The following is a 56084-nucleotide window of genomic DNA, read 5'->3' on the forward strand; positions in this document are numbered from 1 at the left end:
GACCATTCGTGGAGAAACCACCGCTATTAACGTTAACGTGACACCCGAAGCGCAGGTGCGCCCTGCGAATACGGTGCCGCGCCATTTTCGTGATCTGCTGGCGCTGGAAGATTTTGAACGCCATGCGCGTAAGCGGTTGCCGAATATGATTTATCAGTATGTGAAAGGCGGCGTGGAAACCGGCAGAGGACTTGCTGCCGCGCATGAAGCTTATCAGCAATATGTCTTTGTACCGCGTATGTTCCGCGATGTTTCGGGCCGCGATCAGCGGGTGAATTTATTGGGCCATGACTGGGCGCATCCCTTCGGTGTGGCTCCGCTTGGTGGCGCGTCGTTTGTCAGCTATCGCGCGGACTTAATGCTGGCGAAAGCCGCACGGGCCATGAATGTGCCGATGATCCTGAGCGCCTCATCACTGATTCCGCTGGAAGAGGTGATCGCCGCTAATCCGGACGCCTGGTTTCAGGCCTATCTGGCGGGCGATCAACCGCGCATCGATCGATTAGTCGATCGCGTTGAACACGCAGGCTATAAAACGCTGGTGGTGACCGGTGATACGCCGATGCTGGGTAATCGTGAACACAATACCCGCAGCGGCTTCAGCATGCCGATAAAAATCACGCCGAAAGTGATGTGGCAAAGCGCCATGAGTCCGCGCTGGCTGCTGGGCACGGTGGCGCAAACCTTCCTGCGTCATGGTGCGCCGCACTTCGAAAATACCGATGCTGAACGCGGCCCGCCGATGATGTCGAGCAAAGTGCGTAACACCAATGCACGCGACAAACTGAGCTGGAAACACGTTGAAGCGATCCGTAAAAAATGGAAAGGCAATCTGGTGATTAAAGGGCTGATGTCGCCGGATGATGCCTTCATCGCGCGTGATCTTGGTGCCGATGCGGTGATTCTCTCCAACCACGGTGGCCGTCAGCTGGATCACACGGTGCCACCGCTGCATACGCTCGCTGAAATCGCGGCGGCGAAGGGCAATATGAAGGTAATTATTGATAGCGGCATCCGTCGTGGCACCGATGTGATGAAAGCGATGGCGCTGGGCGCGGACTTCGTGTTTCTTGGTCGTCCATTCCTGTATGGCGCGGTGATTGGCGCTCAGGCGGGCGTTGAACATGCCATGCATATCCTGCGGGATGAAATCGATCGTGATTTAGCGCTGATCGGCGTTACACGGCCTGAGCAACTTAATGCTGCGCTGCTGCGTCGCGCTCCCTTTTTCGCACGCGAGGATTAATCATGGCGTTAACGATTTATAGCGCGCTCGCACTGAGCGCGCCGTTTAACACGCTGGTTGCCCAATGGCAGTCGCAACATCCCGATATACCGCTGGCGATACGCTGGCATCCCAGTACCATCATCGAAAAAGAGCTCAACGCCGGCGCCGAAGCGGATGTGGTGATCGCTACGGTTGAGACGCTGGACCGCCTGACACAATCGGGTTTGGCGAATGCGGGCACACGTATTGAACTGGTCGATTCTCCCATCGGAATTGCGGTGCGAGCGGGCGCTGCACAGCCTGATATCAGCAATCGCGAAACGTTGATTCAGACATTGTTAGCCGCGCGTTCGGTGGCCTGGTCAGAAGCCGGAGCCAGCGGTGTCTGGTTCTCGCAATTGTTGAAACAACTCAACATTGATACGGAACTGCGCGCGCGTGGCACGGTGATTCCTGCTGGTTTCACCGCCGAGCAACTGGTGCAGGGCAATGCTGACCTGGCAGTACAGCAGATCAGCGAATTGCTGATGGTGGAGGGCATTGATGTTGTTGGACCGCTGCCAGCGGGTACGCAGCAGGCGATTTCGCTCTCGGCTGCGGTGTTAAGCCGCGCCCAACAACCGGAACGGGCGCAGGCATTCCTTAGCTGGCTGAAAACGCCGTCAGTCACGGACGTGTTCAACCGTTTCGGCATGGACAGGCGCGATTAGCGTTCCTGACGGGGCACCGAGCCGCTGCTGCCGCGGACAATCAACTCGGTACTTATATGCGTCTGCATCTGTGCAGGTAAGTTATTCAGCGTATTTAATAAATAGTGCGCCGCGTGTTCACCAATCGACGCTAAATCCACGCGCATGGTGGTCAGCGGATGCTCAAGATGCTCGGCGTATTCATAGTCATTGAAGCCTACGATGGAGATATCATTCGGAATGCGCAGATAACGCTCGCTCGCCGCGCGCATAGCACCAAACGCCAACAGATCGTTACCGCAGATGATGGCGGTGGGCGGCTGCGGCGCATCGAGTAAACGAAACACCGCTCTACGCGCATCATTCATGGTGAAGGCGTTATCAATTAAATGTGTATTCGGCAGCGTCAATCCATACTGCTGCAGGGCGCGGCGCGTACCGTTCAGACGTTCTGAAATACGATCGTTCGAAGGCGGCGTGCCGACAATCACCGCAAAACGCTGATGGCCTAATCCCAGCAAATGCTGCGCCAGGGTTTCAGCCGCACCCTCGCTGTCATAACCGACACAAGGTCTTTCGCTGTCTTGCGAAAAGGTCTGCACGCAGGCGATATCCTGCTGAATGATGCGCTCCCACAGTTTTGGATGATGGGTATTGCCCACCAGCATCAAACCATCGATACCGTATTCAATCAGCTTATTGACTTCTTTCAGCTCGGTTTCCGGATCGAAATTGGAGTTGGCCAATAGCAGCGTGTAGCCGGCTTCATGAATCAGTTGCTGAAAAGCCGCCAGCGGACGCGAAAAGGTTTCTGTCGCCAGCGTGGGGACCACCGCGCCAATTGTCATGCTGCGGCGTGAGGCGAGGGTGCGCGCGGCGCGGTTAATCACATATCCCAACTCTTCGCAGGCCTTTTCCACCGCTTCACGGCGTGACGCTTTGACCGTGGTGCTGCCGTTCAATACGCGTGAAACCGTCGCCGTTGAAACGCCAGAGAGACGCGCAACATCATCCAGTGATACGCGGCCAGATCCATTTTGCTTCTCACTCATCAAGTCACTCCTGCAGAAAGAGTGAGCTTGCCCACAAAAATTGCAGACAACTCACAATCAATTTTGAAAGCGCTTACTTTTGGCTTGACTGAATTTTGTAATCGCTTACTTTTGACATCATGTTATCAGTTTGGGTGTGCCTGCTCACGTTTTTTTAACAGGTTCGCGAACTGTCACCCCCAAATTTAACCCCAACGCGGGCTGCAGCCGCCCTACGGCTGCAGAACCTCGTTAACCCTATATAAATCATAAAGGAATTCACCATGCGCAGATATCCACGAATTCGCTGGCTGATGATCGTGTTCTGCTTTTTCGCCATCGCAATCAATTACATCGATCGTATCAACCTCGCGATCGCCGCACCGCACATCAAAGCAGATTTAGGCCTCGATGACACCAGCATGGGACTGATTCTGGGCGCCTTCTTCTGGACCTATGCGCTGATGCAAATTCCGGCCGGACGTCTACTCGATCGTCTTGGTGCGCGTGCCGGACTAGCCATCGCCGTCGGCTGGTGGTCGTTGTTTACGGTGTTTACCTCGTTTGGTAAAGGATTCAGTTCTCTTTTTGCGGCGCGCTTAGCATTAGGTCTGGGCGAAGCAGGGGGAAATCCGGGCTGTGTCAAAGTGGTTTACAGCTGGTTCCCGAAAAAACAGCGTGCAACGGCGAGCGGGATCTTTGATGCCGGTCCGCGTGCTGGCAGTGCGCTGGCGCTGCCGCTGGTTGCCTGGCTGATCAGCGTGTGGGATTGGGAAACGTCCTTCATCGTGACTGGCGCGTTGGGACTGATTTGGGTGGTGATTTGGTTAGTCTTCTATCGTGAGCCTGAAGAGATGAAAGGCCTTGATGAAACTGAGCGCCAAAATCTGCTGGAAGATCGTGCTCTGCCCACCACGCAGGCCGACGCCAAAGTTGAACTGTGGTCACTGTTCCGCCATCGCAACGTTTGGGGAATGATGATTGGTTTCTTCTGCATGAACTTCGCTACCTATTTCTTTGTGACCTGGTTCCCAACTTATCTGACTGTGGCACATGGTTTCTCGCTGAAAGAGTTAGGGACGCTGGGTGCGATCCCTGCGCTGATGGGGATTCCGGGAAGTCTGCTTGGCGGGATTGTGTCGGATACCCTTTACCGCAAAGGATTTAGCCTAACGGCGGCGCGTAAAACCTGTCTTATCAGTGGCATGTTGCTCTCCAGCGTGATTGCTTTCGCCGCATTCACCGACAGCATCACCGTGATCCTGACGTTGTTCTCCATCACTTACGCCGGTTTAGCCTTTACCGCCGCCAACATCTGGACGTTGCCAGCCGACGTTGCGCCCGCCAGTAATTATGTGGCCACGCTAGGCGGCATCCAGAATTTTGCCGGTAACCTGGCCGGGATTGTTACGGCTTCCTTCACCGGCTTAATGCTGAGCCTCAGCCACGGTTCATTCGTGGTGCCATTGCTGGTCGCGGGCGGCATCTGTGTGCTGGGTGCGCTGACCTTTATGTTTGTGCTGGGCAAATTGGAGCCATTACCGATCAGTCCCAAATCTGATGCCAACGTCATTGCCACCGCCAATCAATAACAGGAGAAACCACATGCAAAACGAACAGGTCTTGCGAGAAGAGATTTGCCAGGTAGGAGCCGATCTGTTTAACCGCGGCTATACCACCGGCACCGCGGGAAACATCAGCGCTCGGCTGGAAGATGGCTGGCTGATTACGCCAACCGATGCTTGTCTGGGACATCTGGAGCCAGGCCGGATTGCCAAGGTCAATCGCGCGGGTGAATGGGTTTCAGGCGACAAGCCGTCGAAGACTTTGCTGTTACATCGCCAGATTTATGATCGCAACCCGGAGGCGCACGGCGTGGTGCACACCCATTCCACGCATCTGGTGCAACTGACGTTAGCGGGCGTGTGGCAGCGCGACAGCATTTTGCCGCCGCTGACGCCGTATCAGGTGATGAAAGTCGGGCGGATTCCGTTAATCGACTATCGCCGCCCAGGCCATGCCGATGTGGCTGCGCAGGTGGCTGAACTGGCCAATGACGTGCGAGGCGTGATGCTGGAGAGACTAGGCCCGGTGATGTGGGGCAAATCCGTTTCAGCGGTAAGCTTTGCCCTTGAAGAGCTGGAAGAAACCGCGCGCCTTTGGCTGAACTGCGTGGATAAGCCCGCCGCGCTGCCAGAACAAGCCGTATTGGAGCTGTGCGAACACTTTAATACGCGCTGGTAACACCCGCATTGTTCCCTACAAAAACGAGATCCAAGATGAAAAAGACGGTAATAGCCGCAGGCATGATGCTTTTTGCATCAACGGTATTGGCGCAGGAGAAATCCTTTGTCTACGTATCCAACGGCGACAGCGGCACGGTGACGGCCTACGAGCTGCAAAAGGCGCAGCGCCAGCTGAAACCGATTGGCGAATACCCCAGCGGCCTGAAAAGTATGCCGATGGTGGTATCGCAGGATAACAAGACACTTTATGTCTCCGTTCGCAGTAAGCCTTACCATGTTTCGGCCTGGCATATTCAACCTGACGGCTCGCTGCAGCATTTTGCGGATACACCGCTGCCAGAGGCGATGGCGTATGTCGCGCTGGATAAGAGCGGGAAATTCCTGCTTTCATCTTCTTACGGCGGCGATCTGTTTAGCATCAATCGCATTGCCGCGGATGGCAAAGTTGAGAGTGCGCCGGTGCAGGTGGTGCATACCGGAAAGCGTGCACATTCCATTCAGACCGATCCCAGCAACCAGTTTCTCTATGTACCGCTGCTGGGCGCCGATCAGCTGCTGCAGTACCGTTTCGATAGCCACAGCGGAACCGTCACGGCGAACACGCCAGCGTTTGTGAATATCCAACGCGAGTCGGCAACCGGACCGCGTCATTTCACCTTTGCACCGCAGCGGGATGAGAAGGGTGAGCTGAATCTCTATTTGCTGACCGAAATGGCCGGCAACATCTCCCGCCTGACGCTGAGTAAAGATGGCACCCTGACGGAACATGAAGCGACACCGTCACTCGATCCGGCCATTGCCGCCAACATGCAGCGTGGTGAGGCGCGACCACTGACCGGCGATGATGATTTGCCAAAATCCGCCAAACCGCGTTTATGGCAAGCCGATATTCATATCACGCCGAATGGACGTTTCCTTTATTCTACCGAACGCACCAGCAGTCATATTACTGCATTTCATGTTTCACCGAACGATGGTCGATTGACGTTGATTAATAGCACGCCCACAGAAGCTCAGCCGCGTGGATTTGCTATTGATAATTCCGGGCGCTATTTAATTGAATCGGGTCAGAAGTCGACACAAATTTCGCTCTATTCCATAGATCAAACCACTGGCAAACTGACATTAATTGAGCGCGTCCCCACCGGCAAGGGCGCTAATTGGGTCACTATCGTTGAGTAAATTTCTGCTCTACTTAATTCATTCGTAAGAAAAGGAGTGTTTATGTCGACTATTCGCAAAACATTATTCAGCACATTATTGTGCTCGACGCTGTTAAGCGCAGGATTACCGACACAAGCGGCTGAAAAAGGGGTTGCCACCGATCTGGAACCACTGCACCACGTCATTCTGGAAAATAAATACGTCACGGTGATGCGCGTATTAATTCAACCTGGACAATCGACGCTATTTCATGAGCAGCATCTGGATTATGTTAATACGCACATTGAAGGGAGTCCGGTCAAAATAGAGTATCCCGACAAGCCGGTAAACATGACCGAAATGAAAAGCGGCAATGTTAAATTCGGTGAGCATCAAGGGAAATCGGATACGGATAAGGTTACCAATACCGGAAATAACGTCAATCATCAGGTGGCGTTCGAAATTAACATTCCAGGCCCGCAACATTTCGGTAACGCTTCCCGGCCTGCCAATGCCGCATTTAGTCAGGTGCTGGATAAGAAAACCGTCAGAGGCTGGAAGGTCACGCTCAAGCCTGGCGCCAGTACAGGCGAATATACGCAACACGGGCCTGGCGTGCGCGTGTTCTTTACCGAAGGGCGGGTACTGATTGCCGATCAAACTCATACCAATCGGGTAAAAGAAGTTTGGGTACATCCCGGCGATGCCTTTTTAACCGAGCCAGGTAAAGTCGATATAACGGCCGCAAGTGGAGAAAATATCATCTTCAATGATTATGAATTGTTATAGCACTGTTTGTATTTTGTGAATTGACGTTGTCTGATAATGTGCACTTCTGTGGGTTGCCACAGAAGTGCATTATTGTTTTTACCATACTAATAATTATTTACCGGAAGCAATTACAATGAAAGCAAGAAAGGTGAGACAGTGTTGTCTGCCTTTCGCGTTGAGCATTCTGATGTCTGCCACATTTTCAGCTCACGCTGAAGATGCGGCTGAGTCTGCGGCTCTTATTGCGAAAGGCAAGTATTTGGCTATTGCTGCGGACTGTGGAGCTTGCCATACCGCACCGAATCAGGGCAGGGAAATGTCGGGTGGCTATATTATCTCCTCGCCGTTGGGGAATATTGTTGCCAGTAATATCACGCCATCAAAAACCGCCGGCATTGGCGATTATAGCGAACAAGATTTTGTTAAAGCCGTGCGAAGTGGCATTAATAAACAGGGGCAGCATCTTTATCCGGCGATGCCTTACACCTCATACGCGAAAATTTCTGATGCCGATATGCATGCTCTGTATGTTTATTTTATGCACGGTGTAAAAGCAGACGATAATGTACCGCCAGCAACGGATTTGCCTTTCCCGTTTAATATTCGTTCAAGTATGTTCTTCTGGAATATGCTGTTTGCCGATAATAAACCGTTTATTCCGGCAAACGATAAATCGGATGTGGTTAATCGCGGTGATTATCTGGTGAATGCATTGGCGCACTGCGATACCTGCCATACGCCACGTAATGCGCTGATGGGGCAAAACAATGCTCAGGCACTCAGCGGTGGCAGCCTGGGCAGTTGGTATGCGCCGAATATCACTCCCGATCAACAAGCCGGCATTGGCAACTGGAGCGATGCGCAGATCGCGCAATATCTCAAAACGGGTCATGTTGCAGGCAAAGCGCAGGCAGCAGGTCCGATGGCGGAAGCGGTCGAGCATAGCTTACAGCATCTGTCTGATGACGATATCAATGCGATAGTGGCTTATCTGCGGCAGATCCCCGCAGTGACTCAGGCCACCCATTCGCCACGCGACGCGCTTGGCAAACCCGCAACAGATGAAGCGGCGCTGCGCGCGGTTAAAAATCCTGATGCGGGCTGGCAGGTTTACGCCAGCTCTTGCGCTAACTGCCATCAGGCGGATGGTGCGGGCAATCACTTCTATCCTTCGCTGTTCCATAACACCGCCACCGGCGCACCGCAGGCCGATAACCTGATTGCCACCATTGTCTATGGCGTACATCGGCAGGTTGATGGCAAAGATGTAGTAATGCCCGCTTTCGGCCCGGATGGATTATTTACCGATCGACTGAGCGATCGGCAAATTGCCGACGTCAGCAACTACGTGCTTAAAAACTTTGGTAATGCTCAGCTGAACGTAACGCCTGAACAGGTGAAAACCGTGCGTGAAGGCGGCGAGCGTCCATTGATTGCACGCCTGGCGCAGCCTGCTGTATGGGGCGGTGGCGCGGTAGTTATCATTATTTTACTGGTGCTGCTGGTTTCAATTTCGCGCAAGGGGAAAAAACATGGCGCATAACCTTTCCCGACGTCGTTTGCTGCAAGGCATGGGCATTTTGTCACTCGGCGCGATGTGTAATTCCCTGTTCCCGGCGCGCGCGCTGGCTGCAGATCAGCTGGCTGAAAATGGTTTTCTGACCGTTTCGCAGTTCCTGGTGAGTCGCCCGGTCGGCCCGATTTTGGGGCAGCGCTATTTCGATGCCTTAAATCGCCATAATGCCGACTTCACACACCGGCTTAGCAGCCTGCAGGCATTGTTGCAGCAGCATAATTTTGCTCATGTCGACGAATTTCTTGCCGCATTTGGGGCCGATAATTCTGATTGGCAAACGGCAAAACGCATCATTTCTGCGTGGTACACCGGCGTGGTCGGTGACGGCAGCGATCTGGAGTTGATCGCGTATGCCGATGCGATGATGTACCTGCCCACCAAAGATATTCTGGTGGTCCCAACCTATGGCGGCGGGCCGTTCTACTGGGCAGTAACGCAAGATGGCAAAGTGGCAACCACAGGAGAAGGCGCATGAGTGCACAAAAAGTCGATGCCGATGTGATCATCATTGGCTCGGGCGTGATGGGCGGGTTGATCGCCTGCCAGATGGCGAAAGCGGGTAAATCGGTGATCATCCTCGAGGCGGGCCCGCGCGTTTCTCGCCAGGAAATCGTCGAACGTTTTCGAAATTCCCCATTCAAGATGTCGTTAACCAACATCAAATTACAGGGCGTGGGTTCGCCTTATCCCAATCCGCCGCATATTCCGTCCACCTACGGTGACTATTTGCAGCAGGTTGGGCCGGTTAAATATCCCACCAAATACCTGCGCGTTGTCGGTGGCACAACCTGGCATTTTGGCTCTGCGCTGTGGCGCATGATCCCCAACGATTTCAAACTTAACACCCTTTATGGTCGTGGCCGCGACTGGCCTTTTGGTTACGACGAGCTGGAGTCGTGGTATGGCAAAGCCGAGCATGAGTTGGGCGTTTCGGGTGTCGATGGACAAGATGAAAGTGGGCAGGGCGGCAAAGCTTGGCCACCGCGATCTACGCCATTCCCGATGCCGGGTTTGCCAACCAGTTATCTGTTTGATCGCCTCACCGAGATGCTGGGTAAAGGCGGTTATAACCCGGTACTGGAACCGAACGGTCGCGCGACTAAGCCGTGGGGCAAGCGCCCGATGTGTGGCGGCAATAATAACTGCAATCCGGTTTGCCCAATCGCCGCCAAATATGATGGTTCGATGCATATTGATGAAGCGGAACGTTTGGGAGCAAAGCTGCTGGATAACGCGGTGGTCTACCGTATTGAAGCGGCGGATGACGGCAAAATCACCGGCATTTGGTATAAAAAGCCGGATGGTTCCGAGCACCATTTAACCGCCGACTACTTTGTGCTGGCGGCCTACGGTATCGAATCGCCCAAGCTACTGTTGATGTCGACGTCGGAGAAATATCCCAACGGCATCGCCAACTCTTCCGATCAGGTTGGCCGCAATTTGATGGGCCACACCGGCATCAGTATGAACGTGATGATGTCGGAAGATGTGTGGCCAGGTCAGGGGCCAACCGAATTGCTGGTGTATCTGAACAACCGCGATGGCGCCTTCCGCAAGGATTTCCCCAGCTACAAGATCAAAGTGCGTAACACGGTGCCAACCGCTGATTACGCTGCATCGCTGATTGAGAAAGGCGTGCTGGGCTCCAAACTGGATGCTGAGATCCGCCGCCAGTCGGCGCGCTCGCTGAACTTTGCTATCGATTTTGAAACCTTGCCGCTGTCGGAAAACCGCGTTACGCCGAGCAAGACGAAAAAAGATGCGATTGGTATTCCTTTGCCGGAAATTTACTACAGCGTGACGGATTACTGGCATGCCGGGAAAGAAGCGGGCATCAAAGATTTTCACAAGTTTGCAGAGTTGCTGAATGCGGAAATATTGTCGATCGATACTAAGTTTCAGGATCGCCAGCACATCATGGGCACCACCATTATGGGCGATGACCCGCATAATTCGGTGGTAGATCGCGATTGCCGCACGCACGATCATCCCAATATGTGGATTGCCGGAACCAGTGTGATGCCGTCGGCGTCATGCATGAACCCCACATTAACCGGTGCGGCGTTGAGCTTGCGTTTGGCTGAGCATATGTTGCAGACCATGAAGTCGGAAGTAGCAGGTTAGGTGAGAATCGGTCGCCATAAATGGCGACCCTTCGTTGGAGCGGTGCGCATTGATGCGCACCGCTCCAAACAATCACTTTTTATTCGAAATCAACGTGCCTTTCAGGCCGTGCGGCTCGGAGCGCAGATACTGCGGTGGCGCTTTAGCCTGCGCGCCCAATTCAGCGGCGGCATGCCACGGCCAGCGCGGGTCGTAAAGTACTGCGCGCGCCAGCGCGATCAAATCTGCGTCACCTACCTGCAATGCTTGTTCTGCCTGCTTTGGTTCGGTAATCAAGCCTACGCCAATCACCGGAATCTTTACCTGTTTGCGGATGTCGCGTGCAAAAGGCAATTGATAACCGGGACCGACCGTGATTTTCTGCTGCGGTGACAAGCCACCGCTGGAGACGTGCACGTAATCGCTGCCCGCCGCTTCGAGTTGCTGGCTGAAGACAATCGACTGCTCAACATCCCAGCCACCGTCAACCCAATCCGTTGCCGAGAGGCGCACACCCACCGCCACTGAATCTGGCACGGCGCTGCGCACCGCATGGAACACTTCCAGAGGGAAGCGCAGACGATTCTCCAGCGAGCCACCGTACTCATCCTCACGCTGGTTACTCAGTGGAGACAGGAACTGATGCAGCAAATAGCCGTGCGCGGCATGCAGTTCAATCAACTGGATACCGAGTTTGGACGCACGCTGCGCGCTGTCAACGAAGGCCTGTTTCAGGCGCTCAAGATCCTGTTTAGTTAACGCCACCGGTGCGCGATCTTCAGGATTAAAGGCTTGCGCGGATGGCGCAACGGTTTGCCAGCCGCCTTGCTCCAGCGACAGCTGATTGCCGCCCAGCCACGGCGCGGCGCAGGACGCTTTGCGTCCGGCGTGACCGAGTTGAATACCAAAGGGAATGTCAGAATAGTGGCGGATATCTTGCAGAACGCTGGCTAAAGCCGCTTCTGTTGCATCGTCCCACAAGCCTAAATCGCCCGGAGAAATACGTCCGGCGGCTTCCACTGCTGTCGCCTCGATGATCAGCAAACCGGCGCCGGAAAGCGCCAGTTGCCCGAGATGAATGCGGTGCCAGGCGCTGGCTTTGCCATCCTCCGCAGAGTATTGGCACATCGGCGCGATCACGATGCGATTATCGAGCGTTAACTTACCCAGTTGCGTTGCACTAAACAGTAAACTCATTGAAACCTCATCTTCAGTGGCTGAATGGCTTTAAGCTTAGGGCTAAAAGCGCATTTTGCAGAGGCCTATGAGTTTGAATGTTGTAGCAAAAAGTAAGTTAAGCGGAATGTGCCGCTGCGACACATTACAAGGCAGGGATCCTATTGAATGTTAATAAATCATCATTTCAAGACTTAAAAAGATAAAATATTAGCACTTCAATTTAAAACGCCGCCGATCGCCAGCCGCGCGCTTTATCATTGCCGGTGCGCACCGCCAGTGAATGCGCTGCACGTTGCGAACGCGCCATTACCTCTTTTTGATTGAGCTGGGTAAACTCCCCGGCTCGCAGCAGATAAGCGCCATCAACAAACACATCGCTGACCTCGTGGCCGAGCGCCGAGTAGACCAGCGATGAAACCGGATGATGGATCGGCGTCATCGCCGGATGCGAGGTATCAACGATCACCACATCGGCGCGTTTGCCGACTTCCAGCGAACCCACCAGATGTTCAAGTCCAATTGCCCGCGCACCGTCGATGGTGGCCATCTCCAGCACTTTTTCCGCCGTCATAATGGTGGGATCGCGGTGCACGCCTTTTTGCAGCAGCGCCGCCACTTTCATCGCCTGAAAAAGATTGTGATTGTTGCTGCTGGCCGGGCCGTCTGAACCCAAACCAACGGTTAGGCCGGCAGCCAGCATCTCGGGAATAGGCGGCACGCCGGAAGCGAGGTAGAGATTGCTGCAGGGATTGTGCGACACGCGCGTGTCATGATGTTTGAGTGCGCGGATGTCGCGCGAATTGCACTGCACGCAATGCACCGCCAGCACGTCCGGGCCGAGGAAGCCGATATCGCTGAGGAATTCGGTATCGCTGGCCTGAAAACGCAGCTTCGCCTGCTCGATCTCAAAATCGGTTTCCGCCACATGCGTAGTGATCAGCACGCCGGTTTCATCCGCCAGCTGGCGCGTGCCGCGCAGTACTTTCTCATCCAGCGCCCAAATCATGCTCGGTGCCAGACCGACTTTTACCCGGCCATCGACCTGATGATAACGATCGATTACCGCGCGCGCATCGGCCAGCGCCTGTTCAGGCGTTTCGATCAGTTCGGCAGGAATGCCATGCTCAGCGCCGCTGGTGAGAAAACCGCGACACACATGACCGCGAATGCCGCTGACTTCAAAGGCCTCGATCACTTTGGCGGTTAATCCTGGACGCGGATGCGCGTACATAAAATCGACCAGCGACGTGACGCCCGAACGCAGTGATTCCATGCAGCCGTGCAGCGCGGCGGCGTAAACATCCTCTTCGGTCAACGCCACGGCGCTGGGTCCGGTCATGCAGGTGAACCACTTTTTCAGCACCATGTCATCGCCGAGACCTTTCAGCAGCGTCTGAAACAGATGCGTATGCGTGTTCACCATGCCCGGCATAATAATGCGTTCGCGGCAGTCGATAATTTCCGCTTCCGGATAGCGCTGCTGCAAAGCGTCGCGCGTGCCGATGGCGCGAATGGTCTTATCTTCAATCAGCAAACTGGCCTGTTCCAGAATCTCGCGTTGCGGATTCATGGTGATCATCCAGCCGTCAGCCAGCAGATAACTCATGAGGCGTTCTCCAGTTGCTGCTGTAATTCAGCGGCATTAACCACAAAACCAAAGCATTGCTGCACGTTATACAGCGTGGCATCGCGGCAATAAGCCGGCGAGGTGGTGGCGCTGCAATCTTCCAGCAGCAGACAGTCGTAACCGCGAAAGTTGGCATCCTGTAAGGTGCAAAGCACGCACTGATCGACGTTAACACCGGCAAACAGCAGCGTGGTGACGTTGAGATTGCGCAGAATGCTGTCGAGTTCGCTGTCCTGAAAACCGGACATGCGGTATTTGTTGACGCGAATGTCATTGGCATCCGGCGTCAGTTCGTCCACTACTTCCGCCGCCCAGCTGCCGGCCTGCAACACCGGCGCGCCGGAAACCGGCAGCGGATCGCCTAATCCCACGCCATCACCGTTCGGGTTATAGACGTGCAGCAGCGCAGGGCTGAGATTGAGTTTATCAGCGCGATTGCCCCAGTTAAGCCAAATCACCGGTACCTGAGCGGCGCGCAGCGTCGGCAGCAAGGCTTGCAGCGGTGCAATCGGCGCGCGCGCAGGCGTGACATCGACGCCGATATGCCCGAGCCAGCCTTCGGCATGACAAAAGTCGTTCTGCATATCAATTACCAGGATTGCCGTGCGCTGCAGATCAAAAATCACTGAACGTTCACGCGATGTAAGCTGCACGCTGCGCGACGCCTGCGTTGGACGCCGCGTATCAACCACTTGCGCTGAAACGCGCCATTGATTGTGTCGACTGCTGCCTAAAACGTTCTCCGGCATATCAGGCTCCCGTTAATACGCGAATATCTTCTGCATCGAGCGTGACAGGGTCACCGCTGCGAATCAGTTCGGAGAAGCCTTCATTCGGCGTCATCACCGTCAGCGTATAGAGTTTGCTGCTGCCGGTGTTACGAATGGCGTGATCGTTACCCGGATGCAGCAGTAGGGAATCGCCTTTCCTTATCTCAAGTTCATCATCGTTGCAGCGCGCCACGCCTTCGCCGTGCAGCACATAGAAGAACTCGTGCGCGGTGGCGTGTTCATTCGGTGGCGTAGCGCCGCCGACGTTGAAGATCTCCACCACGAAAATGTTCTCAATGCCGTCTAACGGCTTGTCGAACAAGATGGCGAAATAGTTGCTGCTGTCCGCACTGATACGGAACGCCTTAACATCCGCAAGATAGTTGAAACGAAACGATTTCATACGTTATTCCTTTCGATAAGGCTGCGTTAACGCGCCGGGTTGCAATGTGCGTCCCACCACGCCGGACATCGCCAGAATAGTGAGCAAGTAAGGCAGCGCCAGCAGCACCTGCGGCGGCAGCGTGTTTTCAAACAGCTGCAGTGAGAGTTGCAGGGCATCTGCAGCGCCAAAGATAAAAGCGGCGACCAGCGCTTTAAGCGGGCTCCAGCGACCAAAGATGACAATCGCCAACGCAATAAAACCTTGCCCGCTGACGATGTTGTCGCGGAACAGGCCGATCTGCGCGGTGACCAGATAACTGCCCGCCAATCCAGCGCCCACGCAGGAGAACAGCACGCCCCACGTGCGGATCTTCAACACGTTGAGCCCGGCGGCATGCGCCGCGCGCGGGTTTTCGCCCACCGCGCGCAGCGACAGGCCAAAGCGGGTATGAAACAGACCAAAGTGCGCCAGCACCGCCAGCAGCAAAGTGAGATAGAGCGGCAGCGGCTGCTGGAACAGAATCGGGCCAATAAAAGGCAGCGAAGAGAGCAGCGGCACATGCCAGGGTTCGAGCATTGGGATGGTAGGTGAGGATGCATTGCCCATCACCAGCGCGTAAATCCAGGTGGCTAATCCCGCTGCCAATATATTGAAGACGATGCCCACCACAATCTGGCTGGCATGGGCGCGCAGGTAGAGCGCCGCCAGCACGCAGCCAACCAGCAGTCCGCCGACGCCACCGGCGATAAAGCCCAGCGCGGTCGATCCGCTCTCAACCGCCGTCATGTAGCTGGAAAGCGCGCCCAGCAGAATAGTGCCTTCAATACCGATATTCAGTACGCCGGAGCGTTCGGCATAGATTTCGCCCAGCGCCGCCAGTAATACCGGACCGGCAAGGCGCACCGCGGCGGCCAGCCAGCTAACGAAAAAGGCAGTATCGAGATTCATCCACAGATTCATGATTGTTCCTCCGCCAGTTGGCTGCGCGATTTACGCCCGCCGGGCAGGTTGATGCGGTAATAGCGCAGCAGATCGCCCGCCAGAATCAATAACACCACCAGACTTTGCAGAATCAGCACCACCGAAGTGGGCAAGCCGGTTTGGCGCTGCATGGCGCTACCGCCCACTTCCAGCCCGCCGTAGAGAATGGCGGTTGGGATCACCAGCAGCGGATTGAGGCGTGCCAGCAAAGCCACCACCACGCCGATAAAGCCGACGCCGCCGGAAATGCCTTCCATCAGGCGATGTTGCACGCCTAATACCGCGCACAATCCCGCCAGCGCCGCCAATCCTCCGCCGAGCAGCACCGCGCCCATTTGGCGGCGATTGACATCCACGCCGCTGTAGCGCGCCGCGCGGGGATTCAGCCCGGCAATTTTGATTTCGAAACCGGCGGGCGTGGCACGCATCAGCCAGAAGACAAACAGCGTGGCGACTAGCGCGATGGCGATGCCCCAATGTGCGCGCATGCCGTTCATCACAAACGGCAGCCAGCTCTCCACCGGCAAACGTGGCGTCTGCGGCAGATCGCCCGGCGCGCGCATTGGGCCGGAAACCAGATACTGCACCATGAAGAGCGCCACATAGTTAGCCATCAGCGAAATCAGCACATCGTTGCCGCCAAATTTTACCCGTAACGCGCCAACCCAACCGGCCCAAATCGCACCCGCGAGGAAGGCGGCGATCAGCACCATCGGCCAGTAGAGAGGCGCGGGAATCGCCCACGGAAAGCCCTGCGGCGTACCCGACAGCGCGATCCAACTGGCCGCCGCGGCACCCAGCAGAAAACAGCCTTCAAAGCCGATATAACCGAGCCCGGCGCGCCACACCACGATGGTTGCCAGCGCGATCAGCATCAGCGGCGTGGATTGCACCAGGCTGAGACCGAAGCTGCGTAGCGAGCCAAAAGCGGCATCAAACAGGAAGCCATAAGCCGAGAGCGGATTGCCGCCAAACGGGATAAACAGCAAGCCGGCAATGATGAAAGCGGCAAGGATGCCGCAAAAACTGGTTAACATCAGTGCGCCGCTGGATTCGGCGGGCGCCAGACGTCGCTCAAGCAGCTTCTTCATGATTGCCTCCGGTTTTTTCCAGGTGCGCGCCCGCCATCAGTTCGCCGAGGCGTTCTGGCGTGGCGTCGGCGGCGTCCATTTCTCCGGCAATCTGGCCGCTGTACATCACCGCGATGCGATCGGAGAGATTGATGATCTCCTCCAGCTCGGCGGAGATCATCAGAATGGCGCAACCGCGATCGCGCGCCGCCATCACACCCTGCCACACGCTCTCAATCGCGCCGACATCCAGCCCGCGCGTGGGCTGTTCAACCACTAATAAGCACGGATTGCTGGCGACTTCGCGCCCGAGAATCAACTTTTGCAGGTTACCGCCGGAGAGTTTTCCGGCTTCGAAATCGGCATCCGGCGTGCGTACCGCAAAGCGGGCGATGATGTCGCGCGCATGCTGGCTAATGCGCTGGCGATCCAGCATCCAGCCGCCCGCGCGGGTGAAGGTGCGCTGGCGGCCAAGCATGGCGTTATCGGTAATCGATAAATCGGTCACCGAACCGACGCCACGCCGATCCGCCGGAATAAAACTGATGCCTTTATGGCGGCGCGTAGCGGGGGAATCGTCGCTGATGTCTTCGCCATTCAGCAGAATGCGGCCGGCTTCCAGTTCACGCAGGTTGAGCAGCGCTTCCGCCAGCTCCGATTGGCCGTTGCCTTCCACACCAGCAATGCCGAGGATTTCGCCAGCAGCGACGTTGAGCGAAACGCGCCAGATTTTTTGCTGGCCGCTGGCATCACGCACCGCAATGCTATCCACCTGCAACACGGTTTTGCCCGGCTGGCACGGCGTTTTCTCCACGCGCAGCACCACATCGCGCCCAACCATGCGGCGTGCCAGATCGCGCTCCGAAGTGTCTTTAATATCCACCGAATCCACCATTTTGCCGCCGCGCATCACCGAAACGTGATGGGCAATCGCCATGATTTCATACAGTTTGTGAGTGACAATCACTACCGAACGGCCTTCTGCGCACAGTGATTTCAGTGTGGCGAATAGGCCGGCTTTCTCCTGCGGCGTCAGCACCGCCGTCGGTTCGTCGAGAATCAGCACCTGCGCATCACGGTACAACAGCTTGAGGATCTCCACACGTTGCTGCACGCCAATCGGCAAATGCTGCACTTTCGCCCAGGGATCGATCGCCAGCCCGTGTTTATCCGACAGCGCCTGCAAACGCGCCGCCGCCGCGCGCAGATCAAGTACGCCGCTAGCGCCTTCTTTCAATCCCAGCACCACGTTTTCCACCACGCTCATCGGCTGCACCAGCATGAATTCCTGATGCACCATGCCAATGCCGCAGGCGATAGCATCGCTGGGATCGCGAAAACGCTGCGCCTGGCCATCCACCTCAATGCTGCCTTCATCGGCCTGATACAGGCCGTAAAGGATTTGCATCAGCGTGCTTTTTCCCGCGCCGTTTTCCCCCAGCAGCGCGTGGATTTCGCCGGCTTTAATGCTGAGCGACACGTCATCATTGGCCACCACGCGCGCAAAGCGTTTGGTGATGTTATTCAGCGCGACGCGGATATTTGCTATTGCTGTCATGATGGTTAAACCACTGGCTTCAGCGCGCCGCTATCAAGCTGCTGCCAGATCTGCTGGAAGCTCGCCCACGCGCTGGCGCTCACCAGTTTGGCGTTGTAATGTTCGCTGCCATTGACCACCGACCAGGCTTTGCCAACGGTGGGGTGCCATTCGTCGCCGCCTTTAAAGGTTTTATTCGCCACCGACTCGCCAACCTGTTCCACCATCCAGTCGAGGTTCTGGCGGAAGCTGCAGGCAACATAATCTGGCGCGACATCACGCTGATCGACATAGCAGCCGATAGCTTTGACTTTCGCCGCTGCCGCGCCTTGCATCGCGCCGAGGCCGGTGACGTCTGCGGCATGCCAAATCACATCCGCGCCGTTGCCAATCATGGTGGTGGCAGCTTCACGGCCTTTGGCGGCGTTGTCGTAATCGCCGGTCACCACGCCCATGCCTTTGATGCCCGGACGGGTTTTCTCAGCGGCCTGAATAAAGGCGCGCATCATTGCCTGCTGCGTGGGATTATCGCCGCCGCCCACAAAGCCAACCGCTTTGCCTTTTTCGGAGATGAGCGCCGCCAGCGCACCGGCGGCATAGGCGCCTTGCAGATAGGCGAGGTTAACGTATTCCACGTTGCCCGGTGATTTTTCGCCTGGCTTGAAGGTGGACGCGAAGAAGTAGGTATCAGGATATTCCGGCGCGATTTCGGCAAACGCCGAGCCGTATTCAAAGCTGTGGCCAATGATCAGCGTGTAACCCTCATCGGCGTAGCCACGAATGGTTTGATCCATCTGCGCCTGCGACACGCTTTCGCTGTGCGCCACGCTGAAACCGGCTTTTTGCAGGCTCTGCAATCCGGCATACGCCAGCGAACTCCAGCCGCCATCGGCAACCGAGCCGGGCAACAGCAGGGCGATTTTTATGGTGTTATTCGCCGCCATCGCTTTGCGCGACAACATCGGTGCCAGCGCGGGTAACAACAGTGCGCCAGCCACTAACTTCGCAAACTTTCTGCGGGATACGTCTGCCATCATGTGTTCTCCTGGTGTGGTTTTGATGTATTAATCACCGGAAGAGCATTATCTTAAAAGCATCATTTTTAGCACTTACCGATGCCTAAAAGGCAACGCAGGGGGAATATGCTGCAACATCGTTTGTTTGTGTATATCGATCAGGTGGCGCGCAGTGGTTCGATTCGCAAAGCGGCTGAACGGCTACACATTTCGGCGTCGGCGATTAACCGCCAGCTGATTGCGCTGGAAGAGGAGCTGGGCACGCCGCTGTTTCAGCGTTTGCCGCGCAAAATGATCCTTACCGCCGCTGGTGAAGCGCTGATTCATCATGTGCGGCAGAGCTTTAAAGAGATTGAAATCGCGCAGATGAAAATCGAAGAGCTGAAAGGGCTGCGGCGCGGCGAAGTGACGGTGGCGATGATGAGTGGATTAGCGGCAAACCTGATTCCGCGCGTGGCAGCGGAGTTTCGTCGCGCCAATCCGCGCGTGAAATTACTGCTGCAACAGCTTACCACCGGCGAGAACATCACTAACGCGGTGGCAAGCGGCGAGGCCGATTTGGGCATTGGTTTTGATTTCGACTTGCAGCCGGTGCATCGCAATATTGCCAGCGTGCCGGTGCGATTGGGAGCAGTGGTGGGCGCGGGCCATCCGCTGGCGGAAAAATCCAGCTTGCGTTTGAGTGATTGCTTGCCGTATCCGGTGGTGATCGCCGACAAATCGATGGTGATTCGGCCGTACCTGAATGAAGTGTTCGCGCGCGCCTCGATCAATCTGCAGCCGGTAATTGAAACTAACTCGATCGAGGTGATGCGCCAGTCGGCGATGATGGATCAAACGCTGACGTTTCTCACGCCGATTGATATTGAATCAGACCAGCGCAGCGGGCGGTTGATCTATATCCCGGTGCGTGAACTGGCGCAGCATACGCAAACGCTGATGTTGATCGGCCACGATCGCGGCACCAGCGCGATTGGTAGCGTGTTCGCCGAAACCATTAAAGGGATGATGTCGGAATTGCGTTGATCGTAGGGTGCGCATTAATGCGCACCTGGTCACCATAAATGGCGACCCTACGAGAACGCGGTGCGATCGGTGAGGAATTGAATATCGAAATTATGGACTTCGCGTGCCAGCTTTAATAAAGCATGCGCGGCACGATCGGTGGCAATCGCACCGCGTTCAGCATCCGCCACTGCGGCGTTGCCGGTGGCACCAGATAGGTGCAGATCCTGCGCCATCCAGCCAAAACCAATGCCGCCTTCCGGGGTTAAAATACCGCCAGTCGCTTCAAGCGCCACCGAAGTGGAAACGAAATCATCTGCGTGCTGCATCTGCACCAGTTCAGGGTGCAAATGCAGCATCATGCTAGTTTCTGATTCACCGCCGTGAATGCCGTGATTGAGTTCATGCGCGCTGTAGAGATCGGATGCATCAATGGTGCGGAACCAGCTGGCGCTGACGGCAAACATGCCCAGTTCGATGCGCAGCTGGCGACAGACGATCTCCATCAGTTGCGGCTGTCCGCCGTGCGAGTTCCAGAAAATCAGCTTACGAATTCCGGCGCGCCAGGCGCTTTTCGCCACCTCGAACCACACTTTGCCTAACACGTCATACGGCAGCGAAAGGGTGCCGGGATAGGCGAGATGTTCATCTGACTTACCAATCGGCAGCGCGGGCAGCACCAGCAGCGGAAGATCGTCGGTCAACATTTCCACCGCACGTTGAATAATGCCGGCATTGATCGCCGCATCCACACGCACCGGCAGATGCGGGCCATGTTGTTCTACTGCGCCAATCGGCAGCACGGCGACGATATTGGCCATATCCAGTTCACTGAATTCCCGGGTTGAGAGATCCCACCACCAGGGCGAAGACGGTTTGAGCATGTTTACCTCCATTTTTAACTCCAACATAGCGAGTTGATAGTGCAATGGAAGCAACAAAATTAGCACTTTGCGTTGCTTTTTAGGCATTGGTAAGAAGGAGGTCGCCAGGAATGGCGACCCTACGCAGCGGTGTTACTTCTGATTCTTGCTGGTGAATTCCTGGTAATTCTCTTTGGTCACCGTTTGATATGGCACCCAGTTGTAGGCTTCGGTCTTTTTACCGCTCAGCATGTCGTAAGCCACATCGACTGCGCCGGTTGCCTGACCTTTCGCATCCTGGAAAATCGTCACTGCCATTTTACCGTTCTTAATAAACTGCAAACCATCTGGCGTGCCGTCAATGCCAGCGACTAATACATTGCTTTTCTTCAACTGATCGAGCGCCATAATCGCACCGATCGCCATTTCATCGTTGTTCGCGATGATGGCGTTGATGTCATTCCCATCCTGCAACCATGACAGGGTTTTATCGACCGCTTCGTTGCGCTGCCAGTTGGCGCTCTGTTTCTGGATCACTTTCAGGCCGGGATGATCCTTCACATAATCTTCAACCGCTTTGGTGCGCTGACGTGCTTCTTCGGTGGAGAGGGCGCCCATCAGAATGGCGATATTTCCTTTGTTATCCAGACGTTTGGCTAACGCTTCGATCTCCATCTTGCCGCTTAACGCTGAGTCGGAACCGACGTAGGCCATTTTGCCGGTCAGTTTCACTTCGGGTTTACGGTTCACGAAGATCAGCGGGATATTGGCTTTCTGCGCAGCAGCGATCACCGGCATCACGCCTTGCGTATCCACCGGGTTGATGATGATCGCGTCGGCACCCTGATTGATGAAATCATCCACCTGCTGGATTTGCAGGGACACATCGCCTTTGGCATCGGCAAACTGGCTGTTAAGTCCTTTGTCTTTAAGCTGCTTTTCCATCTGGCTACGCAGGATGGAAACGAAATTGAGATCGAGATTAGCCAGAGCGACGCCAACCATGTAGGTTTTCGCCTGGGCAGTGAACACACTGAGCAAACCGCAGATAAGCATTACTACTTTGAATAATTGCATTTTTTTATCTCTGTAGGGGAGGTTTCTATTATTTTGCATCCGGGTGCAAAATCAACGGGATTTCTCTCGCTGATTGACATCATGTTCAGACGGACAACGCAATGTGCTGTCTCCACTCTCTGGCACGGTTGAAAAATAGTCAACGCAGCAAAAAGCGATTTCATCACCACGATCACAAAATCATCACGATTTGCACCCGAGTGCATTACAAAAATGCAACCGGGTGCAAAGTTTGCAAAAATCGCCTCTTGTTTACCTGAGGAATCGCTCTATGCTCGCTTATTGCCAGCTAATTTGCGGAAGGGAGCCGATGACGAGAACAGTAAAAAAAGCCACGGCCAGCGATGTGGCGCTTCTTGCCGGCGTATCGAAATGGACGGTATCGCGCGCGTTTATGCCCGGCGCTTCAATCTCTGAGAAGGCGCGCGAGAAGGTGATGCGCATCGCTAAAGAGCTGGGATATCGGCCCAATTTGCTGGCGCGCAGCCTGGTGAAGAAGAAGACGCATATTATTGGCGTGGTGATCGACGAGCTGAAAAACCCGCATACGCTGATGATTCTCAATGAAGCCACGCAGCAGCTGCAACGTCGCGGCTATATGGCGTTGATCCTCAACATCACCGACGGCGAGCCGTATCGATCGGTAATGACGCAGGCGGATCAGTTGCAGATTGACGGCATTTTGTTTCTCGGTACGGTGTTATCGGCGCAGCTGATTACGCTGGTGGAGGATATGTACAACATCCCGCTGGTGCAGTTGTGCCGCAATACGCATGCGCAGGGCATCGATGTGGTAGCAATTGATGGTTATGCCGCTGGCAAACAGATCGCCGAGCTGTTGCTGGCGCAGGGCGCGCGACGTTTTGGTTTTATGCAAGGTCCGGATACTCCGACATCTCATCTGCTGCGCAAAGAGGGATTTGAAGCGACGCTGCAACAAGCGGGCTGTCAGATTGATTTGCTGCTTAAAGCCGGCAGTTACGATCGTGCACGCAGCTGGCAAGCGATGAGCGATTATCTGCATCAGCCGGATGCGCCAGTGATTGATGCGCTATTCTGCGAAAACGATGTGCTGGCGCTCGGCGCGATGGAAGCGATGCGCGCTGCGCCGACCAGGCCGAAAATTGCGGTGGTGGGGTTCGATGATATCGAAGAAGGCAGCGCGGCAGGCTGCCAGCTCACCACATTTAGTCAGCGTATTGATCTGCTGATCGCCGAAGCGTTAAACCGCCTGATTGATGGCCGCGAAAGTGCGGATGAGCGTTGGCGGCAGGGCGAAATGCGCGTGCGGCGTTCGCATTTGAGGTCGCCATAAATGGCGACCCTACAAAGGATTGGCCCGTTTATTGTAGGGTGCGCATTCATGCGCACCTGCATACATAAGAAAACAAATGCTTAACTAAGCGGCATTACGCCATGAATGGCGCCCCTGCGGCGTGATACTTACTGTTCTATGCTGGTCAGCAACGCATTCTGAATAATTCTCTGTGCTTTCAGCGGGTTTTGCTCACGCTGCGCTTCCTGCAATGCGGCGATATCCAGTTTATCCAGCGCGCGATAAATATGTTTGAGGAAGCGAATCGACAGATTGGCGGCTTCAACATGATCTTCACGGAACGGGAATTGATCGAGCTGCCACACGCCGTCCCAGTTGTTGATCTTCAGCACATAGAAGAACTCAAAAATCTCGGTCATGTGCACGGTGCCGACCACCAGATCGTCATCCCAGCCGCGCAGGTTATCGTTGACGTCCATACCAAATAGGCGACCACGATCGATGATCAGTTGGGCGGAATCCGCTGGGGATTCGCCGGCAAACAGCGCATGACCAAAATCGAGCAGCACACCGACGTTATCCAGGCCAATGTCTTCGATGCCAAGCAGAGTACGCGCAGCAGAATCCCAGGTCATTTTCACGCGTGGTTCACGCGGTTTGTATTCTATAGCAAATTTGACGTCTGGATTGGCGCTCGCCAGTTCGCGCATGCCGTCTAGGGCCATCTTCCACAGGTTTTTATGGTCAACCTGGAACGGGTAATCCCAGCCATCCTGACCCGGCCAGACTTTCACGTAGTTGGCACCCAGCTCACGCACCACGGTGGCGGCTTCGTGCATTAAATCAAACGCCTGTTTGCGAATGGCGGCGTCAGGATTGGTGAAAGCACCGCGTGAGAAACGGCGCAGATAGATTTCCGGGGTGACGCCAATCGCTTTCAAGCCGGCATCGGCCAGCGCTTGTTTTACTTGGGCCACGGTTACGCCTGCGGTGAAAGGATAGGGCACATCAACGTAGGAAAGGTCTTCAACGCTGCCAGCGAGTTTGATCTGATCAAGAGTGCTGAGCGCCGGTCCGTAACCGTCTACGGCGTAGCGATCGATATAGTTGGCAAAGTGCCACAAGCCGGCACCGAATTTCGGATACGTGTAGGAACTCATTCGACCTTCTCCTCAGATGATTGCGTCATTGAATATATATTCACATATGGTTATATATTCCATTCTGCGCCTCAGCGTGCGCAGTTAACCAGCAATCATTGACGGAAATGCAACCGCAATCACACAAAATTCGATGCCATGCCCCTTTGTTCAAATTGGTTTGCTGTGATATCCCATCCGACTTAACCGGCTGAATAACTCTTTATTATTGGCGCAGTTGAGCTTGCGAATAATACTTTGCCGATGATGGCTGATGGTTTTACAACTGAGATGCAGCTTGTGCCCAATATCGGTGAGATTGCTGGTTTGTCCCAGCATGCGTAATAAGCCAAATTCGCGCGCTGAAAGGGTTTGTTTGGTGCGGCGAACACCCGCCGCGAACTCTGCAGACGACGGCAAACCTAACACAGCATCAGAAAGCTCTTTCAGGCTGCACTTTTTCGAAAGAAAGGTGACGCCGGGCAGCAGGCTGACCACGTAGCTAATGACGGCTTTTTCATGCAGATCGGTCAGCACAATAATCCGCGTGGCCGGCGATGAACGCTGAACTTTCAGCAGCAGTTCGGTGAAGAATTGTACGTCGCGACCATACGCGGTTAATTCACTTATGAGCAAATCCGTACCTGCAATCTTACTCAGCGCGGCATCCATATCGTCACTATCAATATTCTTAACCTGAATAAATTTTCCGGCAAAATAACGCGAAATCCCTTCAGTAATCCATTTGTTATTATCTACCAGCGTTAATGACAACATAGTTATCCCCATCCTTATTATGCTGGCATTAAAGCGCGATTGCGGCGTTATAAATATCGGACTGGGGAAGGGAGGTTTGTACGAAATTTCCGAAACTGGCGGTTGTGCATTTTTAGGGCGATCACTGCACTAATTGCTCACCATTTAATCTTTTGTTGCAACGCATTATCGATGTAATGGTCTTCATTGATACAGTTTTAGAGCCGCAATTGATGCGCGGTCATCTTACTGAGCTTGAGTGGCAGCTGGATACTTATCAAGCGTATCCGTATACAATTACGCAGGTTCAAGCACTTCAAAAAGCGAATTAACGTTGGAGGAATAATGCAATTAGAAACAACCCGACTGCAGCTGGAACCCTTTGAACACGCGCATTTTGACGGACTGCGGGCGATGGAGAACGACCCGGAAATTATGCGTTATATCAGTAATGGCGTAGTTAAAACGCCAGAAGAAACCCTGGCGAGTATTGAGCGAGTTCAATCGCGCTGGCAGCAGTACGGATTTTCCTGGTGGGCGATGCGGGAAAAAGCTTCTGGCGAAATCGTCGGTGCGGCTTGTCTGCAGCATCTAGCCAATCAGAATGGCGCGCCACTGGAAATTGGCTGGCGTCTGAATGCCAATCATCATGGGAAAGGTTTTGCGACAGAAGCCGCGCAGGCAATTATTAAATTTGCCGTCGAACAGGTTGGCGTAAAATATCTGGTCGCGGTCGCCGATCCAGAAAATGCTGCTTCGCAAAAGGTAATGCAGCGACTGGGAATGAGCTATAAAGCGATTGAGCAACACTACGATGTGCCTTGCGTGGTGTATGATCTTCATCTTTAGGCATTCGTGAACAAGTGCCATCAACGATTTATGACATATTCCGTTTCTGGTGATTTCACAGGAATGGAATATGAAACAGCACGATATTGGTTTTAGCCACATAGCGCTGCAAGTGAGAGATTTAGAACGCAGCATCGACTTCTATCAACGTTACGCAGGGATGCAGGTAATCCATGAGCGTGAACCAGGCATTGCAGAAGCGCAAAAAGTCGCATGGCTTTCTGACCTGACGCGTCCGTTTGCGCTGGTGCTGGTGCAATCTCAAACCACAGTAGATACGCCTTTGGGTCCGTTTGGTCACATTGGCGTTGCGTGCAACAGCAAAGAAGAGATTGATGCCAAAGTTATTTTGGCAGAACGCGAAGGCGTGTTACGCCGACCAGCGCAGCAATCATCCGCGCCAGTAGGTTATTGGGCATTCTTTGCCGATCCTGATGGCAACACGCTTGAGCTTTCATACGGCCAGCAGATTGGACTTGAGATTATTACCAGTCGCCTTTACGCAGGTATTTAATCAGAGCGTCACTCGAAAGGGTGATGTTTGAGTGCGTCGATGGACGCTTAATTTAACATAATCATGATTATGCGCACTTAAGTTGTGGGTGCTATTTGATAATGTCACTTTTTAGCTAGTTCATAATGTCACCCAGATATGGCGCTTTTGTCACCTTTTCTGGGAGATCTCTGCTGATGCTGGAGACCATGTCGAACAAAGAACTTCACCGCCTTCCCGTCATTCGGGCTGTTATTGAAAACGTATGCGTCGGCGTGATGCGGCTTCACAATTACAACTTACCTGACATCAAATAGGACTGTATATTTTTACTGGCCTCAAGATATTCATAGGAAGTCATTTCTATTTTATTTCCATCTATATCTTCAAAATAAACAGACATTGATACCTGAGGATCGCTTACGGTAAAAGGGATCGACCGCAATGACAGTATTTTCATCAACTCATGAAAATAGCTCGGTTTGATGTTGAAGGCCACAGTGTGGCCAGGTGAATGATGTTTTCTCTCGAAAAGCGAAAGTGCTGCTTCGTTATTTTTTATTACTAATGGTCCGCCCTGAGTAAACCAGAAAAGCAATGACTCATCGCGTATGAACCCTAGAACATCTTTATACCAGCCTTCCGCTTCAGCGATATTATTTACATAGATATGTACATGATCGATTCTTAATACAGACATAGCAACCTTATTAGCATCATTACTAGCAAGAAGAATCGGATATGCCCTTATATATTGCAAATAACTAAGCACTACCAGGCACAATATTTAACATAAACTCAGAACGGAGTTGATGCCAGGATTCGCCTTAAGGCATTGATGTTTCATGCAAGTGTCGCCAAATCACCCTGCCATCTTGATTTGCTTCAAACACGACTGTCGAAAAACGAAGTGTGGCAGCCTGAGCGCCAATTTTCTGGCGTTCTATATAGGTTACTGTTGCTCCACCTTCACTCTCAGCAACAATCTGCAAATCAGTAATTTCAATATCAAGGTTCGGTCGTGCACCACGCTGAGTGCGAAAGAAATTATTTAATTGGGTGAAGTTGAGTAATACACCGCCCGTAGTCATCATTGAATATGCCGGACTAAAACGAGCGAGTAGATTGTCACAAACTTCGTCATGCGCTTCTGCATTTCCCAACCAATTCTGTATCAACTCGTGCGCATCCATTACTTCCTTAAAATAACGATTCATTTTTGCTCCTGTTTTAAAGTGAAAATAACGTCGTGGTTAGCTATGCGAAAACAACATGCTATGGGTATAACAGCGCTGCATGCGACTAACATAAAGCACAAGTGATAGGCTTGATCTAATGGCAGCGTGAAGTCGGTAATAATATTAAACAAAAGACTGACCAAGGTAATGCCGAGACAGAAACTGAGTTGACGATTGATATTCCAAAGTGCGCTGGCATCAGCAAGATCAGCATCTGCTATTTGAATGAAAGCTGTACTTTGTGCCGTGCTGCTGCATAAACTCCCCCCGAATCCCATCAGTGCGAAAGCCAATACACAAATCACCACATCAGCACCATGTCCTGTCAATGCCATCAGGCCCATGCCCGTTGCCTGAACGAGGCAGCCCGTGATAAATAGCGGACGTGGCCCAAGTGTATTAAAGCTTTTACCGGTCAACGTAATCGCCGCAAACGATGCCAGTGACCATGGCAGCATCATAGCTCCCACCAATGAGGCATTCATCCCAAGCTGGTTTTGCAGATAGAGCATGGCGATCATACTCACTCCCATAAATAAACCCGGTATGAATTGGTAGATCAGCATTGCGGTCAGTAAGAGAGGATCCTTCATCAGACGCAGGTTAAGAAGTGGATTGGTTTTCTTCATGGCATTCCATACATAACCGCCCATGATAATTGAACCTATTAACAGCATCAGCCCACCCTGGTGAAAGTGCTGAGATTCACCAAGATATGACAGTCCAAGAAGTATCAAGGTCAATCCTGTGCAACCGCCTATCAAACCCACTGCGTCCAGACTCTCGTGATTTTCGCTCTGTTGGTCAGGTTTGAGCCAGCATGCTGCCAATATCAGGGTGATTACTGACAGCGGTACACTGGCCAAAAATACCCAACGCCAGCTGATGCTTTCAACCAGTATCCCGCCGATAGCCGGCGACAGCGCAGGTGCCAGTAACGCTACCAGCATCACAGCAGAAGATAATCTTGCGCGTTCATGACTTTTATACAACGCATAGGTCATGGTCTGGCCCAGTGGAATCAACAATCCGCCGCCGATCCCCTGCAGCCCTCGCCAGGTAATCAACTGCGATAGCGATGAAGACAATCCCACACCACAACTCCCAATAATGAAAATCATCAGGGAAGCCATAAACAGACGCTTGATGCCGATACGTTTAGACAGCCAACTGCTGAGCGGTATGACCAGCGTAAGAGCCAGAATGTAGCTGTTACTTATCCACGCCAGTTGATTCACCGGTGAGTCAAACTCACGACTAATTTCAGGGTAAGCAACATTGGCGATAAACATATTCACCAGGTCGATAAAAAATCCGAGCAAATACACACAACCTACACGCACACGATAAGTCATCTTTTTCTCATCAAAACAGCATAATGCGCGAATTATAAGAACATTATTTATCAGGATAAATGCGCATTCCGTTGTTATACTGTCAAAGATATTTTGACAGTCACATTCTCTAATCGGAGTAATTGATGATTAATCTGCAGCGTCTTGAGATGTTTGTTGCGGTAGTAGAAGCCGGTAGTTTTACCGGAGCAGCACAGACGCTGGGGCTGACTAAAGCGGTGGTGAGCTTCAATATTAAACAACTTGAAGCGGAGCTGGGTGTCTCTTTACTGACTCGTAGTACCCGGCGAGTGTCTGTCACGGATAGCGGAGAACGATTTTATCATCGTTGCCGGCAACTCCTGCAGGATGCTGAGCACCTCCTCGATGAAGTACGCGGCGATCATTCTGGGTTGGTAGGTTTATTGCGCATTACCACGACACCCGAGTATGGAGCGCGTGTGATAGTGCCAGCAATGGCGGAATTTTCATCCAGACATCCACAACTGCGCATCCAGCATGTTTCATCATCGAAGAATGACGACCTTATTTCCGGGCGTTTCGATGTGGCAATCCGGCTTGGTCAACTTGCCGATTCCAGTCACCATGCAAGGATTATCGATCGCTTCGATATCTTCCCCGTCGCTTCACCTGCCTATCTTCACACCATGGGAGAATGTCCCATCACCACTCTGGCTCAACTCGCTGATGCGAAATGGATTGCACATAGTCGCCTGTCAACGCCATTAAGTTGGCAAGTTTCAACACCCGAAGGTGAGAGCGTAGTTTTCAACGTACATAGTCCTGCCATGATCGTGGCTGACAACGCTGCTTCGCTCTTGGCTTTTGCTCTTGGAGGGGCTGGCGTTGCCCTCTTACCTGCCTGGCTTGTGCAGGAAGAGTTGCGCCTGGGGAATTTGATCCAACTACTGCCAGATCATCATTTTCCCCGTCAAGGAATTTATGCGCTTTACCCCAACACGCGCCATGTACCTGAAAAAGTACGAGCGTTCATCGATTTTTTACAGAGCAGAGTTGGAAGCCCCCAAGAAAACTGATGTGAGGGAGCATCAAACGACTCAATGCCCATGCACCGTCAACCCCACCAACCGAACCACAATCGGGCGCACTACCAGTATGCAAACAAAAGCCGCAGGCATCGCAACCTGATATGCATTCATCACATTTTCCATATAATGCGGCCCGATGCCAAATTCGGCGAAGGTAATGACCAGGCTCATCAGAAACGCCATGATTGTCGCCATATACAGCGCGAAGATGTAAGGTGAAACGTGCTTTGGCAGGCGTAGACGAGCACTACTTTTCTCGGTTGCTGTTGTCATAGCGTGATCCTTTTCAGTAAGTTTAAGCAAAACAGCCGCTAACCTATCAAGTGAATCAGGATGCGAGTAGAACGCTTCTGCTTTAATCATTATTAAGTAACAGTAACGAATCACGCATTGAGGGATCTATGGATTTACTGGGGTTGATCAACACTTTTATTCGCGTAGTTGAGAACGGCAGCATTGCCGCCGCCGCGCGGGCGAAAGGAATGAGTCCAGCAGCGGTAAGCCAAAGTGTAGCGCGTCTGGAGACACATTTGGGTGTGCGTCTGCTTTCGCGCACTACCCGCAGCATGACGTTAACCGAAAGCGGTAAACGCTATTTCGAAAAAGTCCGACATATTCCCCATGATATTGACCTTGCCTCGCAGGCCGCAGCGATTGAAACCAAACCGCAGGGCCCACTTTGCATCGCCACCACGGCGGCCTTTGGCAGGCACGTTCTTGCCCCACTGATGCCCGCTTTTAAACAAACTTACCCGGATATTGATATCGAACTGATCAGTACCGATCGCAATGTTGACCACCGCCTGGAAGGCGTTGACGTCAGTATTCGTATTGAGGCGCAACTGAACGATCAATTGATCGCCCGCAAAATTGCCTCATTACCCTTTATCTTCTGCGCGGCACCCTCTTATCTGGCGCGTGCGGGCATCCCTAAAACGCCTGAAGAGTTGAGCCAGCACGCCTGTTTGGTTTTCCGCTATCCAACCGATGGACGCTTTCTTCCGTGGACGTTTGTGGTCGATGGCCAGCCGGTGAACGCAAAGCTCAATCCAGAGTTCATCAGCGACGATATTGATATCATTGCGAAAATCGCCGAAAACGGCGGTGGCATTGCCCGGCTGGCGAGTTTTATTGCTCAGCCGTTGCTCGAGAGTGGTCAACTAATACTTTTATTCCACTCAGATCAAGGTGAGAAAAGCGACGTAGTGGCTTCACCGATGAATATTTATGCTTGCGTCAACGAGCGTTCGGCGCTGAATGCAAAGGTAAGAGCGTTTATTGCCTTTCTGGAACAACAACTCGCCGATCGTATTGATTAACTCTATAATATTGGGTGTTAAAGTCATTTTTGGACGATAAACCACAATATGCTGGATTTAACTCTCAGTAAACCCGAAGAAATCGTGAAGCTGTTATGTGGACGTTTACGTAAAGAGCGTCTGGCACAGCGGATGACGCAGGCAGATGTCGCGGCCAGGGCGGGAATTGGCGTGAATACAGTTTCCAATCTGGAAGCGGGTCGTAACGTCGGCTTTGAAAACCTGGTGAAAGTGGCGATGGTGCTCGGCCGGGTTAACGAGCTGGAAGCGCTGTTTGCCCCGCAAATCGATAGTCTCGATGACCTGCTGCGCTACGAAAAAAACGCCAGCCGCAAGCGGGTGAAAAGGAGCAATGCAGATGGTGAGTAAAGTCGATGTCTGGTACGACGGCTGGGGAGAACGCTTCCACTGGGGCACGCTGGCCTCCTCGACCGCCCTTACCGGCCGTCCGGTGATTATGTTTGAGTACAGTGAAGCGGCGGCTCGGCGCGGTCTGGAACTCGCCTCCTTTACTTTGCCTCTGAAAGGTCCCCGATTACGCAGAGACTTCCCTGCTCATCAGTTGGGTTTGCCCGGCCCGGTCTATGATGCGTTACCCGATGGCTGGGGTATGTCGCTGATGGATCGCCTGTTCCGCCAGCGCGGGCTTAACGCCGCACGCATCGGCCCGTTAGAACGGTTAACTTATGTAGGCAACAACGCGATGGGTGCGATGTCGTTTGAACCGTCGCAACCGGAAGCTGATGAACGGCCAGATAACATTGCGCTGGACCAGCTCTCGGCCGAAGTCCAGCAGGTGCTGGACGGCGAAGGCGGAGAATTTCTGCAACGATTGCTGCAGATGGGCGGCTCACCGCAAGGTGCAAGACCTAAAGCCCTACTCTATCGCGATCCCGTCAGCGGGGGCTTCACCACCGCGGCCTCAGCAGAGTTAGAAGCCTGGTTGATAAAGTTTCCGGCGCGGCAGGAACATCCTGAGGTGTGTGCCATTGAAGCTGCGTATGCGCAGTGCCTGCGTGACTGCAACATCAGCACGCCAGATACCGCTTATTTTGCCTTGCCGAACGGTCAGGCGGCTTTCGCTTCACGACGTTTTGACCGTCAAAACGGGTTGCGCATTCCCATGCAGAGTCTGGCGGCGTTTACCGGCGCAAACTACCAATCACCCGGCGCACTGGATTGCACCAATTTTCTGCGCGCCACCCAACTCTGCACCAATGATGTCAGGGAAAAAGAGCGCGCATTTGAAAGAGTGGTGTTCAACGTTGTTTTCAATAATCGAGACGATCACCCTAAAAACTTTGCCTGGATCATGTCCGCCAGCGGGCAATGGCAGCTGGCACCGGCTTATGATGTGACTTATTGCGAAGGTCCGGGTGGCTATCATCAGATGGATGTAATGGGTGAAGCGCTGGATATTAAACGCGCTCACCTGTTAGCGCTCGGGCAACAGGAAACTGAACTCACGCCAGCGCAGGCAGGCGATATCATCGATAATTACAGTTCGGTTGCATCTGGCTTTGCCCGCAAAGCGGCCGATTTGTTCCCAGAGCAAATCACTGCGGAAACGCTGCGCTTTCTCCAGGCGCGCATTGACGAAAACATCAAAAACCTGGCGAAATAGTTAGCCGCTGCGGCCCTGGAGAAGCGCCGTTTTCGCGGGCTATTCACCGCCCTAACCTGCTTTTATTACTTCCGCTCATAAACCCATTTAGTGATTACGGATAATGCTTTCGCAGATGCCGACTATGCTTACCCTTCTAAAACCATACAAAAATAAGTTGTACCCCAACATTTAACCCTTTTACTGGAGATTTGGCATGAGCAGCCAACACTTAACAACACCTTTGCCGTCAAAGGTGCCGATCAGCTTCAAAGTCAACGGCATACAGCAGCAATTAGAGGTCGATACCCGCACCACGCTGCTGGATGCATTGCGTGAACATCTGCATCTGACCGGCACTAAAAAAGGCTGCGATCACGGCCAGTGTGGCGCCTGTACAGTGATGGTCAACGGACGTCGCATCAACGCGTGCCTGACCTTAGCGGTAATGCAGCAGGATGCAGAAATCACCACCATTGAAGGTTTAGGAAATCCGGATGAGCTTCATCCCTTGCAGGCGGCGTTCATCAAACATGATGGTTACCAGTGCGGCTACTGCACGCCTGGCCAAATATGTTCATCGATGGCGGTGCTGGAAGAGATCAAAGCGGGCATTCCCAGCCACGTCACCCACGATCTGGTTTCCGCGCCCAACGTGACTGCGGATGAAATTCGTGAGCGCATGAGTGGCAATATCTGTCGCTGCGGTGCCTATTCCAACATTCTTGCGGCGATTGAAGAGTACGCGGAGGGCCTGGAATCATGAAAGCCTTCACTTACCAGCGGGTCAAAACCCCGGCTGAAGCCGCTACCAGCGCCCAGCAACATACCAATGCCAAATTCATCGCCGGCGGCACCAATCTGCTCGATCTGATGAAACTGGAGATTGAGACGCCTGCGCATCTTATTGATGTGAATGGGCTTGAGCTGGACAAAATCGAGGCCACAGCCGATGGCGGATTACGCATCGGCGCATTGGTGCGTAACACCGATCTGGCGGCCGATGCGCGTATTCGCCGCGATTATGGCGTGCTGTCGCGCGCGTTAGTGGCTGGCGCTTCCGGCCAGTTACGTAATCAGGCGACCACCGCAGGGAATCTGCTGCAGCGCACGCGTTGCCCCTATTTCTATGACACCAACCAACCGTGCAACAAGCGTTTGCCCGGCAGCGGCTGCGCGGCGCTGGATGGCTTCAGTCGCCAGCATGCGGTGGTCGGAACCAGCCAGGCCTGTATCGCCACGCATCCTAGCGATATGGCGGTGGCGATGCGTTTGCTGGATGCGGTAGTAGAAACGGTCAGCCCGGATGGGCGAGAGCGCAAAATCCCGATTGCTGAATTCTATCGTGCGCCTGGCAATACGCCGCATCTGGAAACCGTGCTCACTCCTGGCGAGCTGATTGTGGCCGTTTCACTGCCGGCTCCGCTGGGCGGCACGCACATTTACCGCAAGGTGCGCGACCGCGCGTCTTACGCTTTTGCGCTGGTCTCTGTTGCCGCCATCATTCAGCCGGATAAATCCGGTCGCGTGGCGCTCGGTGGCGTGGCACATCAGCCGTGGCGGCTGGAAGAGGCGGATAACGCGGTGATTCAGGGCGCGCAGGCGGTGAGCGATCGGCTGTTCGCCACGGCGCAACCCACCGCTGAAAACGAGTTCAAGATCATTCTGGCGCAGCGAACGCTCGCTTCCGTATTGGCAGAAGCGAGAGGATAACGCATGAAATTCGAAAAACCCGCAGGCAACAACCCGATTGATCAGCTCAAAGTGGTCGGTCAGCCACTCAATCGTATCGACGGACCGCTGAAAACCTCCGGCCTGGCGCATTACGCCTACGAATGGCATCGCGAAGCGCCCGATGCGGCATACGGCTATGTGGTCGGCGCGCCGATCGCCAAAGGAAAAATCACCGCCATTGATGTGCAGGCAGCGCAAAATGCGCCGGGCGTGTTAGCGGTGGTGACGGCTAAAAACGCGGGAAAACTGGGCAAAGGCGATAAAAATACCGCTCGCCTGTTGGCGGGCGACACCATCGAACACTATCACCAGGCCGTCGCATTGGTCGTGGCGGAGACGTTTGAGCAAGCGCGTGCAGCGGCGAGTTTAGTGAAGGTGGATTATCAGCGTGAGCGCGGCGCTTATGATCTCGCGCAGCAAAAGCCGGACATTAACTCCGCGCCCGAAGATACGCCAGATAAGTCCGTGGGTGATTTCGCCGGTGCGTTTGCTGCAGCTGACGTCAAGCTGGATGCGTACTACACCACGCCGGACCAAAGTCACACCGCGATGGAACCGCACGCCTCGATGGCGACGTGGCAAGGCGACAAACTCACCGTCTGGACCTCGAATCAGATGATTGACTGGTGCCGCACCGATCTGGCCGCCACGCTCAACATGCCGATGGAGAAGATCCGCATCGTGTCGCCTTACATTGGCGGCGGCTTTGGCGGCAAGCTGTTCCTGCGCAGCGATGCGGTATTAGCGGCGTTGGGTGCGCGCGCGGTAGAGCGTCCGGTCAAAGTGATGCTGCCGCGGCCATTGATCGCCAATAACACCACACATCGACCGGCCACCATTCAGCACATTCGCATTGGCACCGATAAAGCCGGCAAGATTCAGGCCATCGCGCATGAAAGCTGGTCGGGGAACCTGCCGGGAGGCACACCTGAAACCGCCGTGCAGCAAACGGAACTGCTGTACGCCGGTGCTAACCGCTTTACCGGATTACGACTGGCGACGCTGGATCTGCCCGAAGGTAACGCCATGCGCGCACCGGGTGAAGCGCCTGGACTGATGGCGCTTGAAATTGCCATCGATGAAATAGCGGAAAAAGTGGGCATTGATCCGATTGCCTTCCGCATCCTCAATGATACGCAGGTCGATCCGGCCAAACCCGAGCGCCCTTTTTCACGCCGCCAGCTGGTTGAGTGCCTGAATACCGGCGCCGAGCGCTTTGGCTGGTCACGACGCAACGCCAAACCGGCAATGGTCAAAGAGGGACGCTGGCTGGTCGGCATGGGTGTTGCGGCCGGTTTTCGTAACAACATGGTGGCGCCTTCCGGTGCGCGTGTGCATCTCGACAATAAAGGCATCATCACCGTTGAAACCGACATGACCGACATCGGCACCGGCAGCTATACCATCCTCGCGCAAACGGCGGCGGAGATGATGGGCGTGCCGATCGAGCGTGTGGCGGTTCGTTTAGGCGATTCAGACTTCCCTATTTCTGCCGGTTCCGGCGGCCAATGGGGCGCGAACACCTCAACATCCGGCGTTTACGCCGCCTGCGTGAAATTGCGTGAAGCGGTCGCCAGCAAACTGGGCTTTGATGCGCAACGCGCTACCTTCAGCTACGGTCAGGTGCATGACGGAAACCAGAGCGCGCCGCTCGCCCAGGCCGCCGCCGAAGCCACCATCACCGTGGAAGACACCATCGAGTTTGGCGATCTTGATGAGCAATATCAGCAATCCACCTTTGCCGGACACTTCATTGAAGTCGGCGTGGACATCGCCACCGGTGAAGTGCGCGTGCGGCGCATGCTGGCGGTTTGTGCCGCCGGACGCATTCTCAATCCCAAAACGGCGCGTAGCCAGGTGATTGGTGCCATGACGATGGGACTTGGCGGCGCGTTGATGGAGGAGCTGTTCGTCGATGAACGCCTCGGTTACTTCGTCAACCACGATATGGCGGGCTATGAAGTGCCGGTCCACGCCGATATCCCACAGCAGGAAGTGATTTTCCTCGATGACACCGATCCCATCTCTTCACCGATGAAAGCAAAAGGCGTGGGTGAACTGGGCTTGTGCGGCGTCAGCGCGGCAATCGTCAATGCCATTTACAACGCCACCGGCGTACGCGTGCGCGACTATCCGGTGACGCTGGATAAGTTACTTAAAGGCTTGCCTGCCCTTGTCTAAAGTTGAGGAGAAGCGCATTGCAGCAGCTACTGATTGATGACGATCTGCAACCGCAGATCAAGCCGCAGCAGGCTTTGCAGACCGATGACAGTGAAAGCATCCTGCGCTTCGCGCTTGAAGCAATGGAGGCAGATTCCGCTGCCGTGCTGGTCACGCTGGTTGAGATTCGCGGTGGCGCGGCGCGGGCATTGGGTGCGCAGATGGTGGTGCGGGAAGATGGCCGCTATTGCGGCTATGTTTCCGGCGGCTGCGTGGAAGCGGCGGCGGCTTATGAAGCGTTGCAAGTTATCGCCACTAGCAAAGATCGCTTTGTGAGATATGGCGAAGGATCGCCTTATCTGGATATTGTGCTGCCCTGTGGCGGCGGCATCACGCTGGCTTTCCATCAGCTACGTGACGCGCAACCGCTTAGAAACGTGCTGGATTTGCTGGCAAAGCGTCAACCCGCAGCGCTGCGCTATCTGCCGACGTTTCAGCGGCTGGCGAGCGCTGCTTGCACTGAGATGACCGGCTGGCAGGAGGATGCCTTTATCACCGGCTATCTGCCAAAAACACGCGTGGCGGTATATGGACGTTCAGTCGAAGCGTTGGCGACGGCGTCGATTGCGCAGGCCGCTGGTTACGAGGTGCTTTCTGGCGAGGATGTGCAGGCGCAGGCCGTTGATCCCTTCACGGCGGTGATTTTGCTGTATCACGATCTCGATCGCGAACTCCCAGTGCTTCTGGCAGCGCTGCGTTCTGCACCCTTCTATATCGGAGCATTGGGAAGTCGGCGCACGCATGCAACGCGTATTAAGAAATTGCTGTCGCTAGGGTTTAGTGAGGAAGAGATTGCGCGTATCAAAGCGCCGATAGGCATCTTTGCCCAGGCGCGCGATGCGCGCACGCTAGCGCTATCAATTGTCGCGGATGTCGCGGCGGCTCGGCTCAACGTGGTTTAGCCACCACATCGAAATCGCGCTGTACAGCAGCATCCGCTTCAAAGGTGACCAATAAGCGCGGTTCCAGCAGCGCTCTGGCACCTTCATCGCCCTGCAAATTGCGTAACGCCTCAGCGTAGCATCCAGCAAACCCGACCGGATGGCCGGGTTTGCCTTTATAGGTAAGACGCACCTGCGCCGCGCCCTTTTCTAACGCCTCTTTTACTTGCCAATAATGATCCACCGTTAGCCACGGCATATCTCCCAGCGTAATGATCCATCCGTTCCAGTGAGCGGTCATCGCCACGCCCGCCGCAATGGATTCGCCGCTGCCGCCACTTTCACACAGCACAAGCTGCACGCCTGCCTTTACTGCATGCTGACGCACCGCCAGATAGTCGGGACGCGTTACCAGCGCCACCGGCAACCCGCTCAGCTTTGCCTGTTCGATCACCGTTTCAATTACCGCCGGCGCATCGTCGCCCATGCTGGCCAGCAACTTATTGCCGCTGCCGCCGCTGGCGATATAACGCGAACCTTTACCTGCCGCGAGGATGAGAATGCCGGGCGTTGCTGAATCCATAGAAGTTTTAAGCCTTGCGTTACCATCGATTGTTAATGAAATTATAGTTAATTATATGATTTATAATAGATATTAACAAAAAACAGCCAATCCAAATTAGATTGACTTCAATCTAATTTATGTCAATATATTCACGTTTTTCAGTCTTAACGACTGCAACTCTGCCTTAAAAATAGTGGTGATATGAAAGAGTTAAACGATGAAGTTTGCTGTGTAGGTCCTGAGAGTGAAGCGCCGGTGACTGTCGACCAGTTTCTCTGCTTCGCGCTCTATTCCGCGTCCCTTGCGATGACCAAACTTTATCAGTCGCGACTGAAACCACTGGGTTTGACCTATCCGCAGTATCTGGTGCTGCTGGCGCTGTGGGAAAAAGACCATGTCACCGTTTCAGAATTGGGCGCGCGCGTGCAGCTGGATTCAGGCACGCTCAGCCAGCTTTTAAAGCGATTGGAGCAGGCTGGCATTATCAGTAGAAAACGCGATGTCGGTGGCGATGAGCGCAGAGTGTTGATCTCCGTCACTGAGCAGGGACAAGAATTAAAGATCGCGGCGGCCGGCGTTCCGGCTGACATGGTGTCAGTGATGGATACGCCTTATGAAGAACTGGCCGATCTCACTGCACGTGTAACCACGCTGCGCCAGAAACTGATCAATGCCCTGCCCTGAGGGCGCGAAATAATACATTCCTATGAATGCTTTGGAGCAAGCTGAAAAATGTTAATTAGCAAAGGGATTAAGGAGAAGGTGATGTCAGACGAGAAAGCGGAAAATATGGATGACATTCATGCTGTCATTGGTCACGCCGTGTCATGCCTGCTTAAATCCGATCAACCTTTGCAACTTGATCACATTACTGCGCTATTGAAGCAGCAAGAAGAAGCCGCGCCCGTTCAGCTCAAGCAGGATTATGTCAACGCGATGAGTAAGATTGCGGAAAAGTGTTTAGCATCGTAATCAGTGCTTTTTCTCATTCGGGATATTAGCATGCTTCTCACTACTGAAATCTTGTCCGTCGCGTTGCGTGCTGGTCCTGACGCTATGATTTCTGACATCCGCCAGTGCGCGTTGGCAGGCAACTCGCCTGTAGCTTTCCTCTTCTGTTTCCGCCATCTCTTCAAGTTTGGCTATCAGCGCCGCAGAGGATACTGCAACCTGGTCTTCTAAAAGAGCAAGCAGCGCCTCACCAATCATTCGGTCCTTCATCTGTTCATCGTAACTGCTGGTCATTTAATTCTCTGTGTAGTCATATTTACTCAAGCTTAAGAGTTATTAACCAATGGCGTTGTTATCTTGAGAAAATCAACGTGCGTCAGTCAGGTTAAGAGAAAACAATTGTTTTGTAAAATCCAATCTAATTCAGCAGCGCTATCAGCAAGTCTTGCCGCATAAAAAATGATCGCCGCGGCGCGATGACATTCCCCGATAAAAACAAGCTCATCCAACTTGATTAAAGATAAGAAAAGTCTTAGTGGCCTCGCGTACGTTTTCATGGCGAATAATCACCACAGGAAATAAATAGTATGAAAGCCGCAAACCCTGCTTTTCTCACCTCACTTTGCCTTACTGTTATCGGTTAGGATGCAGCGAAATTGAAAATCTATCAGTTCAGAAAATTCACTTTTAATGTGAAGAATCATGAAGTCACCTGCGACGGCAAGATGATGGCGGAGATAGCCACCACCGACTCTGCGCGTGTTATGCAAGGCGATGGATTAACCGTTATTTTCTATCACTATTTTCCGGAAAAAGCGGCGGTGATGGAGGATGGCCAGTTTGTCGATTGGGCCAGACTGAAACGTTAACGATGATGCGGGCAGCAAGGAGGCTGCTTCTCTTCTACAAACCTGATAAACACTCGCTAGCGCATTCCATTAGTCTGTGACTTTTATCAATGATTAATAATGTTAAATAAGCCGATTAAAAAGCGTTCACTAAACCGCATTAGGGTATTTCGTTAAAATATCTTTGTTTACAGTTTATAACGGTAGGATTTATTCCACTTACTACACTGGAAGCGTGTATTTACACGCTATTAACTTTATAAGGAATAAATCCAGTGCGTAAATTTTCTCTGATTGTATTAACTGCGGGCGTGCTGCTGTCGGTCACTTCTCAGGTCGAAGCGAAGGGCTGCATCAAAGGAGCGGTTGTCGGCGGCGTGGCGGGCCACGTGGCGCATCACGGCGTTGCGGGTGCAGCAGCGGGTTGTGCGGTTGGTCACCATATGGCGAACAAAAAGCAGAAAGAAGCGGACAGCAAACAGCAGCAATCTAAGTAATTCCCTGAGCTGCCTGTGCAAACAGGCAGCTGTAACACGCGTTATAAACGTTTTTGCGAATCCGCATCAAACAGCATCGCGCGATCCGCATCAATGGTCACAGGCAGAATATCCCCCGCCTGTGCGCCAGAACGTTGCGTGGTGAATAGCATGATGTCATGCCCCAACAGCGATCCATGAATCAGCTCGGATAATCCCGTCGGCTCCACCAGCGACACTTCTAACGGCAGCGCATTCATCGCGCCCGCTTCAGCAATCGCCACGTTTTCGGGGCGGATACCGTAAATCACCGCTCGCCCAGCCTGATGCTGCGACCAATGCTGATTCAACGGCAGCTGTGCGCTATCGCCAATACGCAAGCCCTGCGCGGTCATCATGCCATTGATGAAGTTCATTGATGGCGAGCCAATAAAGCTGGCGACAAACTTGTTCGCCGGTGTGTCATACAGCTCGAGCGGCGTACCGACCTGCTGAATAACACCGTTGTTCAGCACCACAATGCGATCCGCCAGCGTCATGGCTTCAACCTGATCGTGCGTCACGTACACAATGGTGTTGTTCATCTGCTGGTGCAGCTTCTTGATCTCGACGCGCATCTGACCGCGCAACTGTGCATCCAGGTTCGACAGCGGTTCATCAAACAGAAACACCTGCGGCTGACGCACGATGGCGCGTCCCATGGCCACACGCTGCCGCTGACCGCCGGATAACTCTTTGGGTCGGCGATCAAGCAGATGCGTCAGGCTGAGAATTTCCGCCGCACGCCTCACCTTCTCTTCAATTTCCGCGCGCGGACGCTTCTGAATTTCCAGGCTGAAGCCCATATTGCGCGCCACAGTTAGATGCGGATAGAGTGCGTAACTTTGAAACACCATCGAGATATCGCGATCTTTGGGTGCCACATCGTTCATCAGCTGGTTGCCGATACGAATATCGCCGCCGGTCGCCAGCTCCAGTCCGGCGATGGTGCGCAGCAGCGTCGATTTGCCGCAGCCGGAAGGTCCCACCAGTACCACGAATTCGCCGTCTTTGATGGTGAGGTTAATATCGCGCAGCACTTCAACGTTGCCATAGCGCTTGTCGATCTGTTTGAGCGTGATTTCAGCCATGATTTACCCCTTAACCGCACCGGCGGTGAGTCCCTGAACCAAATAGCGTTGAATAAAGGCGAAGAACAGACAGGCCGGGATCAGCGCCAGCACCACCGCCGCCATCATCTCGCCCCAGGAAACGGCAAATTTCGACACAAAGCTGAGCAGTCCAACCGGGAAGGTCATCACTTCGTTTTTGTTGATCAGCATCAGCGAGAACAGCAGCTCGCTCCACGCTGCGGTAAACACAAAGCCCAATGTGGCCGCCATGCCCGGCAAGGTTAGCGGCATCAGCACGCGATACAGCGCCTGAAAACGCGTGCAGCCTTCCAGCATCGCCGACTCCTCCAGATCTTTGGGAATCGCATCAAAGAAGGATTGCATCAGAAAGGTGGCAAACGGCACGTTGAACGCGGTGTAGATCAGAATCAGCCCCAGCAAGCTGTTGGTCAGGCCCAGCGGCGCCATCACCTTGTAAATCGGCGCGATGATCATCACCAGCGGAAACATCTGCGTGAACAGCAGCAGCCCGGCGATCAGCACTTTGCCGCGAAACTGAAAGCGCGAAAAGGCATAACCGGCCGCAGCGGCAATCAGCGTGATAAGAAACGCGGTGCTAAACGAGACAATCAGGCTGTTGGTAAAAAAGGTCGGGAAATCACTGTCGGTCAGCACTTTTTTGAAATGACCAAAGGTCACGCCGCTCGGCAGCAGCGTAACGCCCTGACTAAACAGCAGTTGGTCCGGCGTCAGCGAGATTTTGATGATCCAATACAGCGGAAACAGCGCGAACAGCAGATACGCCGCAATACTCAGGCGATGGCCAATCAGCGGTAAGAGTCGCATCGTCGCCTCCTATTTCAGCAGCTGATGACGGATGCGCAGCAACACCAGCGCATAACAGGTCATCAGCAGTAACAGAAACACCGCCATCGCTGAGGCATAGCCAAAGTCGAGCTTGCGATAGGCGGTGGTGAAGATGTAGCTGGAGAGAATCGAGGTCGATCCCGCCGGACCGCCATCGGTCATCACCACAATGAGGTCGGCAAAATTGGCGATCCAGATGGTGCGCAGCATCACGGTGATAGCGATCATCGGTGCCAGAAACGGCAGCGTGACGCGACGAAACTGCTGCCAGCCGCTGGCACCGTCAATCGAGGCCGCTTCGTACAGGTCTTTGGGAATCGACTGCAGCGCCGCCAGCAGCGTGATGGCAAAGAACGGAATGCCAAACCAGACGTTGGCAATCACCGGTCCCCACATAGCCAACTGCGGATCGGACAGAATGTTATACGGCTCACTCAGCACGCCCAAATCGCTCAGCCACTGCGGCAGCGGCCCGACGACAGGATTGAACAACCATGACCAGGTCAAGCCAGAGAGAAATGCCGGCACCGCCCACGGCAAGAACACCAGCGCCTGCACCCAACGGCGAAAACGGAATTCACGATTGAGCAGCAGCGCCAGCGCCAAACCGAAAAAGAACTGCAGCAGCAGCGAGCTGAGCGTCCAGTTCAGCGTGTGGCCCAGCGCTTTGAAAAAGCGCCGGTCATCAAACATCTCGCTGAAGTTATCCCAGCCGACCCAACCGGTCTCCAGCGGATTCAGCAGGTTAATGCTCTGAAACGCGTAGGAGATGCCGATCGCCATCGGCACAAAGATGAACAAAGCGATCAGCAACAGGCCAGGCGAGAGATACCACCACGGCTCAGCCAGCCGACTCCAGCGGAGGCGGCGGCGCGCCGGACTGTTGGGCAGAGAAGCATCAAGCATCATAATCACACTCCGCGTGGTTAAAGGTTACTGCGTAGCAAGCCAGGCTTTCTGCTCTTTGCTGAGATAGTTCGCCCAATCTTTCACCATGCTTTCGGTATCGTTCTCACCCAGCAAGGTTTCCTGGCTGCTCTCTTTCACAATCACCGAGTTGAAATAGCCCCAGCCTTTGAGATGGGTTGGCATGGTGAGTGGCACATAGTTAGGATCGTTCAGCTCTTTGAACCAGCCGGCGAACTGCGGCGTTTGGTAAAACGGGTCTTGCTCGGCACCTTTGTAAATCGGCAGCGTGCCGACGAATTTTGACCATGCGAGGTTGTTGGTTTTGTCACTGAGGAAGGTAATCAGCGGCCAGGCGAGATCCTTCTGTTTACCCTGCTTGAACATCGACCAGCCGGTATAGCCAATGGTCGGGAAAGCTTTGCCTGACGGGCCAACCGGCATCGGAGCCACAGCGAAATCATCGGCCGCCATGCTGTTTTTAATGGCGATCAGCGCGTCGGGATCCTGATCGAGCATTGCGCATTTACCTGAATAGAAGCCCGAAACGATCTCATTGAAGCCCCAGTTAACGCTGTCTTTCGAGGCGCCGCCCTTTTGATACATATCCACCAGCAGCTGCGCGCCTTTCATCGCACCCGGCTCGGTCAGCGTGCTGTTACCTTGTTTATCGAAGAACTCCGGCGAACCGTTCATCGCCGCCATAAACATCATCCAGGCGTTGGTGCCGCCCACGCCACCGCGCATGCAGTAGCCGCTGATGCCATTCCCCAATTTGCTGATGCGCTGGGCATCGCTGGCGAATTCCTCCATGGTTTTGGGCGGTTCACTCAATCCTGCCTGCTGGAACAGCTTTTTATTCCAGAACAGCGCGCGCAGATAAAAGCCGTACGGCACCATGGTGGCTTTGCCGTTGGCGGCGCGCGCCATGGCCAGCGTTTTATCGGTGAGCTGTGGCGTGGCATCCCAGCTTTTCAGGCGCGGCTCGAGGTCTTCCAGCATATTGTTACTGGCATACAATCCTTGCCAGGTATCCGGCATTTCCACCACATCCGGCACCTGACCGCTCTGCAGCATGGTGCCGAGCTTTTCAAACGCCTGGCCCCACGGCAGTGAAATCAGCTCAATCTCCGTGCCGGGATGCTGGGTTTTATACTCATCGAGCATTTTTTGCAGCAGCGCGGTGCGCGGCGGGCTGGTAATCACTTCCACTACGGTAAGCTTGGCGGCGAGGCTGCTCATCGCTGCACTCAAACCCACGGCTAACACTAATGCTTTCACGGCAAAACGTTGCGTCATGACTTTTCTCCAGTGAGTGATTACGCGCGATTCGCGCTGGCAAGGGCTTGCTGCAAATCGGCCCACAAATCGTTGGTCTCTTCAAGGCCGACCGAGATGCGGATCAGGCGTGGCGAGATGCCGAAATCCACCGCCGAGTTAAATTCACTGGCCTGATTGATCACCGAAATCGCCGGCATCACCAGACTCTCAAATCCGCCCCAGCTCACGCCCATGTGGAACAGCTCCAGCGCGTTGCAAAGCTGTGGAATATCCACCTGCTCCGCCACCTCAAAAGCAAACAGACCGCTGTAGCCGCGTAAGGTGGACCACGACTGCGGTTTCAGCCCCGGATGGCAGACGTCGGTCACCAGCGGGTGCTCTGCCAGTTTCTCGGCAATGGTCAGCGCGCTCTGGTGATGTTGTTTCATGCGCAGCGGCAGCGTGCGCAGGCCGCGCATCAGCAGCGACGCTTCATGCGCCGAGAGTTTGCCGCCGAGGTAAGGGCTGATGTGACGGGTGATATTGTTGATGTGCTGCTGGCTGGCGATCACCAGTCCAGCCACCACATCGCTGTGGCCGCTGATATATTTCGACGCCGAGTGCACCACGATATCGATGCCGCACAGCAGCGGCTGCTGGAAAATCGGTGAAGCCCAGCTGTTATCGATAATGCTGACCACGCCCGCTTCGCGCGCCATCGCGCCGAGCTTATTCAGATTCTGTTCGCTCATCACCCAGCTTGAGGGACTTTCCAGATACAGCAGGCTGGCATCGGTTAAAGCTGCACGAATTGCGGCTTCGTCATCACCATCGACGAACTCGGTAACGATGCCAAACCGCTGGCAGAAGCCGCGCAGAAAGCGGTAGGTATCGGGATAAACGTGATTAACGCACACCACTTTTTTACCCGGCGCCACCACGCTGAGAATCGCATTGCTGATCGCCGCCATGCCGCTGCCAAAAGCCAGACAGGCTTCGCCGCCCTCCAGCGCCGCCATCTTGTCCTGCAGCGCTTTTACCGTCGGGTTATCGACGCGCGAATAGAGCGGCTGATCGCTCTCGCCACGAAAGCGCGCGATCATGCTGTCGTAATCGCTGAAGGTAAACAGCGAAGACTGGTAAATCGGCGTGGTGACCGCGCCCATTTCATGGCGTTGATCGTGGGTGAGCAGCGTTTGTTGCGGAATCGACTTATCGTTTGGCATTAATTACATCCTTCATGTCGCGTTCGGTGATATCGAGAATTTGATGGCAGATGGCTCGCGCCGCCGCGCAATCGCGCTGGCGGATAGCGTCGAAGAGTTCACGGTGCAGCGGGAAAGAGTCCGAAAACAGCGCCTGTTCCGGCGGTGATTCGAAAAATGCATGAAATGAGTCATAGATGCCGTTGAGCATTTGCAGCAGCAATGGATTCCCCGCAGCGCGATAGATGCTGGCGTGAAACGCCCAGTCTTCCGCACCGGCAGAACCAATCGCCAGATGCACTTTCTCCATCTCATTAAGACGTTGCTCGATTTCGATCAGATCGTCTGGCGTGGCGCGTTGAGCCGCCAACACGCAGGATTCCGATTCGATGATGCGACGCACTTCCAGCGCGTGCAGCATGTTGGCCGAGTCGTTTTTAAAGCGCAGCGATAAGAAGCTGTCGTTAACGCCCACTTCCGCCTGCAAAAAAGTACCGCTGCCCTTTTTACGCAGAATAATGCCTAGCGCTTCCCAGCGTTTGAGTGCTTCACGCACCGTATTGCGGCTGACGCCAAGCTTCTCCGCCAACACCCGTTCCGGCGGCAAGCGACTGCCGGGCTGCGCACCCGACTGCGCCATATAACGTGTTAGCGCATCGAGGATCAGCGTATCGCTACGCGGCGTGGTAATAGGATGAAGTTCAACCGGTATCTGCATCGCATGGCCTTAATTGGTCCAACATCTCTACCAATCGAATAGCAACGCGCGTGCCAGTTTATTAATACGCTGAATTAGATGAATTTTGGGCGGGGTAATAAGTGGACGTTATGAGTTTTGCTGGTGCAAATCGGGAGATTTGCACCAGATGGGTACGTGGCAAGAGTGCTGAACAACTTGAAAGGGATTTAGCCGCGAGCAACTAACACGCTTTTATTTATTTAAAACCTGCCAGCGTTTATAGACGTCGAGCGCTTGCGGACGAGGCTGATATGTCATCGGCAACCGGCGTTGCTCAATCGGCTTACTGTATTCAGTGTAAAAGGTGTCCAGTTCGAAGTATTTACGATCGTCACGGTAATATGTCGAATACTCTTCGCGTTTGGTGATGTATATCACCTGCTTTGGACTGCAATAATAGAGTGCCCCCAGACACATTGGACAAGGGCTGGCGAGAATGTAAATGTCGCAGTCAGTGAGGTTTTCGCTGCCTGATTCACGGCAGGCTTCGCGGATGGCCAGTATTTCAGCGTGAGCCGTGGGATCATTTGTCTGTGCGACCTGGTTTGCGCGCTCAGCGATTACCTTGCCATCGCGAACAATGACTGTTGCAAATGGGCGACCGCCCTCTTCAACGTTTTTCATTGCTAAATCAATCGTGCGTTGTACAAAATCCATTCGTTCCTCGCTTGTATACATAATTAACCATGACATGTTGAGCCTGGTTCAGTTTTGTATAATGCGAAAGCGATGAGCAGGCTAAACGTATACGATTTAACCGTTGAATGAGTAAAAGTTTATTTCTGATGGCGGTGATGGGCAGCACCGCCTTTAGAAGAGTAATAATCTTAATCGCAAGCTCGCATTTTTAAGACTTATTACTGAGGACTACCATTGATGAGGGTTACGCAAAAATTCTGCCTGGCTCGGCAAAATTTCAAGATCCCGTTTTCTACAAAAAACCTGCGACGGCATATTTCCTGTTAACGGCGCAATGTCACGCAGTTTCATTTCACGATTAACTTTAGGTAACCACTCTTCGAACTGTTTCGCGTAGGAATCCGCCAGATTTTTATCATGGGTGCGCCCGACAAAAAGCTTACTTTTAGCGAGACGGGAAATGTCCGTCGCATATATTTCGTAGAGATCGCCGCACTGTACAATTTCAATTGCGGTGAAATGCATATTGGGCCAGAAACTCACTTTTGCTGAAAAATTGCTGTAATTCATAAAATATCACTTATTGTTGGATTTATCTGTGTGCCAGATTATTCTGGTCGGGCCAGTAATTATAACGCCATTCTCATGGCCTGATACTGTCAGATAAATCCTGAACTTTTAAAAATGAATCGGTTTAAAACCCACGTTCTTAATTATGGGAGATTATCTTAACTGAAAAAGCCGTCATCATCCGGCGTCTTTCCTACCACGATTTGCAGCGTATTCCGCAGGCAATCCTGGAAAATCACATCATTGGTGCTCTCAAGCTCTGCCAGCAGATAGGCAATAATGCTCTTATTGGTAACGGTTTTTTTATCTTTTATGATAGCGGTGATAATTGAACCCAATATTTCGGCCTCAGATTTCAGTTTTACAGAACCACAATTGAAATAGGCGATAAAATCGGTACTGATATTCATTTTTTGCATGCGTTTCCCCTGGCGACGTTAGTGCCAGCACTTTATGGAGTAATAAAAAATTAATGGAATAGTCTGAAAAATGAGATCGCAAATGATCTCGTTAAGCTGATTGAATTTAATAAAAGGGGAATATTGTTAATTTTAGAGAAAATGTCTATCAAGAGAGCCTGCTGACGTTTACATTGAGTAGCGTGGGTTTCGGGGTGAAAGAAGTTATGTCACCACTTGATCACAAAAATATACAAACACGTAATAAGAGTACAGAAGTTTCTTTTAATAAAACCGCTGTTATTTTAAGCAATTGAAATAAAATCAGCGATAACAGTCAGTTGAGTGATAGTTAGAGTCCAAAGAGAATTGTAAATTAGTCCTGTTAGGTGATTAATGCGCATTGTTGTTTATCGGTTTACAGATTACAGAAGCGCACATTGATGCGCTTCTGCCCGGTGTTCAAGGCGTTACCGCTTCGCCGCTCACCACTTTTGCTTGCTGCAGGCTGGCCTCTTCCTCGCGGAATTTCAGACGATCCCAGACGCGGAAGAACGGATAGTAAATCACCAGCGAAATCGTCAAATTCACCACCTGCAAAACGGTGCCGGAAATATGTCCGCCGGTAGCCAAATAGCCGCTGACGAAAATCGGTGTGGTAAACGGCAGCGCAATCCCGGCCGGCGGTGCCACCAAACCGGTGCTCATCGCCGCCCACGACACAATCACCAACACCACCGGCGTCAGAATGAAGGGCAGGAACAGATACGGGTTCATCACCAGCGGAATGCCGAACACTAATGGCTCACTGATGTTAAACAGCGCCGCCGGTGCGGCAATTTTACCGAGCTGCTTCATCTGGCGGCTGCGTGAACGAATCAGCATAAAGATCACCAATCCCAGTAGCGCGCCGGTGCCGCCTGGCGCAATCCACAAATCGTAAAACTGCTGGGTAAAGATGTGCGGAATCGGTTGGTTGTGCTGAAACGCCTCAAGATTTTCACTCATGTTCGACAGCCAAACCGGCTGAATAAACACCAGCACAATCGCGTCGCCGTGCAGTCCAAGCGTCCAGAGAATCCCTATCAGCAGTACCGAGAAGATCATGCCAGGCAAGGTGCCGCCCACGTGATGCATCGGCAAACCAATTACAGTAGCAATCAGGTTATTGATATCGCCGAACGGCGATGCTTCCACCGCCAGACGAATTACCAACACCACCGCCAGCACGCAAAAACCGGGCACCAGCGCGAGGAAGGATTTTGCCACCGCAGGCGGCACGCCCTCCGGCATCTTGATCACCAGATTACGGTTGTGCACAAAGCGGTAAATCTCGGTCGAGAGCAGCGCAACCACGATAGCCACGAACAAACCCTGGCTGCCAATCAGTGAAATCGGCAACACGCCGGTGACCAACTGCGTCGGCGCGCCCTCCACCGGGGCAAACAGCGTCTGCTGCGGAATGGTCATCACAAATGCCACTAACGCCATCGCGCCGCTGGTGAGCGGATCAAGCGTGCGATACTTCTCCGCCAGGCGGTAAGCGATGCCGAAGCTGGAGATCAGCGCCATGATGTCGTAGGTCGCGCGCACCGGATAAAGCAGTTTGTTGCGCCACGTCTCGCCAAACAGATCCGCCATCAAATGACCCCACGCCGGAATCGGCAGATAGGCAAAGATCAGGAAGAAGCTGCCAATCAGCATAAACGGCATGTTGAGAATGATGCCGTCGCGCACGGAGAGCACATGCTTCTGACCGGCGATTTTCAGTGCGACGGGCAAGACATAACGATCTATAAAAGTACGGTTAGACATAGGTGTTCCTCTGGCTCAGTGGCGCAACGGATTATGGCGTGGCGAACTGCGGCAGCCACGGCTTGTTTAGGGTCAGCACTTCGTCAAGCAAAGCTTCGGCGGTCGCGACATCACCGACTAACGGATTGCCGAGCAGCGCCAGCAGCGCTTGCTCACGATCGCCACGCACCGCGGCCTCGATAGTCAGGCGTTCAAACGCTTTGATCTGCTGCGTCAGGCCATTCATCAGCGGCGGCAACTCACCAAACGCCAGCGGATGCGCGCCTTGCGCATCAACCAGACAGTTCACCTCCACCACCGCGTCATCCGGCAGGCCATGAATCGCGCCATTGTTGCGACAGTTCACCACCAGATTTTTGCCGCTGTTATTGTGAATCGCACTAATCAGCTCAACCGCCACTTCGGAGTAATACGCGCCGCCACGGAAACTCAGCTGCTCAGGTTTGTGCGCCAGATGCGGGTCGGCATACAGCGCGAACAGTTCCGCTTCCACTTTCATCACCTGCTCCGCGCGCGTGCCTTCATGACCGTTTTGCGCTTTCTCCTGCTCTTCGGCCAGCATCTGCGGCGTTTGCCAGTAATAGCGGTGATACGGGCACGGAATCGCTTTGAGCGCGCGCAGGAACTGCGGCGACCACGGCATATCTTTGATGTTGTTCATGGTGAGCGATTGGCCGTCGCACAGTTGCTCGATCACCTGCGCGGTCACATCCTCGCCCCGGCACGTCACCTGATGCACCCACACCAGATGATTGAGCCCGGCGAAGCGCAGCTGCACGTCATCCCAGGGCGCGTCGAGCATGCCGGCAATCATGTGATGCATATTCACCGGCACGTTACACAAGCCGATAATTTTCGCCTTGCTGTAGCGCGACACCGCTTCCGTCACAATCCCCGCTGGATTGGTGAAGTTGATGATAAAGGCGTCCGGTGCCAGTTCCTCGACTTTGCGCGCTACCTTGAGCATCACCGGAATGGTGCGCAGCGCTTTGGCAAAGCCGCCAACACCGGTGGTTTCCTGGCCGAGCCGACCATATTTCAGCCCGAGGCGCTCATCCGCCGCGCGCGCGGCCAACAGTCCCACACGCAGCTGCGTCAGAACAAACCGCGCGCCGCGAATCGCCTCATCCAGCTCAAAATGCACGCTGACTTTTACCTGCTCCAGCCCGTTTTGCTGCAGCATGCGGCGAGTAAGATCGGAGATGATATTAACCTTTTCACGCCCTTGCTCGATATCCACCAGCGCCAGTTCCGTCACCGGCAGCTGCGCATAGCGATTGATGATCCCTTCCACCAGCTCCGGTGAATAACTGCTGCCACCACCAATAATTGCGATCTTAAGCATCTGTGCCTCCTGCCGCAGTGCGGCGGTAGAGTTCAATGATTTCGCCAGCCAGATCCTGAATCAGCATGGCGTTCATCAGATGATCCTGGGCGTGCACCAGAATCAGCGTGACCGGCAACTTGCCGCTGCCTTCATCCAGACCGATCAGCGCGGTTTGCTGCTGGTGTGCAGCGCTGATGCTTTCACCTGCCGCCGCCAGCTGTTGCTGCGCCTCGTCAAAGCGCCCTTCACGCGCCAGTCGCAGCGCGCTGATGGCCGCACTGCGGGCTGCGCCGGCCTGCACCAGCAGCAGCATGATTTCCTCTTCAAACTCGATAGCCACGATTTCAGACATGCAGAATCCCCCACAGCACAAAGCCGTGTAATGTCATTCGGATGGGTTAAAAAGGACGTTTAGGAGGCGTGTAATGCCAGCGCTTTATCGAGCACCTGTTCGCCACGCATCATGCCGTAATCCATCATGTCGATGACGGCGACAGATTTGCCCTGCGGCGCGGCAATGGCGGTAAGACGGGCCGCTTCGAACTGCACTTGCGGGCCGAGCAGAACCACATCGGCATCCGGCAGGATGCGTTCGAATTCCGCCACCGGCACGGCTTTGATGTCGATCTCCAGACCGCGACCTGCAGCGGCGTGCTGCATTTTGCTCACCAGCATGCTGGTAGACATGCCTGCAGCACAGCAAAGTACGATGCGCATAATTTCTTCTCCTGTGATTTGTCCCGGTCATTTAAGACCTGTCTCAGAGACGCTGTAAAGTGGTTGCGGGCAGAGGATTTTCTGATGGACAGATAATTTATTGATACAAGTCAGATGGATACGATTAAAATCGTCATGAAAATATTTTTCATGAGTGTGATCTTAACCGTAATTTAACAGTAAAAAGCCCAACAAACGGCGCTAACACCCCGCGATGAGATGAAAAAAAACTCAACATGAAAAATAATTTCATGCATGATGGACCTTCGCTACTGAGGATGTGATGAGCTAATGGATATTGTCTGGCAATTACGACAGCAGTCGGAGCGCGCGGATGCGCAGGAATCGAGGCTGGCGCGTTTTATTCTGGCGAACCTGCACGCCAATGTACACGTCACCATGGAGAGTCTGGCTACACAGGCTGGTGTGAGTCCGGATGTGCTAAGACGCTTTGCCACCTCGGCGGGCTGTCAGGATCTCGATGATTTTCTCCATCAGGTGCGGAAAGCCGGTCAGCAGCAGGATGTTGAATTTATCGATGTCATCCGCCAGCGGCAATCGTCGCTGAGTCAGCAGGAGAAACGCGTTGCCGAAGCGATTCTCAGCGACACTGCTTTTGCCGCTTCCGCCACCATCGAGCAACTTGCCGGCCGCGCAGAAGTCAGCGCCGCCACCATCACCCGCTTTGCGCGTTCGCTGGGTTGCGAGGATATCCGCGATTTGCGTATGCGGCTGGCGCGCGCGCCACAGAGACAACCCCCTCACGCGATTGCGCCGATTGAGGCTATTACTCAAGCGTTAACCCAGCAATATGGTCAAGCGGAAGCGGCGACCTGGCAACGTGCCGCAGAGATGTTGCGTAAAGCCCGAAGCGTACTGCTGATTGGCGCATCGGGGCTGCAAACTACGCTGGTGGCGGACGTCCATCAGCGCCTGCAAAACGCCGGACTGGCCAGCGCGTGGATTCAGGATGACAACCTGCTGAGCATGACGCTGAGCCGTTTGCAACCGGACGATCTGTTGCTGATTCTCGCGCCTGATACGGTTAACAGCCACGTGCTTAGCGCAGTACACCATGCGCACATTCAAAAAACGCCGGTGATTGCGCTTTGTGCGAAGACATTAGATCTCGCCAATCAGGCCGATATTTGGCTGCCGCTGCCGGAAGCGCAACACGCGCGCCGTTACGGCATTTTGTTTGCGCTGGATCGGCTGGAAGCGGCGCTTTAAGCACAGCGGTTACTGAAACAGATCGCCACGATATTTAAACAGCTCCAAATCCGACGCGATGCCGAGTTTTTTCATGCCGGTCTGCTTATGAGCGCTGATGGTTTTGCGGCTGCGATTGAGTTTTGCAGCGATTTCGAACACTTGCATGCCATCAATAAAACAGCGAATCACTTCCGCTTCACGCGCCGTGAGCAATTTACTCAGCTGTGAAACACGCGAAACCTCGTTCGAATCTTCCTGCAAAATAGGACGATCCCGCTTACGGCCTGGCAATTGGCTTAGCTGGCTGGCGATGTCATCCGGCAGCGAGCGCTTGCCAGCAGCAATATTACGGATTGCCGCAAAGTAAGCCGGGGTCTCTTCACGTTTAGTGATGTAGCCTTTAATGCCCAGATGCAGAGCCGCACGAATTACCGCAACACTTTCCATCGACGTTGAGAGCAAAATTTTCAACTGCGGATGATGCATCCGGATGTGTTTAATTAGCGATAAGCCATCTAACTGGTCGTTACCCAGAATGTAATCCAGCACCAATACGTCGGCACTGTTCTGCCCAAGCCAGGCCAACAGCGCTTTGCTGGTGCCAAATGTCGCCAGCATGTTGATATCGGGTTCACGTGTGGCAGCAACTTCGAATGAGAGGCGCATCATGGGATGATCATCCAGCATCACCACCTTAATTTTGTTCGCGTGAAACACGGCCATCTGCCACCTCGGTAACCTGAAACTCATATTGATACGGTTTGGCCCAGCATAGGCATTACCGGGACTTTTCTGAAGCGCTGAATGCTTAGGCGCGCGTAGGAAAATACTTATATTATTTTTCATACACTTACTACTAAAAACCAAGACCTGGCCTGGCTGATTCCATGCAGTATTACGTCAAAATCAAGGTAGAAACATTACCGGTTATGTGACGATGAAAAACGGACTGCTTTTTTACCTCTTGCTTGCTCTCCTGACGCTGGTTTTCATGCCAGGGCTGCCACATGCGCAAGGAAACGTGCTGACGCTGGCCCCGCGCATTGAAGTCAATCCGCCGCCGGTGACCTTTGCCGCGAATGTTCGCGCGTGGCTGCTAACGCATCCCGTGGTGCGCGTCGGCGTCTGGGGCGCGTCACAACCGCCGGTTAGCTTGGGCATGGAGCGTGGACAGTTGGCGGGCATTGACGCAGATTACCTGGCGCTGCTCGAATCGACGCTACAGGTACATTTTGAGCTGACTCACTATCGCAGCCGTGAAGAGGCGATTCGCGCGATGAATCATAAAAAAGTCGACATGCTGGCGATCTGGACACCCGATCTCTCGCCGCACATGTCGGTGCATGCTTCATTGCCATGGCTAAACGACCGAGCGGTGATCGTCACGCGCGCCGGACAGCAAGCGCCGCGCGGTAAGCTGCCGTTACTCATGCTGGATAGTCAAACGCTGCCAGATATCAGTCCTTCGCCGGAAGCGTTTGAAGATTACTATCAGGCGATCAATTCCATCGCCTTTGGTCAATCCGCTGCCGCCGGTTTTAGCCATGCTACCGCCAGCTATCTTCAGCGTAATAATCAACTCGACAATCTGTGGCTGCTGCCGCATCCTTCACTCGGCGAGTTCCGGCTCACTTTTGGCGTGCCGGCTGCCGAACCGCAATTGCTAAGCGCCATCAATAATGTGCTCACTCATCTGCCGCTGGTAAGCCGTTTGCGCATTGCACAAGGCTGGGGCATGGATCGTGAAGCGGTGATCGGTCATCCCGCGTTATCACTCTCGCCGGAAGAGCTGACATGGAGCCAGCAAAATCCGGCCATCACTGTATTGCTCGATGGTCGTCGCGAACCTATCAGTTATATCAGCCAGCAAGGTGAACCCTCTGGACTGGCGGTCGATGTGCTGCGGCACATCAGCGACCGCTTCGGCTTACAGTTCAACTATCAAATGGCTGAAGACGATGCACAGCTGACCGCGCTCTGGGTGAAATATCCGCAGGCGGTGCTGGCCAGCAGCCTAACGATACCGGGGGAACCGGAAGCCGCCGATCTGTCGATGACGCAAAGTGAGCCCTGGCTGGTGACGCCAGCGGTGCTGGTGATGCAACGCAACACCCTTCAGCCTGCTTCACTGCACGAGCTGGAGGGCGAAAGAATTGCTATTCAGCAGAATAATCCGCTGATTCCGTGGCTGGAAACCTGGTATCCCACGTTGCAACTGATCGTCACCGACACGCTCCAGCAGGCGCTGGTGCTGGTCAACAACGGCGA

At 53.9% G+C, this 56084-nt stretch carries 60 protein-coding genes (2 of these 60 running past the window's edge); 27 read left to right on the forward strand and 33 right to left on the reverse strand.

The genetic code is table 11. From position 1 onward, the window contains the following. Both K5Y32_RS09740 and K5Y32_RS09745 read left to right on the forward strand, forming a co-directional pair. On the forward strand, nucleotides 1–1246 hold the 3' portion of the coding sequence (locus K5Y32_RS09740; protein WP_008106273.1) for an alpha-hydroxy acid oxidase. Its footprint begins 2 nt before the window's first position; only the last 1246 of its 1248 coding nucleotides appear in the window; its start codon straddles the left edge of the window (only 1 of its three bases is visible, at nucleotide 1); its stop codon occupies nucleotides 1244–1246. Nucleotides 1247–1248: 2 nt separating this feature from the next. Beyond that, entirely contained in the window at nucleotides 1249–1938 is a 690-nt protein-coding gene (locus K5Y32_RS09745; RefSeq protein WP_222183250.1) for a substrate-binding domain-containing protein, read from the forward strand. Here K5Y32_RS09745 and K5Y32_RS09750 read toward each other — a convergent pair. Then, nucleotides 1935–2969, reverse strand: coding sequence for a LacI family DNA-binding transcriptional regulator (locus K5Y32_RS09750; RefSeq protein ID WP_222183252.1), 1035 nt, complete (start codon nucleotides 2967–2969; stop codon nucleotides 1935–1937). The genes K5Y32_RS09745 and K5Y32_RS09750 overlap by 4 nt on opposite strands. A gap of 263 nt (nucleotides 2970–3232) precedes the next feature. Here K5Y32_RS09750 and K5Y32_RS09755 point away from each other — a divergent pair, with 263 nt between their 5' ends. The 7 genes from K5Y32_RS09755 to K5Y32_RS09785 all read left to right on the forward strand — a co-directional run bounded on the left by K5Y32_RS09755 (nucleotide 3233) and on the right by K5Y32_RS09785 (nucleotide 10808). Next, nucleotides 3233–4540, forward strand: a complete 1308-nt coding sequence (locus K5Y32_RS09755) for an MFS transporter (RefSeq protein WP_222183254.1) — start codon at nucleotides 3233–3235, stop codon at nucleotides 4538–4540. A 13-nt stretch (nucleotides 4541–4553) separates the two neighbouring features. Then, nucleotides 4554–5192: an aldolase gene (locus K5Y32_RS09760; RefSeq protein ID WP_101761469.1), complete on the forward strand. Its 639-nt coding sequence runs from the start codon at nucleotides 4554–4556 to the stop codon at nucleotides 5190–5192. A 35-nt stretch (nucleotides 5193–5227) separates the two neighbouring features. Then, a complete protein-coding gene (locus K5Y32_RS09765; protein ID WP_222183256.1) occupies nucleotides 5228–6376 on the forward strand; it encodes a beta-propeller fold lactonase family protein in 1149 nt (382 codons plus the stop codon). Nucleotides 6377–6418: 42 nt separating this feature from the next. After that, on the forward strand, nucleotides 6419–7126 hold the full coding sequence (locus K5Y32_RS09770; RefSeq protein WP_061719467.1) for a hypothetical protein: 708 nt from the start codon (nucleotides 6419–6421) through the stop codon (nucleotides 7124–7126). Between the two features lie 115 nt (nucleotides 7127–7241). Further along, nucleotides 7242–8651 carry a cytochrome c gene (locus tag K5Y32_RS09775; RefSeq protein ID WP_222183258.1) on the forward strand — a complete coding sequence of 470 codons (1410 nt, stop codon included), beginning with the start codon at nucleotides 7242–7244 and terminating at the stop codon, nucleotides 8649–8651. Further along, entirely contained in the window at nucleotides 8641–9159 is a 519-nt protein-coding gene (locus K5Y32_RS09780; RefSeq protein ID WP_222183260.1) for a sorbitol dehydrogenase family protein, read from the forward strand. The genes K5Y32_RS09775 and K5Y32_RS09780 overlap by 11 nt, the downstream gene beginning before the upstream one ends. Further along, a complete protein-coding gene (locus K5Y32_RS09785) occupies nucleotides 9156–10808 on the forward strand; it encodes a GMC family oxidoreductase (RefSeq protein WP_222183262.1) in 1653 nt (550 codons plus the stop codon). Before K5Y32_RS09780 ends, K5Y32_RS09785 begins: the two co-directional genes overlap by 4 nt. A gap of 72 nt (nucleotides 10809–10880) precedes the next feature. Here K5Y32_RS09785 and K5Y32_RS09790 read toward each other — a convergent pair whose 3' ends face one another. From K5Y32_RS09790 to K5Y32_RS09825, 8 genes are all read right to left on the reverse strand, one after another. Beyond that, complete coding sequence (locus tag K5Y32_RS09790) at nucleotides 10881–11984, reverse strand: NADH:flavin oxidoreductase/NADH oxidase (RefSeq protein ID WP_222183264.1); 1104 nt, start codon at nucleotides 11982–11984, stop codon at nucleotides 10881–10883. 202 nt (nucleotides 11985–12186) lie between these two features. After that, nucleotides 12187–13572 (reverse strand): amidohydrolase family protein, encoded by a 1386-nt coding sequence (locus K5Y32_RS09795; RefSeq protein WP_222183266.1) that lies wholly within the window; start codon nucleotides 13570–13572, stop codon nucleotides 12187–12189. Further along, on the reverse strand, nucleotides 13569–14342 hold the full coding sequence (locus K5Y32_RS09800) for a cysteine hydrolase family protein (protein WP_222183268.1): 774 nt from the start codon (nucleotides 14340–14342) through the stop codon (nucleotides 13569–13571). The genes K5Y32_RS09795 and K5Y32_RS09800 overlap by 4 nt, the downstream gene beginning before the upstream one ends. Before the next feature lies 1 nt (nucleotide 14343). After that, nucleotides 14344–14766, reverse strand: a complete 423-nt coding sequence (locus tag K5Y32_RS09805; RefSeq protein ID WP_222183270.1) for a cupin domain-containing protein — start codon at nucleotides 14764–14766, stop codon at nucleotides 14344–14346. Nucleotides 14767–14769: 3 nt separating this feature from the next. Further along, the gene (locus K5Y32_RS09810; RefSeq protein ID WP_210080321.1) at nucleotides 14770–15708 is read right to left on the reverse strand and encodes an ABC transporter permease; all 939 of its coding nucleotides are present in this window, start codon (nucleotides 15706–15708) and stop codon (nucleotides 14770–14772) included. Further along, nucleotides 15705–16820, reverse strand: coding sequence for an ABC transporter permease (locus K5Y32_RS09815; protein ID WP_222183272.1), 1116 nt, complete (start codon nucleotides 16818–16820; stop codon nucleotides 15705–15707). Before K5Y32_RS09815 ends, K5Y32_RS09810 begins: the two co-directional genes overlap by 4 nt. Further along, nucleotides 16804–18357: an ABC transporter ATP-binding protein gene (locus K5Y32_RS09820; protein WP_222183274.1), complete on the reverse strand. Its 1554-nt coding sequence runs from the start codon at nucleotides 18355–18357 to the stop codon at nucleotides 16804–16806. Before K5Y32_RS09820 ends, K5Y32_RS09815 begins: the two co-directional genes overlap by 17 nt. A 5-nt stretch (nucleotides 18358–18362) precedes the next feature. Then, nucleotides 18363–19373, reverse strand: coding sequence for a BMP family protein (locus tag K5Y32_RS09825; protein WP_222183276.1), 1011 nt, complete (start codon nucleotides 19371–19373; stop codon nucleotides 18363–18365). 105 nt (nucleotides 19374–19478) lie between these two features. On the opposite strand from K5Y32_RS09825, the gene K5Y32_RS09830 reads away from it, so the two are divergent. Continuing rightward, the gene (locus K5Y32_RS09830; protein ID WP_176971989.1) at nucleotides 19479–20378 is read left to right on the forward strand and encodes a LysR family transcriptional regulator; all 900 of its coding nucleotides are present in this window, start codon (nucleotides 19479–19481) and stop codon (nucleotides 20376–20378) included. Nucleotides 20379–20425: 47 nt separating this feature from the next. On the opposite strand, the gene K5Y32_RS09835 is transcribed toward K5Y32_RS09830, so the two are convergent. Together K5Y32_RS09835 and K5Y32_RS09840 are read right to left on the reverse strand one after the other, a co-directional pair. Beyond that, nucleotides 20426–21241, reverse strand: a complete 816-nt coding sequence (locus K5Y32_RS09835) for a creatininase family protein (protein WP_222183278.1) — start codon at nucleotides 21239–21241, stop codon at nucleotides 20426–20428. A 132-nt stretch (nucleotides 21242–21373) separates the two neighbouring features. After that, complete coding sequence (locus tag K5Y32_RS09840) at nucleotides 21374–22297, reverse strand: substrate-binding domain-containing protein (RefSeq protein WP_222183280.1); 924 nt, start codon at nucleotides 22295–22297, stop codon at nucleotides 21374–21376. 310 nt (nucleotides 22298–22607) lie between these two features. Here K5Y32_RS09840 and K5Y32_RS09845 point away from each other — a divergent pair, with 310 nt between their 5' ends. After that, complete coding sequence (locus K5Y32_RS09845) at nucleotides 22608–23612, forward strand: LacI family DNA-binding transcriptional regulator (RefSeq protein ID WP_222183289.1); 1005 nt, start codon at nucleotides 22608–22610, stop codon at nucleotides 23610–23612. Nucleotides 23613–23740: 128 nt separating this feature from the next. Here K5Y32_RS09845 and K5Y32_RS09850 read toward each other — a convergent pair whose 3' ends face one another. Then, nucleotides 23741–24733 (reverse strand): sugar phosphate isomerase/epimerase, encoded by a 993-nt coding sequence (locus K5Y32_RS09850; RefSeq protein ID WP_222183291.1) that lies wholly within the window; start codon nucleotides 24731–24733, stop codon nucleotides 23741–23743. A 150-nt stretch (nucleotides 24734–24883) separates the two neighbouring features. Further along, complete coding sequence (locus tag K5Y32_RS09855; protein ID WP_222183293.1) at nucleotides 24884–25489, reverse strand: response regulator transcription factor; 606 nt, start codon at nucleotides 25487–25489, stop codon at nucleotides 24884–24886. Between the two features lie 324 nt (nucleotides 25490–25813). On the opposite strand from K5Y32_RS09855, the gene K5Y32_RS09860 reads away from it, so the two are divergent. After that, entirely contained in the window at nucleotides 25814–26317 is a 504-nt protein-coding gene (locus K5Y32_RS09860) for a GNAT family N-acetyltransferase (RefSeq protein WP_222183295.1), read from the forward strand. Between the two features lie 70 nt (nucleotides 26318–26387). Next, nucleotides 26388–26831, forward strand: a complete 444-nt coding sequence (locus K5Y32_RS09865) for a VOC family protein (protein ID WP_222183297.1) — start codon at nucleotides 26388–26390, stop codon at nucleotides 26829–26831. 271 nt (nucleotides 26832–27102) lie between these two features. Here the strand turns inward: K5Y32_RS09865 and K5Y32_RS09870 are convergent, their stop codons facing one another. The 3 genes from K5Y32_RS09870 to K5Y32_RS09880 all read right to left on the reverse strand — a co-directional run bounded on the left by K5Y32_RS09870 (nucleotide 27103) and on the right by K5Y32_RS09880 (nucleotide 29403). After that, the gene (locus K5Y32_RS09870; RefSeq protein ID WP_222183299.1) at nucleotides 27103–27510 is read right to left on the reverse strand and encodes a VOC family protein; all 408 of its coding nucleotides are present in this window, start codon (nucleotides 27508–27510) and stop codon (nucleotides 27103–27105) included. Nucleotides 27511–27637: 127 nt separating this feature from the next. Continuing rightward, a complete protein-coding gene (locus K5Y32_RS09875) occupies nucleotides 27638–28027 on the reverse strand; it encodes a DUF4440 domain-containing protein (protein WP_222183301.1) in 390 nt (129 codons plus the stop codon). Further along, nucleotides 28024–29403 carry an MFS transporter gene (locus K5Y32_RS09880; protein ID WP_222183303.1) on the reverse strand — a complete coding sequence of 460 codons (1380 nt, stop codon included), beginning with the start codon at nucleotides 29401–29403 and terminating at the stop codon, nucleotides 28024–28026. Before K5Y32_RS09880 ends, K5Y32_RS09875 begins: the two co-directional genes overlap by 4 nt. Before the next feature lie 125 nt (nucleotides 29404–29528). Between K5Y32_RS09880 and K5Y32_RS09885 the strand changes: the two genes are divergently transcribed. Further along, nucleotides 29529–30440: a LysR family transcriptional regulator gene (locus K5Y32_RS09885; RefSeq protein WP_222183305.1), complete on the forward strand. Its 912-nt coding sequence runs from the start codon at nucleotides 29529–29531 to the stop codon at nucleotides 30438–30440. Between the two features lie 21 nt (nucleotides 30441–30461). On the opposite strand, the gene K5Y32_RS09890 is transcribed toward K5Y32_RS09885, so the two are convergent. Then, complete coding sequence (locus K5Y32_RS09890; protein ID WP_210080329.1) at nucleotides 30462–30725, reverse strand: DUF2798 domain-containing protein; 264 nt, start codon at nucleotides 30723–30725, stop codon at nucleotides 30462–30464. A gap of 128 nt (nucleotides 30726–30853) precedes the next feature. Here K5Y32_RS09890 and K5Y32_RS09895 point away from each other — a divergent pair, with 128 nt between their 5' ends. From K5Y32_RS09895 to K5Y32_RS09925, 7 genes are all read left to right on the forward strand, one after another. After that, nucleotides 30854–31771 (forward strand): LysR family transcriptional regulator, encoded by a 918-nt coding sequence (locus K5Y32_RS09895; RefSeq protein WP_222183307.1) that lies wholly within the window; start codon nucleotides 30854–30856, stop codon nucleotides 31769–31771. A gap of 48 nt (nucleotides 31772–31819) precedes the next feature. After that, the gene (locus tag K5Y32_RS09900) at nucleotides 31820–32140 is read left to right on the forward strand and encodes a helix-turn-helix domain-containing protein (RefSeq protein WP_176972443.1); all 321 of its coding nucleotides are present in this window, start codon (nucleotides 31820–31822) and stop codon (nucleotides 32138–32140) included. Beyond that, a complete protein-coding gene (locus tag K5Y32_RS09905) occupies nucleotides 32130–33395 on the forward strand; it encodes a type II toxin-antitoxin system HipA family toxin (protein ID WP_222183308.1) in 1266 nt (421 codons plus the stop codon). The genes K5Y32_RS09900 and K5Y32_RS09905 overlap by 11 nt, the downstream gene beginning before the upstream one ends. A 196-nt stretch (nucleotides 33396–33591) precedes the next feature. Then, nucleotides 33592–34140, forward strand: coding sequence for an aldehyde dehydrogenase iron-sulfur subunit PaoA (gene paoA / locus K5Y32_RS09910; protein ID WP_222183310.1), 549 nt, complete (start codon nucleotides 33592–33594; stop codon nucleotides 34138–34140). Next, nucleotides 34137–35087, forward strand: a complete 951-nt coding sequence (locus K5Y32_RS09915; protein ID WP_222183312.1) for a xanthine dehydrogenase family protein subunit M — start codon at nucleotides 34137–34139, stop codon at nucleotides 35085–35087. The genes paoA and K5Y32_RS09915 overlap by 4 nt, the downstream gene beginning before the upstream one ends. Before the next feature lie 3 nt (nucleotides 35088–35090). Then, nucleotides 35091–37289 (forward strand): aldehyde oxidoreductase molybdenum-binding subunit PaoC, encoded by a 2199-nt coding sequence (gene paoC, locus K5Y32_RS09920; RefSeq protein WP_222183314.1) that lies wholly within the window; start codon nucleotides 35091–35093, stop codon nucleotides 37287–37289. 17 nt (nucleotides 37290–37306) lie between these two features. After that, nucleotides 37307–38230 carry an XdhC family protein gene (locus tag K5Y32_RS09925; protein WP_110866895.1) on the forward strand — a complete coding sequence of 308 codons (924 nt, stop codon included), beginning with the start codon at nucleotides 37307–37309 and terminating at the stop codon, nucleotides 38228–38230. Here K5Y32_RS09925 and K5Y32_RS09930 read toward each other — a convergent pair. Beyond that, on the reverse strand, nucleotides 38217–38792 hold the full coding sequence (locus tag K5Y32_RS09930) for an NTP transferase domain-containing protein (RefSeq protein WP_222183316.1): 576 nt from the start codon (nucleotides 38790–38792) through the stop codon (nucleotides 38217–38219). The two genes, K5Y32_RS09925 and K5Y32_RS09930, sit on opposite strands and share 14 nt — an antisense overlap. A gap of 183 nt (nucleotides 38793–38975) precedes the next feature. Between K5Y32_RS09930 and K5Y32_RS09935 the strand changes: the two genes are divergently transcribed. Continuing rightward, nucleotides 38976–39458 (forward strand): MarR family winged helix-turn-helix transcriptional regulator, encoded by a 483-nt coding sequence (locus tag K5Y32_RS09935; protein WP_101761502.1) that lies wholly within the window; start codon nucleotides 38976–38978, stop codon nucleotides 39456–39458. Between the two features lie 81 nt (nucleotides 39459–39539). Continuing rightward, entirely contained in the window at nucleotides 39540–39746 is a 207-nt protein-coding gene (locus K5Y32_RS09940; RefSeq protein ID WP_101761503.1) for a hypothetical protein, read from the forward strand. Here K5Y32_RS09940 and K5Y32_RS09945 read toward each other — a convergent pair whose 3' ends face one another. Further along, nucleotides 39747–40019, reverse strand: a complete 273-nt coding sequence (locus K5Y32_RS09945; RefSeq protein ID WP_222183318.1) for a hypothetical protein — start codon at nucleotides 40017–40019, stop codon at nucleotides 39747–39749. A 362-nt stretch (nucleotides 40020–40381) separates the two neighbouring features. Here K5Y32_RS09945 and K5Y32_RS09950 point away from each other — a divergent pair, with 362 nt between their 5' ends. Together K5Y32_RS09950 and K5Y32_RS09955 are read left to right on the forward strand one after the other, a co-directional pair. Beyond that, nucleotides 40382–40594, forward strand: coding sequence for a hypothetical protein (locus tag K5Y32_RS09950; RefSeq protein WP_222183320.1), 213 nt, complete (start codon nucleotides 40382–40384; stop codon nucleotides 40592–40594). 254 nt (nucleotides 40595–40848) lie between these two features. After that, nucleotides 40849–41070 carry a hypothetical protein gene (locus tag K5Y32_RS09955; RefSeq protein ID WP_101761506.1) on the forward strand — a complete coding sequence of 74 codons (222 nt, stop codon included), beginning with the start codon at nucleotides 40849–40851 and terminating at the stop codon, nucleotides 41068–41070. Between the two features lie 41 nt (nucleotides 41071–41111). Here the strand turns inward: K5Y32_RS09955 and K5Y32_RS09960 are convergent, their stop codons facing one another. From K5Y32_RS09960 to K5Y32_RS10020, 13 genes are all read right to left on the reverse strand, one after another. Next, nucleotides 41112–42179: an ABC transporter ATP-binding protein gene (locus tag K5Y32_RS09960; protein WP_222183322.1), complete on the reverse strand. Its 1068-nt coding sequence runs from the start codon at nucleotides 42177–42179 to the stop codon at nucleotides 41112–41114. Between the two features lie 3 nt (nucleotides 42180–42182). Then, complete coding sequence (locus tag K5Y32_RS09965; RefSeq protein WP_222183324.1) at nucleotides 42183–43007, reverse strand: carbohydrate ABC transporter permease; 825 nt, start codon at nucleotides 43005–43007, stop codon at nucleotides 42183–42185. Between the two features lie 9 nt (nucleotides 43008–43016). Continuing rightward, nucleotides 43017–43937, reverse strand: a complete 921-nt coding sequence (locus K5Y32_RS09970; RefSeq protein ID WP_192234862.1) for a carbohydrate ABC transporter permease — start codon at nucleotides 43935–43937, stop codon at nucleotides 43017–43019. A gap of 24 nt (nucleotides 43938–43961) precedes the next feature. Then, nucleotides 43962–45233, reverse strand: a complete 1272-nt coding sequence (locus K5Y32_RS09975; protein ID WP_222183326.1) for a sugar ABC transporter substrate-binding protein — start codon at nucleotides 45231–45233, stop codon at nucleotides 43962–43964. A 20-nt stretch (nucleotides 45234–45253) separates the two neighbouring features. Continuing rightward, nucleotides 45254–46420 carry a PLP-dependent transferase gene (locus tag K5Y32_RS09980; protein WP_222183327.1) on the reverse strand — a complete coding sequence of 389 codons (1167 nt, stop codon included), beginning with the start codon at nucleotides 46418–46420 and terminating at the stop codon, nucleotides 45254–45256. Further along, nucleotides 46407–47117, reverse strand: coding sequence for a FadR/GntR family transcriptional regulator (locus K5Y32_RS09985; RefSeq protein ID WP_222183329.1), 711 nt, complete (start codon nucleotides 47115–47117; stop codon nucleotides 46407–46409). Before K5Y32_RS09985 ends, K5Y32_RS09980 begins: the two co-directional genes overlap by 14 nt. Before the next feature lie 213 nt (nucleotides 47118–47330). Beyond that, nucleotides 47331–47795 (reverse strand): nucleoside deaminase, encoded by a 465-nt coding sequence (locus tag K5Y32_RS09990; RefSeq protein WP_222183331.1) that lies wholly within the window; start codon nucleotides 47793–47795, stop codon nucleotides 47331–47333. Between the two features lie 210 nt (nucleotides 47796–48005). Further along, a complete protein-coding gene (locus K5Y32_RS09995) occupies nucleotides 48006–48347 on the reverse strand; it encodes a hypothetical protein (RefSeq protein ID WP_101761514.1) in 342 nt (113 codons plus the stop codon). 158 nt (nucleotides 48348–48505) lie between these two features. Beyond that, complete coding sequence (locus tag K5Y32_RS10000; RefSeq protein ID WP_101761515.1) at nucleotides 48506–48766, reverse strand: biofilm/acid-resistance regulator YmgB/AriR; 261 nt, start codon at nucleotides 48764–48766, stop codon at nucleotides 48506–48508. 441 nt (nucleotides 48767–49207) lie between these two features. Continuing rightward, the gene (gene celB, locus K5Y32_RS10005; protein WP_137387379.1) at nucleotides 49208–50560 is read right to left on the reverse strand and encodes a PTS cellobiose transporter subunit IIC; all 1353 of its coding nucleotides are present in this window, start codon (nucleotides 50558–50560) and stop codon (nucleotides 49208–49210) included. Nucleotides 50561–50591: 31 nt separating this feature from the next. Next, complete coding sequence (locus K5Y32_RS10010; protein WP_222183332.1) at nucleotides 50592–51905, reverse strand: 6-phospho-beta-glucosidase; 1314 nt, start codon at nucleotides 51903–51905, stop codon at nucleotides 50592–50594. Further along, nucleotides 51898–52239 carry a PTS lactose/cellobiose transporter subunit IIA gene (locus K5Y32_RS10015; protein ID WP_222183333.1) on the reverse strand — a complete coding sequence of 114 codons (342 nt, stop codon included), beginning with the start codon at nucleotides 52237–52239 and terminating at the stop codon, nucleotides 51898–51900. The genes K5Y32_RS10010 and K5Y32_RS10015 overlap by 8 nt, the downstream gene beginning before the upstream one ends. Before the next feature lie 59 nt (nucleotides 52240–52298). Further along, complete coding sequence (locus tag K5Y32_RS10020) at nucleotides 52299–52607, reverse strand: PTS sugar transporter subunit IIB (RefSeq protein WP_176972515.1); 309 nt, start codon at nucleotides 52605–52607, stop codon at nucleotides 52299–52301. 288 nt (nucleotides 52608–52895) lie between these two features. On the opposite strand from K5Y32_RS10020, the gene K5Y32_RS10025 reads away from it, so the two are divergent. Continuing rightward, entirely contained in the window at nucleotides 52896–53834 is a 939-nt protein-coding gene (locus tag K5Y32_RS10025) for a MurR/RpiR family transcriptional regulator (protein ID WP_137387377.1), read from the forward strand. Nucleotides 53835–53843: 9 nt separating this feature from the next. Here K5Y32_RS10025 and K5Y32_RS10030 read toward each other — a convergent pair whose 3' ends face one another. Then, entirely contained in the window at nucleotides 53844–54539 is a 696-nt protein-coding gene (locus K5Y32_RS10030) for a response regulator transcription factor (protein ID WP_222183334.1), read from the reverse strand. Nucleotides 54540–54807: 268 nt separating this feature from the next. Here K5Y32_RS10030 and K5Y32_RS10035 point away from each other — a divergent pair, with 268 nt between their 5' ends. Then, nucleotides 54808–56084 carry the 5' portion of a transporter substrate-binding domain-containing protein gene (locus tag K5Y32_RS10035; protein WP_222183335.1) on the forward strand. 1564 nt of this gene lie beyond the right edge of the window, so only the first 1277 of its 2841 coding nucleotides appear in the window; it begins with the start codon at nucleotides 54808–54810; its stop codon lies off the right edge, out of view.

The sequence above is a fragment of the Pantoea sp. DY-15 genome, assembly GCF_019795935.1.
GTDB classification, from domain to species: domain Bacteria; phylum Pseudomonadota; class Gammaproteobacteria; order Enterobacterales; family Enterobacteriaceae; genus Pantoea; species Pantoea leporis.

Coding starts and splice junctions, on each gene's coding strand:
- K5Y32_RS09745 (WP_222183250.1), top strand. CDS start 1,249: ATGGCGTTAACGATTTATAGCGCGCTCGCACTGAGCGCGCCGTTTAAC.
- K5Y32_RS09750 (WP_222183252.1), bottom strand. CDS start 2,969: ATGAGTGAGAAGCAAAATGGATCTGGCCGCGTATCACTGGATGATGTT.
- K5Y32_RS09755 (WP_222183254.1), top strand. CDS start 3,233: ATGCGCAGATATCCACGAATTCGCTGGCTGATGATCGTGTTCTGCTTT.
- K5Y32_RS09760 (WP_101761469.1), top strand. CDS start 4,554: ATGCAAAACGAACAGGTCTTGCGAGAAGAGATTTGCCAGGTAGGAGCC.
- K5Y32_RS09765 (WP_222183256.1), top strand. CDS start 5,228: ATGAAAAAGACGGTAATAGCCGCAGGCATGATGCTTTTTGCATCAACG.
- K5Y32_RS09770 (WP_061719467.1), top strand. CDS start 6,419: ATGTCGACTATTCGCAAAACATTATTCAGCACATTATTGTGCTCGACG.
- K5Y32_RS09775 (WP_222183258.1), top strand. CDS start 7,242: ATGAAAGCAAGAAAGGTGAGACAGTGTTGTCTGCCTTTCGCGTTGAGC.
- K5Y32_RS09780 (WP_222183260.1), top strand. CDS start 8,641: ATGGCGCATAACCTTTCCCGACGTCGTTTGCTGCAAGGCATGGGCATT.
- K5Y32_RS09785 (WP_222183262.1), top strand. CDS start 9,156: ATGAGTGCACAAAAAGTCGATGCCGATGTGATCATCATTGGCTCGGGC.
- K5Y32_RS09790 (WP_222183264.1), bottom strand. CDS start 11,984: ATGAGTTTACTGTTTAGTGCAACGCAACTGGGTAAGTTAACGCTCGAT.
- K5Y32_RS09795 (WP_222183266.1), bottom strand. CDS start 13,572: ATGAGTTATCTGCTGGCTGACGGCTGGATGATCACCATGAATCCGCAA.
- K5Y32_RS09800 (WP_222183268.1), bottom strand. CDS start 14,342: ATGCCGGAGAACGTTTTAGGCAGCAGTCGACACAATCAATGGCGCGTT.
- K5Y32_RS09805 (WP_222183270.1), bottom strand. CDS start 14,766: ATGAAATCGTTTCGTTTCAACTATCTTGCGGATGTTAAGGCGTTCCGT.
- K5Y32_RS09810 (WP_210080321.1), bottom strand. CDS start 15,708: ATGAATCTGTGGATGAATCTCGATACTGCCTTTTTCGTTAGCTGGCTG.
- K5Y32_RS09815 (WP_222183272.1), bottom strand. CDS start 16,820: ATGAAGAAGCTGCTTGAGCGACGTCTGGCGCCCGCCGAATCCAGCGGC.
- K5Y32_RS09820 (WP_222183274.1), bottom strand. CDS start 18,357: ATGACAGCAATAGCAAATATCCGCGTCGCGCTGAATAACATCACCAAA.
- K5Y32_RS09825 (WP_222183276.1), bottom strand. CDS start 19,373: ATGATGGCAGACGTATCCCGCAGAAAGTTTGCGAAGTTAGTGGCTGGC.
- K5Y32_RS09830 (WP_176971989.1), top strand. CDS start 19,479: ATGCTGCAACATCGTTTGTTTGTGTATATCGATCAGGTGGCGCGCAGT.
- K5Y32_RS09835 (WP_222183278.1), bottom strand. CDS start 21,241: ATGCTCAAACCGTCTTCGCCCTGGTGGTGGGATCTCTCAACCCGGGAA.
- K5Y32_RS09840 (WP_222183280.1), bottom strand. CDS start 22,297: ATGCAATTATTCAAAGTAGTAATGCTTATCTGCGGTTTGCTCAGTGTG.
- K5Y32_RS09845 (WP_222183289.1), top strand. CDS start 22,608: ATGACGAGAACAGTAAAAAAAGCCACGGCCAGCGATGTGGCGCTTCTT.
- K5Y32_RS09850 (WP_222183291.1), bottom strand. CDS start 24,733: ATGAGTTCCTACACGTATCCGAAATTCGGTGCCGGCTTGTGGCACTTT.
- K5Y32_RS09855 (WP_222183293.1), bottom strand. CDS start 25,489: ATGTTGTCATTAACGCTGGTAGATAATAACAAATGGATTACTGAAGGG.
- K5Y32_RS09860 (WP_222183295.1), top strand. CDS start 25,814: ATGCAATTAGAAACAACCCGACTGCAGCTGGAACCCTTTGAACACGCG.
- K5Y32_RS09865 (WP_222183297.1), top strand. CDS start 26,388: ATGAAACAGCACGATATTGGTTTTAGCCACATAGCGCTGCAAGTGAGA.
- K5Y32_RS09870 (WP_222183299.1), bottom strand. CDS start 27,510: ATGTCTGTATTAAGAATCGATCATGTACATATCTATGTAAATAATATC.
- K5Y32_RS09875 (WP_222183301.1), bottom strand. CDS start 28,027: ATGAATCGTTATTTTAAGGAAGTAATGGATGCGCACGAGTTGATACAG.
- K5Y32_RS09880 (WP_222183303.1), bottom strand. CDS start 29,403: ATGACTTATCGTGTGCGTGTAGGTTGTGTGTATTTGCTCGGATTTTTT.
- K5Y32_RS09885 (WP_222183305.1), top strand. CDS start 29,529: ATGATTAATCTGCAGCGTCTTGAGATGTTTGTTGCGGTAGTAGAAGCC.
- K5Y32_RS09890 (WP_210080329.1), bottom strand. CDS start 30,725: ATGACAACAGCAACCGAGAAAAGTAGTGCTCGTCTACGCCTGCCAAAG.
- K5Y32_RS09895 (WP_222183307.1), top strand. CDS start 30,854: ATGGATTTACTGGGGTTGATCAACACTTTTATTCGCGTAGTTGAGAAC.
- K5Y32_RS09900 (WP_176972443.1), top strand. CDS start 31,820: ATGCTGGATTTAACTCTCAGTAAACCCGAAGAAATCGTGAAGCTGTTA.
- K5Y32_RS09905 (WP_222183308.1), top strand. CDS start 32,130: ATGGTGAGTAAAGTCGATGTCTGGTACGACGGCTGGGGAGAACGCTTC.
- paoA (WP_222183310.1), top strand. CDS start 33,592: ATGAGCAGCCAACACTTAACAACACCTTTGCCGTCAAAGGTGCCGATC.
- K5Y32_RS09915 (WP_222183312.1), top strand. CDS start 34,137: ATGAAAGCCTTCACTTACCAGCGGGTCAAAACCCCGGCTGAAGCCGCT.
- paoC (WP_222183314.1), top strand. CDS start 35,091: ATGAAATTCGAAAAACCCGCAGGCAACAACCCGATTGATCAGCTCAAA.
- K5Y32_RS09930 (WP_222183316.1), bottom strand. CDS start 38,792: ATGGATTCAGCAACGCCCGGCATTCTCATCCTCGCGGCAGGTAAAGGT.
- K5Y32_RS09935 (WP_101761502.1), top strand. CDS start 38,976: ATGAAAGAGTTAAACGATGAAGTTTGCTGTGTAGGTCCTGAGAGTGAA.
- K5Y32_RS09940 (WP_101761503.1), top strand. CDS start 39,540: ATGTCAGACGAGAAAGCGGAAAATATGGATGACATTCATGCTGTCATT.
- K5Y32_RS09945 (WP_222183318.1), bottom strand. CDS start 40,019: ATGACCAGCAGTTACGATGAACAGATGAAGGACCGAATGATTGGTGAG.
- K5Y32_RS09960 (WP_222183322.1), bottom strand. CDS start 42,179: ATGGCTGAAATCACGCTCAAACAGATCGACAAGCGCTATGGCAACGTT.
- K5Y32_RS09965 (WP_222183324.1), bottom strand. CDS start 43,007: ATGCGACTCTTACCGCTGATTGGCCATCGCCTGAGTATTGCGGCGTAT.
- K5Y32_RS09970 (WP_192234862.1), bottom strand. CDS start 43,937: ATGATGCTTGATGCTTCTCTGCCCAACAGTCCGGCGCGCCGCCGCCTC.
- K5Y32_RS09975 (WP_222183326.1), bottom strand. CDS start 45,233: ATGACGCAACGTTTTGCCGTGAAAGCATTAGTGTTAGCCGTGGGTTTG.
- K5Y32_RS09980 (WP_222183327.1), bottom strand. CDS start 46,420: ATGCCAAACGATAAGTCGATTCCGCAACAAACGCTGCTCACCCACGAT.
- K5Y32_RS09985 (WP_222183329.1), bottom strand. CDS start 47,117: ATGCAGATACCGGTTGAACTTCATCCTATTACCACGCCGCGTAGCGAT.
- K5Y32_RS09990 (WP_222183331.1), bottom strand. CDS start 47,795: ATGGATTTTGTACAACGCACGATTGATTTAGCAATGAAAAACGTTGAA.
- K5Y32_RS09995 (WP_101761514.1), bottom strand. CDS start 48,347: ATGAATTACAGCAATTTTTCAGCAAAAGTGAGTTTCTGGCCCAATATG.
- K5Y32_RS10000 (WP_101761515.1), bottom strand. CDS start 48,766: ATGCAAAAAATGAATATCAGTACCGATTTTATCGCCTATTTCAATTGT.
- celB (WP_137387379.1), bottom strand. CDS start 50,560: ATGTCTAACCGTACTTTTATAGATCGTTATGTCTTGCCCGTCGCACTG.
- K5Y32_RS10010 (WP_222183332.1), bottom strand. CDS start 51,905: ATGCTTAAGATCGCAATTATTGGTGGTGGCAGCAGTTATTCACCGGAG.
- K5Y32_RS10015 (WP_222183333.1), bottom strand. CDS start 52,239: ATGTCTGAAATCGTGGCTATCGAGTTTGAAGAGGAAATCATGCTGCTG.
- K5Y32_RS10025 (WP_137387377.1), top strand. CDS start 52,896: ATGGATATTGTCTGGCAATTACGACAGCAGTCGGAGCGCGCGGATGCG.
- K5Y32_RS10030 (WP_222183334.1), bottom strand. CDS start 54,539: ATGGCCGTGTTTCACGCGAACAAAATTAAGGTGGTGATGCTGGATGAT.